This window comes from Pseudomonas sp. DCB_AW (assembly GCF_026240895.1).
Taxonomy (GTDB): domain Bacteria; phylum Pseudomonadota; class Gammaproteobacteria; order Pseudomonadales; family Pseudomonadaceae; genus Aquipseudomonas; species Aquipseudomonas kermanshahensis.
Genome location: NZ_JAPFCE010000005.1, coordinates 56,941 through 114,611, shown reverse-complemented (window position 1 = coordinate 114,611; position 57,671 = coordinate 56,941). Strand labels below are relative to the sequence as shown.

General features: G+C 63.5%; 48 protein-coding genes (1 of these 48 running past the window's edge). 32 read left to right on the top strand and 16 right to left on the bottom strand.

Annotated features, from left to right (window positions below; genetic code table 11):
* Positions 1-38 precede the first annotated feature (38 nt).
* From OO306_RS05760 to nuoN, 13 genes are all read left to right on the top strand, one after another.
* Positions 39-452, top strand: coding sequence for an NADH-quinone oxidoreductase subunit A (locus OO306_RS05760; protein ID WP_003251427.1), 414 nt, complete (start codon positions 39-41; stop codon positions 450-452).
* Between the two features lie 10 nt (positions 453-462).
* Complete coding sequence (locus tag OO306_RS05755; protein ID WP_012313769.1) at positions 463-1,140, top strand: NADH-quinone oxidoreductase subunit B family protein; 678 nt, start codon at positions 463-465, stop codon at positions 1,138-1,140.
* Positions 1,141-1,219: 79 nt separating this feature from the next.
* A complete protein-coding gene (nuoC, locus tag OO306_RS05750) occupies positions 1,220-3,001 on the top strand; it encodes an NADH-quinone oxidoreductase subunit C/D (RefSeq protein WP_027592809.1) in 1,782 nt (593 codons plus the stop codon).
* A gap of 2 nt (positions 3,002-3,003) precedes the next feature.
* A complete protein-coding gene (gene nuoE / locus OO306_RS05745; protein ID WP_003251433.1) occupies positions 3,004-3,501 on the top strand; it encodes an NADH-quinone oxidoreductase subunit NuoE in 498 nt (165 codons plus the stop codon).
* Positions 3,498-4,877 (top strand): NADH-quinone oxidoreductase subunit NuoF, encoded by a 1,380-nt coding sequence (nuoF, locus tag OO306_RS05740; RefSeq protein WP_027592811.1) that lies wholly within the window; start codon positions 3,498-3,500, stop codon positions 4,875-4,877. Before nuoE ends, nuoF begins: the two co-directional genes overlap by 4 nt.
* 132 nt (positions 4,878-5,009) lie before the next feature.
* Positions 5,010-7,724 (top strand): NADH-quinone oxidoreductase subunit NuoG, encoded by a 2,715-nt coding sequence (gene nuoG / locus OO306_RS05735; protein ID WP_265967996.1) that lies wholly within the window; start codon positions 5,010-5,012, stop codon positions 7,722-7,724.
* Positions 7,721-8,728: an NADH-quinone oxidoreductase subunit NuoH gene (gene nuoH, locus OO306_RS05730; RefSeq protein ID WP_027592813.1), complete on the top strand. Its 1,008-nt coding sequence runs from the start codon at positions 7,721-7,723 to the stop codon at positions 8,726-8,728. The genes nuoG and nuoH overlap by 4 nt, the downstream gene beginning before the upstream one ends.
* Positions 8,729-8,739: 11 nt before the next feature.
* Positions 8,740-9,288 carry an NADH-quinone oxidoreductase subunit NuoI gene (nuoI, locus tag OO306_RS05725; RefSeq protein WP_027592814.1) on the top strand — a complete coding sequence of 183 codons (549 nt, stop codon included), beginning with the start codon at positions 8,740-8,742 and terminating at the stop codon, positions 9,286-9,288.
* A gap of 10 nt (positions 9,289-9,298) precedes the next feature.
* Positions 9,299-9,799, top strand: a complete 501-nt coding sequence (gene nuoJ / locus OO306_RS05720) for an NADH-quinone oxidoreductase subunit J (RefSeq protein ID WP_027592815.1) — start codon at positions 9,299-9,301, stop codon at positions 9,797-9,799.
* 3 nt (positions 9,800-9,802) lie between these two features.
* A complete protein-coding gene (nuoK, locus tag OO306_RS05715; RefSeq protein ID WP_008096201.1) occupies positions 9,803-10,111 on the top strand; it encodes an NADH-quinone oxidoreductase subunit NuoK in 309 nt (102 codons plus the stop codon).
* Positions 10,108-11,961, top strand: a complete 1,854-nt coding sequence (gene nuoL / locus OO306_RS05710) for an NADH-quinone oxidoreductase subunit L (protein ID WP_027592816.1) — start codon at positions 10,108-10,110, stop codon at positions 11,959-11,961. Before nuoK ends, nuoL begins: the two co-directional genes overlap by 4 nt.
* A 40-nt stretch (positions 11,962-12,001) precedes the next feature.
* Positions 12,002-13,534, top strand: a complete 1,533-nt coding sequence (nuoM, locus tag OO306_RS05705) for an NADH-quinone oxidoreductase subunit M (RefSeq protein WP_085272594.1) — start codon at positions 12,002-12,004, stop codon at positions 13,532-13,534.
* Positions 13,535-13,541: 7 nt separating this feature from the next.
* Complete coding sequence (gene nuoN / locus OO306_RS05700) at positions 13,542-15,011, top strand: NADH-quinone oxidoreductase subunit NuoN (protein ID WP_085272593.1); 1,470 nt, start codon at positions 13,542-13,544, stop codon at positions 15,009-15,011.
* Between the two features lie 65 nt (positions 15,012-15,076).
* Here the strand turns inward: nuoN and OO306_RS05695 are convergent, their stop codons facing one another.
* Positions 15,077-15,325 carry an ogr/Delta-like zinc finger family protein gene (locus OO306_RS05695; RefSeq protein ID WP_081717454.1) on the bottom strand — a complete coding sequence of 83 codons (249 nt, stop codon included), beginning with the start codon at positions 15,323-15,325 and terminating at the stop codon, positions 15,077-15,079.
* A 200-nt stretch (positions 15,326-15,525) separates the two neighbouring features.
* Here OO306_RS05695 and OO306_RS05690 point away from each other — a divergent pair, with 200 nt between their 5' ends.
* On the top strand, positions 15,526-15,915 hold the full coding sequence (locus tag OO306_RS05690; protein WP_265967988.1) for a helix-turn-helix domain-containing protein: 390 nt from the start codon (positions 15,526-15,528) through the stop codon (positions 15,913-15,915).
* On the opposite strand, the gene OO306_RS05685 is transcribed toward OO306_RS05690, so the two are convergent.
* The 3 genes from OO306_RS05685 to OO306_RS05675 are packed head-to-tail and all read right to left on the bottom strand — an operon-like array spanning position 15,912 to position 16,899.
* On the bottom strand, positions 15,912-16,274 hold the full coding sequence (locus OO306_RS05685) for a hypothetical protein (RefSeq protein ID WP_265967987.1): 363 nt from the start codon (positions 16,272-16,274) through the stop codon (positions 15,912-15,914). The genes OO306_RS05690 and OO306_RS05685 overlap by 4 nt on opposite strands.
* Positions 16,267-16,638 carry a head completion/stabilization protein gene (locus OO306_RS05680; protein WP_265968040.1) on the bottom strand — a complete coding sequence of 124 codons (372 nt, stop codon included), beginning with the start codon at positions 16,636-16,638 and terminating at the stop codon, positions 16,267-16,269. The genes OO306_RS05685 and OO306_RS05680 overlap by 8 nt, the downstream gene beginning before the upstream one ends.
* Positions 16,639-16,650: 12 nt before the next feature.
* Positions 16,651-16,899, bottom strand: coding sequence for a helix-turn-helix transcriptional regulator (locus tag OO306_RS05675; RefSeq protein WP_265967986.1), 249 nt, complete (start codon positions 16,897-16,899; stop codon positions 16,651-16,653).
* A 219-nt stretch (positions 16,900-17,118) separates the two neighbouring features.
* On the opposite strand from OO306_RS05675, the gene OO306_RS05670 reads away from it, so the two are divergent.
* Positions 17,119-19,185, top strand: coding sequence for a TonB-dependent receptor (locus tag OO306_RS05670; protein WP_265967985.1), 2,067 nt, complete (start codon positions 17,119-17,121; stop codon positions 19,183-19,185).
* Between the two features lie 40 nt (positions 19,186-19,225).
* Here OO306_RS05670 and OO306_RS05665 read toward each other — a convergent pair whose 3' ends face one another.
* Positions 19,226-19,783: an NADPH-dependent FMN reductase gene (locus tag OO306_RS05665; RefSeq protein ID WP_265967984.1), complete on the bottom strand. Its 558-nt coding sequence runs from the start codon at positions 19,781-19,783 to the stop codon at positions 19,226-19,228.
* 157 nt (positions 19,784-19,940) lie between these two features.
* Between OO306_RS05665 and OO306_RS05660 the strand changes: the two genes are divergently transcribed.
* Positions 19,941-20,159 carry a hypothetical protein gene (locus OO306_RS05660; protein WP_027592824.1) on the top strand — a complete coding sequence of 73 codons (219 nt, stop codon included), beginning with the start codon at positions 19,941-19,943 and terminating at the stop codon, positions 20,157-20,159.
* On the opposite strand, the gene OO306_RS05655 is transcribed toward OO306_RS05660, so the two are convergent.
* From OO306_RS05655 to OO306_RS05640, 4 genes are all read right to left on the bottom strand, one after another.
* Complete coding sequence (locus tag OO306_RS05655; protein ID WP_265967983.1) at positions 20,143-22,392, bottom strand: Orn/Lys/Arg decarboxylase N-terminal domain-containing protein; 2,250 nt, start codon at positions 22,390-22,392, stop codon at positions 20,143-20,145. The two genes, OO306_RS05660 and OO306_RS05655, sit on opposite strands and share 17 nt — an antisense overlap.
* A 71-nt stretch (positions 22,393-22,463) precedes the next feature.
* On the bottom strand, positions 22,464-23,222 hold the full coding sequence (dnaQ, locus tag OO306_RS05650) for a DNA polymerase III subunit epsilon (RefSeq protein ID WP_265967982.1): 759 nt from the start codon (positions 23,220-23,222) through the stop codon (positions 22,464-22,466).
* A gap of 59 nt (positions 23,223-23,281) precedes the next feature.
* On the bottom strand, positions 23,282-23,728 hold the full coding sequence (rnhA, locus tag OO306_RS05645) for a ribonuclease HI (protein WP_027592827.1): 447 nt from the start codon (positions 23,726-23,728) through the stop codon (positions 23,282-23,284).
* Between the two features lie 13 nt (positions 23,729-23,741).
* On the bottom strand, positions 23,742-24,515 hold the full coding sequence (locus tag OO306_RS05640) for a class I SAM-dependent methyltransferase (protein ID WP_027592828.1): 774 nt from the start codon (positions 24,513-24,515) through the stop codon (positions 23,742-23,744).
* Between the two features lie 85 nt (positions 24,516-24,600).
* Between OO306_RS05640 and gloB the strand changes: the two genes are divergently transcribed.
* The 16 genes from gloB (at position 24,601) to OO306_RS05560 (ending at position 48,588) form a co-directional block, all read left to right on the top strand.
* Positions 24,601-25,380, top strand: coding sequence for a hydroxyacylglutathione hydrolase (gene gloB / locus OO306_RS05635; RefSeq protein WP_085272589.1), 780 nt, complete (start codon positions 24,601-24,603; stop codon positions 25,378-25,380).
* A 100-nt stretch (positions 25,381-25,480) separates the two neighbouring features.
* A complete protein-coding gene (locus OO306_RS05630) occupies positions 25,481-26,914 on the top strand; it encodes a lytic transglycosylase domain-containing protein (RefSeq protein WP_265967980.1) in 1,434 nt (477 codons plus the stop codon).
* A gap of 177 nt (positions 26,915-27,091) precedes the next feature.
* A complete protein-coding gene (locus tag OO306_RS05625; protein ID WP_216642501.1) occupies positions 27,092-28,921 on the top strand; it encodes an extracellular solute-binding protein in 1,830 nt (609 codons plus the stop codon).
* A complete protein-coding gene (locus OO306_RS05620) occupies positions 28,918-30,753 on the top strand; it encodes an extracellular solute-binding protein (protein ID WP_265967978.1) in 1,836 nt (611 codons plus the stop codon). The genes OO306_RS05625 and OO306_RS05620 overlap by 4 nt, the downstream gene beginning before the upstream one ends.
* Position 30,754: 1 nt before the next feature.
* Complete coding sequence (locus OO306_RS05615; RefSeq protein WP_027592833.1) at positions 30,755-31,828, top strand: microcin C ABC transporter permease YejB; 1,074 nt, start codon at positions 30,755-30,757, stop codon at positions 31,826-31,828.
* Between the two features lies 1 nt (position 31,829).
* The gene (locus tag OO306_RS05610; RefSeq protein ID WP_027592834.1) at positions 31,830-32,849 is read left to right on the top strand and encodes an ABC transporter permease; all 1,020 of its coding nucleotides are present in this window, start codon (positions 31,830-31,832) and stop codon (positions 32,847-32,849) included.
* A gap of 1 nt (position 32,850) precedes the next feature.
* On the top strand, positions 32,851-34,461 hold the full coding sequence (locus OO306_RS05605) for an ABC transporter ATP-binding protein (protein ID WP_265967975.1): 1,611 nt from the start codon (positions 32,851-32,853) through the stop codon (positions 34,459-34,461).
* Positions 34,462-34,872: 411 nt separating this feature from the next.
* Positions 34,873-36,915: a TonB-dependent siderophore receptor gene (locus OO306_RS05600; RefSeq protein ID WP_265967974.1), complete on the top strand. Its 2,043-nt coding sequence runs from the start codon at positions 34,873-34,875 to the stop codon at positions 36,913-36,915.
* On the top strand, positions 36,902-38,203 hold the full coding sequence (locus tag OO306_RS05595) for an ABC transporter substrate-binding protein (RefSeq protein ID WP_265967972.1): 1,302 nt from the start codon (positions 36,902-36,904) through the stop codon (positions 38,201-38,203). Before OO306_RS05600 ends, OO306_RS05595 begins: the two co-directional genes overlap by 14 nt.
* On the top strand, positions 38,200-39,534 hold the full coding sequence (locus OO306_RS05590) for a di-heme oxidoredictase family protein (protein WP_265967971.1): 1,335 nt from the start codon (positions 38,200-38,202) through the stop codon (positions 39,532-39,534). Before OO306_RS05595 ends, OO306_RS05590 begins: the two co-directional genes overlap by 4 nt.
* Before the next feature lie 68 nt (positions 39,535-39,602).
* Positions 39,603-40,118: a sigma-70 family RNA polymerase sigma factor gene (locus tag OO306_RS05585; protein WP_265967970.1), complete on the top strand. Its 516-nt coding sequence runs from the start codon at positions 39,603-39,605 to the stop codon at positions 40,116-40,118.
* Positions 40,115-41,077 carry a FecR domain-containing protein gene (locus OO306_RS05580; protein ID WP_265967968.1) on the top strand — a complete coding sequence of 321 codons (963 nt, stop codon included), beginning with the start codon at positions 40,115-40,117 and terminating at the stop codon, positions 41,075-41,077. Before OO306_RS05585 ends, OO306_RS05580 begins: the two co-directional genes overlap by 4 nt.
* 91 nt (positions 41,078-41,168) lie before the next feature.
* Positions 41,169-43,649, top strand: a complete 2,481-nt coding sequence (locus tag OO306_RS05575; RefSeq protein ID WP_265967967.1) for a TonB-dependent siderophore receptor — start codon at positions 41,169-41,171, stop codon at positions 43,647-43,649.
* Positions 43,650-44,021: 372 nt separating this feature from the next.
* On the top strand, positions 44,022-46,952 hold the full coding sequence (locus OO306_RS05570; RefSeq protein ID WP_265967966.1) for an aminotransferase: 2,931 nt from the start codon (positions 44,022-44,024) through the stop codon (positions 46,950-46,952).
* A gap of 195 nt (positions 46,953-47,147) precedes the next feature.
* Positions 47,148-48,053, top strand: coding sequence for a LysR family transcriptional regulator (locus tag OO306_RS05565; RefSeq protein ID WP_099428736.1), 906 nt, complete (start codon positions 47,148-47,150; stop codon positions 48,051-48,053).
* Between the two features lie 58 nt (positions 48,054-48,111).
* Positions 48,112-48,588, top strand: coding sequence for an ester cyclase (locus OO306_RS05560; protein WP_027592844.1), 477 nt, complete (start codon positions 48,112-48,114; stop codon positions 48,586-48,588).
* A 15-nt stretch (positions 48,589-48,603) separates the two neighbouring features.
* On the opposite strand, the gene OO306_RS05555 is transcribed toward OO306_RS05560, so the two are convergent.
* The 7 genes from OO306_RS05555 to OO306_RS05525 form a co-directional block, all read right to left on the bottom strand.
* Positions 48,604-49,296, bottom strand: a complete 693-nt coding sequence (locus tag OO306_RS05555) for a response regulator (protein WP_027592845.1) — start codon at positions 49,294-49,296, stop codon at positions 48,604-48,606.
* Positions 49,293-51,947 carry a sensor histidine kinase KdpD gene (locus OO306_RS05550; protein ID WP_265967963.1) on the bottom strand — a complete coding sequence of 885 codons (2,655 nt, stop codon included), beginning with the start codon at positions 51,945-51,947 and terminating at the stop codon, positions 49,293-49,295. The genes OO306_RS05555 and OO306_RS05550 overlap by 4 nt, the downstream gene beginning before the upstream one ends.
* Before the next feature lie 158 nt (positions 51,948-52,105).
* On the bottom strand, positions 52,106-52,657 hold the full coding sequence (kdpC, locus tag OO306_RS05545) for a potassium-transporting ATPase subunit KdpC (RefSeq protein ID WP_265967961.1): 552 nt from the start codon (positions 52,655-52,657) through the stop codon (positions 52,106-52,108).
* A 10-nt stretch (positions 52,658-52,667) separates the two neighbouring features.
* Positions 52,668-54,722 (bottom strand): potassium-transporting ATPase subunit KdpB, encoded by a 2,055-nt coding sequence (gene kdpB, locus OO306_RS05540; protein WP_265967959.1) that lies wholly within the window; start codon positions 54,720-54,722, stop codon positions 52,668-52,670.
* Between the two features lie 9 nt (positions 54,723-54,731).
* Positions 54,732-56,426, bottom strand: a complete 1,695-nt coding sequence (gene kdpA, locus OO306_RS05535) for a potassium-transporting ATPase subunit KdpA (protein ID WP_265967958.1) — start codon at positions 56,424-56,426, stop codon at positions 54,732-54,734.
* A 9-nt stretch (positions 56,427-56,435) separates the two neighbouring features.
* Positions 56,436-56,525, bottom strand: a complete 90-nt coding sequence (gene kdpF, locus OO306_RS05530) for a K(+)-transporting ATPase subunit F (protein WP_033693985.1) — start codon at positions 56,523-56,525, stop codon at positions 56,436-56,438.
* Positions 56,526-56,759: 234 nt separating this feature from the next.
* Positions 56,760-57,671, bottom strand: the 3' portion of a protein-coding gene (locus OO306_RS05525; protein ID WP_265967957.1) for an AI-2E family transporter. 135 nt of this gene lie beyond the right edge of the window; 912 of the gene's 1,047 nt are visible here — the last part of the coding sequence; its start codon lies off the right edge, out of view; it ends in the stop codon at positions 56,760-56,762.

Here is a 57,671-nt window from a genome sequence, read left to right as displayed (position 1 = left end):
AGACTGCAGAGCTGGGTCTCTGTATAAGGATCTCTAGCATGTCCGATTCGGCAGGACTCATCGCCCACAACTGGGGCTTTGCCATCTTCCTTTTGGGTGTCGTCGGCCTGTGTGCCTTCATGCTCGGTCTGTCCAGCCTGCTCGGTAGCAAGGCCTGGGGCCGCGCCAAGAACGAACCCTTCGAATCCGGCATGCTGCCCGTCGGCAGCGCCCGCCTGCGCCTGTCCGCCAAATTCTATCTGGTCGCGATGCTGTTCGTGATCTTCGATATCGAAGCCCTCTTCCTCTTTGCATGGTCTGTGTCCGTCCGCGAAAGCGGCTGGACCGGGTTCGTCGAAGCGCTCGTTTTCATAGCAATTCTGTTGGCAGGTCTTGTCTACCTTTGGCGCGTCGGTGCTCTTGATTGGGCTCCCGAAGGTCGCCGCAAGCGGCAAGCGAAGCTGAAACAATGAGGCTTTGGCAATGCAATACAATCTCACCAGAATCGATCCGGATGCGCCCAACGAGCAGTACCCGGTAGGTGAACGGGAAACCGTCACCGACCAACTGCTCGAGGACCAGGTCCACAAGAACATCTACATGGGGAAACTCGAAGATGTGCTGCGTGGCGCGGTCAACTGGGGTCGCAAGAACTCCCTCTGGCCGTATAACTTCGGCCTGTCCTGCTGCTACGTGGAAATGACCACGGCCTTCACGGCGCCCCACGACATCGCCCGCTTCGGCGCCGAAGTCATCCGGGCCTCGCCGCGTCAGGCCGACTTCATGGTCATCGCCGGTACCTGCTTCATCAAGATGGCGCCGATCATTCAGCGCCTGTACGAGCAGATGCTCGAGCCGAAGTGGGTCATCTCCATGGGTTCGTGCGCCAACTCCGGTGGCATGTACGACATTTACTCGGTCGTTCAGGGGGTCGACAAGTTCCTCCCCGTGGATGTTTACGTGCCTGGCTGCCCGCCTCGCCCTGAAGCGTTCCTGCAAGGCTTGATGCTGCTGCAGGAGTCGATTGGCCAGGAGCGACGCCCGCTTTCCTGGGTTGTTGGTGATCAAGGCATTTACCGTGCCGAGATGCCTGCCCAGAAAGACCTGCGTCGTGAACAGCGTATCGCGGTAACCAACCTGCGCAGCCCCGACGAAGTCTGATCCAGCGACCTGCCGCCCGCTCCCCAAGGAGCCGGCGGCCTGGCTTCATTCTCTACGTTGACTCAAAGCGACCGAGACCATGACAGCGGACACCGCTATTTATATTCCGCCTTACAAGGCTGACGACCAGGATGTGGTCGTCGAATTGCACAACCGTTTTGGTGCCGACGCATTCGTCGCCCAGGAAACCCGCACCGGCATGCCGGTGCTGTGGGTAAAACGTGCACAGCTCAAAGAAGTACTCAGCTTCCTGCGCAACGTCGCCAAGCCGTACAGCATGCTGTACGACCTGCATGGCGTCGACGAGCGCCTGCGCACCCAGCGCCGCGGCCTGCCCGCCGCCGATTTCAGCGTGTTCTACCACCTGCTGTCGGTCGAGCGTAACAGCGACGTGATGATCAAGGTGTCGCTCAGCGAAGGCGACCTGAACCTGCCGACCGTGACTGGCATCTGGCCAAACGCCAACTGGTACGAGCGCGAAGTCTGGGACATGTTCGGCATCGACTTTGCCGGCCACCCGCACCTGAGCCGCATCATGATGCCGCCCACCTGGGAAGGCCACCCGCTGCGCAAGGACTACCCTGCCCGCGCCACCGAGTTCGACCCCTACAGCCTGACCCTGGCCAAGCAGCAGCTTGAAGAGGAATCGGCACGTTTCAACCCGGAAGCCTGGGGTATGAAGCGCCAGGGCGCCAACGAGGACTACATGTTCCTCAACCTCGGCCCCAACCACCCCTCTGCCCACGGTGCCTTCCGTATCGTCCTGCAGCTGGACGGTGAAGAGATCGTCGACTGCGTCCCGGACATCGGCTACCACCACCGTGGCGCCGAGAAGATGGCCGAGCGCCAGTCCTGGCACAGCTTCATCCCCTACACCGACCGTATCGACTACCTCGGCGGGGTGATGAACAACCTGCCGTACGTACTGGCGGTAGAGAAGCTGGCCGGCATCAAGGTGCCGCAGAAGGTCGACGTGATTCGCATCATGCTCGCCGAGTTCTTCCGCATCACCAGCCACCTGCTGTTCCTGGGTACCTACATCCAGGACGTCGGCGCCATGACCCCGGTGTTCTTCACCTTCACCGACCGCCAGCGCGCCTACACCGTGATCGAAGCGATCACCGGTTTCCGCCTGCACCCGGCCTGGTACCGCATCGGTGGCGTCGCCCACGACCTGCCGCGCGGCTGGGACAAGCTGGTCAAGGACTTCGTCGACTGGCTGCCTAAGCGCCTCGACGAATACACCAAGGCCGCCCTGCAGAACAGCATCCTCAAGGGCCGTACCGTCGGCGTCGCCGCGTACAACACCAAGGAAGCGCTGGAATGGGGCACCACCGGTGCCGGCCTGCGTTCCACTGGTTGCGATTTCGACCTGCGTAAAGCGCGCCCGTATTCTGGCTACGAAAACTTCGAGTTCGAAGTACCGCTGGCCCACAACGGCGATGCCTACGATCGCTGCATGGTCCGTGTCGAGGAGATGCGTCAGAGTATCCGCATCATCGACCAGTGCCTGCGCAACATGCCGGAAGGCCCGTACAAGGCGGATCACCCGCTGACCACGCCGCCGCCGAAAGAGCGCACCCTGCAGCACATCGAAACCTTGATCACGCACTTCCTGCAAGTCTCGTGGGGCCCGGTCATGCCGGCCAACGAGTCGTTCCAGATGATCGAAGCGACCAAGGGCATCAACAGTTACTACCTGACGAGCGATGGCGGCACCATGAGCTACCGCACCCGGATCCGTACCCCGAGCTACCCGCACCTGCAGCAGATCCCTTCGGTGATCAAAGGCAGCATGGTCGCCGACCTCATTGCGTACCTGGGCAGTATCGACTTCGTTATGGCTGACGTGGACCGCTAAGCATGAACAGCACGCTTATCCAGACAGACCGTTTCGCCCTGAGCGAAACCGAGCGCTCGGCCATCGAGCACGAGATGCATCACTACGAGGACCCGCGCGCGGCGTCCATCGAAGCTTTGAAGATTGTCCAAAAGGAACGTGGCTGGGTGCCGGATGGCGCCATTCACGCCATCGGCGAAGTGCTGGGCATCCCGGCCAGTGACGTCGAGGGCGTGGCTACGTTCTACAGCCAGATCTTCCGTCAGCCGGTCGGCCGCCACATCATCCGTGTGTGCGACAGCATGGTCTGCTACATCGGTGGCCACGAGTCGGTGGTCAGCCAGATCCAAAGCGAGCTGGGCATCGGCCTCGGCCAGACCACCGCCGACGGGCGCTTCACCCTGCTGCCGGTCTGCTGCCTGGGCAACTGCGACAAGGCCCCGGCCCTGATGATCGACGATGACACCTTTGGCGACGTGCAGCCTGCTGGCGTTTCCAAACTGCTGGAGGGTTACGTATGACCATTACTTCCTTCGGCCCGGCCAACCGCATCGCGCGTTCGGCCGAAACCCACCCACTGACCTGGCGTCTGCGTGACGACGGCGAGCCGGTCTGGCTTGCCGAGTACCAGGCCAAGAACGGCTACGCTGCTGCCCGCAAGGCACTGAGCGAGATGTCGCAAGACGACATCGTGCAGAACGTCAAAGACTCCGGCCTCAAGGGCCGCGGCGGCGCAGGCTTCCCCACGGGGGTGAAGTGGGGCCTGATGCCTAAAGACGAATCCATGAACATCCGCTACCTGCTGTGCAACGCGGACGAAATGGAGCCGAACACCTGGAAGGACCGCATGCTGATGGAGCAACAGCCCCATCTGCTGGTCGAGGGCATGCTGATCAGCGCCCGCGCCCTGAAGGCCTACCGCGGCTACATCTTCCTGCGTGGCGAGTACACCACCGCAGCGAAAAACCTCAACCGCGCCATCGACGAAGCCAAGGCCGCTGGCCTCCTGGGCAAGAACATCCTGGGCTCGGGCTTTGACTTCGAGCTGTTCGTGCACACCGGTGCCGGCCGCTACATCTGCGGTGAAGAAACCGCACTGATCAACTCGCTGGAAGGCCGTCGCGCCAACCCACGTTCCAAGCCGCCCTTCCCTGCCGCCGTTGGCGTATGGGGCAAGCCGACCTGCGTGAACAACGTCGAGACCCTGTGCAACGTGCCGGCCATCGTCGCCAACGGCAACGACTGGTACAAGTCGCTGGCCCGCGAAGGCAGCGAAGACCACGGCACCAAGCTGATGGGCTTCTCCGGCAAGGTGAAAAACCCTGGCCTGTGGGAACTGCCATTCGGCGTCACCGCCCGTGAGCTGTTCGAAGACTACGCCGGCGGCATGCGTGACGGCTTCAAGCTCAAGTGCTGGCAGCCAGGCGGCGCCGGCACCGGCTTCCTGCTGCCCGAGCACCTCGACGCACAGATGTACGCCGGCGGCATTGCCAAAGTGGGCACCCGGATGGGTACTGGCCTGGCCATGGCGGTCGACGACAGCATCAACATGGTCTCGCTGCTGCGCAACATGGAAGAGTTCTTTGCCCGCGAGTCGTGCGGCTGGTGCACCCCATGCCGTGACGGCCTGCCGTGGAGCGTGAAAATGCTGCGCTCGCTGGAGCAAGGCCAAGGCCGCGCCGAAGACATCGAGACCCTGCTGGGTCTGGTCAACTTCCTCGGCCCAGGCCGTACCTTCTGTGCTCACGCACCGGGTGCCGTCGAGCCGTTGGGCAGTGCCATCAAATACTTCCGCTCCGAATTCGAGGCCGGTGTCGCCCCAGCCAGTGCTGCCGATGCCCTGCGCCCGAACCTGGCCAAGCCAGTACCGAGCGGGCCGATCGTGGTCGGCGCATAACAAGATGAGCTGCGGGTGGTCCGTGCCACCCGCCAGCCTGCAGGCCGGCCCGAACGATTCGCGGCGGGCCGCAGGCGTACAGATTTCCATTAGCCACGCCCGCTCACGCGGGCCAACGAAGAACTTTGAACAATGGCCACTATCCACGTAGACGGCAAAGCGCTCGAAGTCAACGGTGCAGACAACCTGTTACAGGCGTGTCTGTCGCTCGGCCTCGACATCCCTTATTTCTGCTGGCACCCCGCGCTTGGTAGCGTTGGCGCCTGCCGGCAGTGCGCGGTCAAGCAGTACACCGACGAAAACGACACCCGTGGTCGTATCGTCATGTCCTGCATGACCCCTGCCTCCGACGGCACCTGGATCTCCATCGAAGATGAAGAGTCCAAGGCGTTTCGCGCCAGCGTCGTCGAATGGCTGATGACCAACCACCCGCACGACTGCCCAGTGTGCGAGGAAGGCGGTCACTGCCACCTGCAGGACATGACGGTAATGACCGGCCACAACGAGCGCCGCTACCGTTTCACCAAGCGTACCCACCAGAACCAGGACCTCGGCCCGTTCATCGCACACGAGATGAACCGCTGCATCGCCTGCTACCGCTGCGTGCGCTACTACAAGGACTACGCAGGCGGTACCGACCTGGGTGTCTATGGCGCCCACGACAACGTGTACTTCGGCCGCGTTGAAGACGGCGTGCTGGAAAGCGAGTTCTCCGGCAACCTGACCGAGGTCTGCCCGACCGGCGTGTTCACCGACAAGACCCACTCCGAGCGCTACAACCGTAAGTGGGACATGCAGTTCGCACCGAGCATCTGCCACGGCTGCTCCAGTGGCTGCAACATCAGCCCCGGCGAGCGCTACGGTGAACTGCGTCGCATCGAAAACCGCTTCAACGGCTCGGTCAACCAGTACTTCCTGTGCGACCGCGGCCGCTTCGGTTATGGCTACGTCAACCGCACCGACCGCCCACGCCAGCCACGCCTGGCCGATGGCACCAAGCTGAGCCTGGACGCCGCACTGGACAAAGCCGCCGACCTGCTGCGCGGCCGCACCATCGTCGGTATCGGCTCGCCGCGCGCCAGCCTCGAAAGCAACTACGGCCTGCGTGAGCTGGTCGGCGCCGACTACTTCTATTCGGGCATGGAAGCGGGCGAACTGGCCCGCGTGCGCCTGGCCCTGAACGTGCTGAACAACAGCCCGCTGCCGGTGCCGACCCTGCGCGATATCGAAGACCACGACGCTGTGTTCGTGCTTGGCGAAGACCTGACCCAGACCGCCGCCCGCGTTGCCCTGTCCGTACGCCAGGCCACCAAAGGCAAGGCCGAAGCCATGGCCGAGGCGATGAAAGTGCAGCCTTGGCTGGACGCCGCGGTGAAAAACATCGGCCAGCACGCGCTGTACCCGCTGTTCATCGCCAGCCTGGCTGAAACCAAGCTGGATGACGTCGCTGAAGAATGCGTACACGCAGCCCCGGCTGACCTGGCGCGCATCGGCTTCGCCGTGGCCCACGCCATCGACCCGAGCGCCCCGGCCGTTGGAGGCCTGGACGAAGAAGCCAAGGCCCTGGCCCAGCGCATCGCCGATGCACTGGTTGCGGCCAAGCGCCCATTGGTGGTTGCCGGTACCTCGCTGGCCGACCCGGCGCTGATCGAAGCCGCCGCCAACATCGCCAAGGCCCTGAAGCTGCGCGAGAAAAACGGTTCGCTGAGCCTGGTCGTGCCTGAAGCCAACAGCTTCGGCCTGGCGATGCTGGGCGGTGAATCCGTCGATGCCGCGCTGGACGCGGTCATCAGCGGCAAAGCCGACGCCATTGTGGTCCTGGAAAACGACCTGTACACCCGCGTCTCGGCTGCCAAGGTCGATGCCGCCCTGGCTGCAGCCAAAGTCGTGATCGTTGCCGACCACTCCAACACCGCCACCCTGGAACGCGCTCACCTGGTACTGCCGGCAGCCTCGTTCGCCGAAGGCGACGGCACCCTGGTCAGCCAGGAAGGCCGCGCCCAGCGCTTCTTCCAGGTGTTCGACCCGCAATACCTGGACAGCAGCATCCTGGTCCACGAAGGCTGGCGCTGGATGCACGCCCTGCGTGCGACCCTGCTGAACAAGCCGGTCGACTGGACCCAACTGGACCACGTCACCAGCGCCTGCGCCGAAGCCGCCCCACAACTGGCTGGCATCGTCAACGCAGCGCCTTCCGCCGCGTTCCGCATCAAGGGCATGAAACTGGCCCGTGAGCCGCTGCGCTATTCCGGCCGTACCGCCATGCGCGCCAACATCAGCGTGCACGAGCCGCGTACCCCGCAAGACAAGGACACCGCGTTCGCCTTCTCGATGGAAGGTTACTCGGGCTCCGTCGAACCGCGCCAACAAGTGCCGTTCGCCTGGTCGCCGGGCTGGAACTCGCCGCAAGCCTGGAACAAGTTCCAGGACGAGGTCGGTGGCCATCTGCGTGCCGGTGACCCGGGCGTGCGCCTGATCGAATCGCAAGGCGACCGCCTGAACTGGTTCAACGCCATTCCGGGCGCGTTCAACCCGGCCCGTGGCACCTGGACCGCCGTGCCGTTCTTCCACCTGTTCGGCAGCGAAGAAAGCTCCTCGCGCGCCGCCCCGGTGCAAGAGCGCATTCAGCCTGCCTACGTGGCCCTGGCCAAGTCCGAAGCCGACCGCCTGGGTGTCAACGAAGGCGCACTGTTGAGCCTGAACGTAGCCGGTGTGGCACTGCGCCTGCCGCTGCGTATCAATGAAGAGCTGGGCGCTGGCCTGGTCGCGCTGCCGAAAGGCCTGGCCGGTATTCCGCCTGCCATCTTCGGTGCATCCGTCGAAGGCCTGCAGGAGGCAGCACAATGAGCTGGTTCACCCCCGAAGTGATCGATGTGATCATCCAGGTCGTCAAGGCTATCGTGGTGCTGCTGGCCGTAGTCGTCTGCGGTGCGCTGCTCAGCTTCGTCGAGCGCCGCCTGCTGGGCTGGTGGCAGGACCGCTACGGTCCTAACCGTGTCGGCCCGTTCGGCATGTTCCAGATCGCCGCCGACATGCTGAAGATGTTCTTCAAGGAAGACTGGAACCCGCCCTTCGTTGACAAGATGATCTTCACCCTGGCGCCGGTCGTGGCCATGAGCGCCCTGCTGATCGGCTTCTCGATCATCCCGATCACACCGGGCTGGGGCGTCGCCGACCTGAACATCGGCTTGCTGTTCTTCTTCGCCATGGCCGGCCTGTCGGTGTACGCCGTGCTGTTCGCCGGTTGGTCGTCGAACAACAAGTACGCGCTGCTGGGCAGCTTGCGGGCATCGGCACAGACCGTCTCGTACGAGGTGTTCCTGGGCCTGGCGCTGATGGGCGTGGTGGTGCAGGTGGGTTCGTTCAACATGCGCGACATCGTTGAATACCAGGCCCAGAACCTGTGGTTCATCATTCCGCAGTTCTTCGGCTTCTGCACCTTCTTCATCGCTGGCGTCGCTGTGACTCACCGTCACCCGTTCGACCAGCCGGAAGCGGAACAGGAACTGGCCGACGGCTACCACATCGAGTATGCCGGCATGAAATGGGGCATGTTCTTCGTCGGTGAGTACATCGGCATCATCCTCATCTCGGCGCTGCTGGTGACCCTGTTCTTCGGCGGCTGGCACGGTCCGTTCGACCTGCTGCCTCAGGTGCCGTTCCTGTGGTTCGCGCTGAAAACCGCGTTCTTCATCATGCTGTTCATCCTGCTGCGCGCCTCGATCCCGCGCCCACGCTATGACCAGGTGATGGACTTCAGCTGGAAGTTCTGCCTGCCGCTGACCCTGATCAATTTGCTGGTGACCGCTGCGATCGTGCTTTACAACACGCCAGCCGTCGCGGCCCAGTGAGGATTTGACCCATGTTCAAGTATATCGGCGACATCGTTAAGGGCACCGGCACTCAGCTGCGCAGCCTGGCCATGGTGTTCTCCCACGGGTTCCGCAAGCGCGACACCCTGCAGTACCCCGAAGAAGCGGTGTACCTGCCGCCGCGCTACCGCGGCCGCATCGTCCTCACCCGTGACCCCGACGGCGAGGAGCGCTGCGTAGCGTGCAACCTCTGCGCGGTGGCCTGCCCGGTCGGCTGCATTTCGCTGCAGAAGGCCGAGACCGAGGACGGTCGTTGGTACCCCGAGTTCTTCCGCATCAACTTCTCGCGCTGCATCTTCTGCGGCCTGTGCGAAGAGGCGTGCCCGACCACCGCGATCCAGCTGACTCCGGATTTCGAAATGGCCGAGTTCAAGCGTCAGGACCTGGTGTACGAGAAAGAAGATCTGCTGATCTCCGGCCCCGGCAAGAACCCTGACTACAACTTCTACCGTGTTGCGGGTATGGCGATCGCTGGCAAGCCGAAAGGCTCTGCACAGAACGAAGCCGAGCCGATCAACGTGAAGAGCTTGCTCCCATAAGGACAGAAAGATGGAATTCGCTTTCTACTTCGCATCCGGGATCGCCGTGGTCTCCACCCTTCGGGTGGTGACCGGCACCAACCCCGTGCACGCCCTGCTCTACCTGATCATTTCGCTGATTTCCGTGGCAATGATCTTCTTCGCCCTGGGTGCGCCGTTCGCCGGCGCCCTGGAAGTGATCGCCTACGCCGGCGCCATCATGGTGCTGTTCGTCTTCGTGGTAATGATGCTCAACCTGGGGCCGGCGTCGGTCGCCCAGGAGCGCGGCTGGCTCAAGCCTGGCATATGGGCCGGGCCGGTGATCCTCGCCGCCCTGCTGCTGCTCGAGCTGCTGTACGTGCTGTTCGTCACCCCAAGCGGCGCAGCCATCAGCGGTACCACCGTGGACGCCAAGGCCGTGGGCATCAGCCTGTTCGGCCCGTACCTGCTGGTGGTCGAACTGGCCTCGATGCTGCTGCTCGCCGCAGCCGTCACCGCCTTCCACCTGGGCCGCAACGAGGCGAAGGAGTAAATCATGGGTGCTATCCCTCTCGAGCATGGTCTGGCGGTCGCCGGCATCCTGTTCTGCTTAGGTCTGGTTGGCCTGATGGTCCGCCGCAACATCCTCTTCGTGCTCATGAGCCTGGAAGTCATGATGAACGCCTCTGCCCTGGCGTTCATCGTCGCCGGTGCCCGTTGGGTCCAACCCGACGGCCAGGTGATGTTCATTCTGGTGATCAGCCTGGCAGCCGCCGAGGCCAGTATTGGCCTGGCTATCCTGCTGCAGCTGTATCGCCGCTTCCACACTCTCGACATCGATGCTGCCAGTGAGATGCGCGGATGAACCTTATCTTCCTGACTTTCGTCTTCCCCCTGATCGGCTTCTTGCTGCTGTCGTTCTCGCGCGGGCGGTTCTCGGAGAACCTGTCCGCCCTGATCGGCGTCGGCTCGGTGGGCCTCTCGGCCGCGACAGCCGCCTACGTGATCTGGCAGTTCAACGTCGCCCCGCCTGAAGGCGGTGCGTACAGCCAGCTGCTGTGGCAGTGGATGTCGGTGGACGGCTTTGCGCCGAACTTCACCCTGTACGTGGACGGCCTGTCGGTCACCATGCTCGGCGTGGTCACCGGCGTAGGCTTCCTGATCCACCTGTTCGCGTCCTGGTACATGCGTGGCGAAGCCGGTTACTCGCGCTTCTTCTCGTACACCAACCTGTTCATCGCCAGCATGCTGTTCCTGGTGCTGGGCGATAACCTGCTGTTCATCTACTTCGGCTGGGAAGGCGTGGGCCTGTGCTCGTACCTGTTGATCGGTTTCTACTACAGCAACCGCAACAACGGTAATGCAGCACTCAAGGCCTTCATCGTCACCCGTATCGGCGACGTGTTCATGGCCATCGGCCTGTTCATCCTGTTCGCCCAGCTGGGTACCCTGAACGTGCAGGAACTGCTGGTGCTGGCACCGCAGAAGTTCCAGGCGGGTGACACCTGGATGGTCCTGGCTACCCTGATGCTGCTGGGTGGCGCGGTCGGTAAATCGGCACAGCTGCCGCTGCAGACCTGGCTGGCCGACGCAATGGCGGGCCCGACCCCAGTTTCGGCACTGATCCACGCCGCAACCATGGTGACCGCGGGCGTATACCTGATCGCCCGTACCAACGGCCTGTTCCTGCTGGCGCCGGACGTCCTGCACCTGGTCGGCGTAGTCGGCGGTGTGACCCTGGTACTGGCCGGTTTCGCCGCGCTGGTTCAGACCGACATCAAGCGTATCCTCGCCTACTCGACCATGAGCCAGATCGGCTACATGTTCCTGGCCCTGGGCGTTGGCGCCTGGGACGCGGCGATCTTCCACCTGATGACCCACGCCTTCTTCAAGGCCCTGCTGTTCCTTGCCTCCGGTGCGGTGATCGTTGCCTGCCACCACGAGCAGAACATCTTCAAGATGGGCGGCCTGTGGAAGAAACTGCCGCTGGCCTACGCCAGCTTCGTGGTCGGTGGTGCTGCCCTGGCTGCCCTGCCAATCGTCACCGTGGGCTTCTATTCCAAGGACGAAATCCTCTGGGAAGCCTTCGCCAGCGGCAACACCGGTTTGCTGTACGCCGGCCTGGTCGGTGCGTTCATGACCTCGCTGTACACCTTCCGCCTGATCTTCATCGCCTTCCACGGCGAAGCCAAGACCGAAGCCCATGCGGGCCACGGCATCAGCCACTGGCTGCCGCTGGGCGTGCTGATCGTGCTGTCGACCTTCGTCGGCGCCTGGATCACCCCGCCACTGGCCGGTGTACTGCCTGAAAGCGCCGGCCATGCCGGTGGCGACGCCAAGCACTCGCTGGAGATCGCCTCGGGTGCCATCGCCATCGCCGGTATCCTGCTGTCGGCCCTGCTGTTCCTGGGCAAGCGTCGTTTCGTCAGCGCCGTCGCCAACAGCAGCATCGGCCGCGTCCTGTCGGCCTGGTGGTTCGCTGCCTGGGGCTTCGACTGGATCTACGACAAGCTCTTCGTCAAACCTTACCTGCTGATCAGCCACATCCTGCGCAAGGACCCGGTTGACCGCAGCATCGGCCTGATCCCTCGGATGGCCCGTGGCGGCCACGTCGCCATGAGCAAGACCGAGACCGGCCAGCTGCGTTGGTACACCGCCTCGATCGCCGTCGGCGCCGTGCTGGTACTCGGCGCTGTGGTAGTGGCCGCGGTATGACTATGAATCTTGCGACTTTGCCAAAGGAAACCAACCCGTCATGATTTTGCCTTGGCTGATCCTGATCCCCTTCATCGGCGGCTTCCTGTGCTGGCTGGGTGAGCGCTTCGGCGCCACCCTGCCGCGCTGGATCGCGCTGCTGACCATGTCCCTGCTGCTCGGCATCGGCCTGTACCTGTGGGGCACCGGCGACTACACCCTGGCCCCTGCTCCGGGCGCCGAACCTGCCTGGGCACTCGAATACAAAGTCGAGTGGATCAAGCGCTTCGGCATCAGCATCCACCTGGCCCTCGACGGCCTGTCGCTGCTGATGATCCTGCTGACCGGCCTGCTCGGTGTGCTGTCGGTACTGTGCTCCTGGAAAGAGATCCAGCGCCACGTCGGCTTCTTCCACCTCAACCTGATGTGGATTCTGGGCGGTGTGGTCGGTGTGTTCCTGGCCCTGGACCTGTTCTTGTTCTTCTTCTTCTGGGAAATGATGCTGGTGCCGATGTATTTCCTCATCGCGCTCTGGGGTCACAGCTCTGCAGACGGCAAGAAGACCCGGATCTACGCTGCAACCAAGTTCTTCATCTTCACCCAGGCCAGCGGCCTGATCATGTTGGTGGCGATCCTTGGCCTGGTGCTGGTCAACTACAACACCACCGGCGTACTCACCTTCAACTACAGCGACCTGCTCAAGGCCGAACTGCCGGCCGGTGTCGAGTACGTGCTGATGCTGGGCTTCTTCATCGCCTTCGCGGTCAAGCTGCCGGTGGTGCCGTTCCACTCCTGGCTGCCTGATGCGCACGCCCAGGCGCCGACTGCAGGCTCTGTGGACCTGGCGGGTATCTTGCTGAAGACAGCGGCCTACGGCCTGCTGCGCTTCGCCCTGCCGCTGTTCCCGAACGCCTCGGCCGAGTTTGCACCGATCGCCATGACCCTGGGCCTGATCGGTATCTTCTACGGTGCCTTCCTGGCCTTCGCGCAAACCGACATCAAGCGCCTGATCGCCTTCTCCAGCGTTTCGCACATGGGCTTCGTACTGATCGGTATCTACTCCGGCAGCCAGCAAGCCCTGCAAGGCGCGGTGATCCAGATGCTGGCACACGGCCTGTCGGCTGCTGCGCTGTTCATCCTGTCCGGCCAGCTGTACGAGCGCCTGCACACCCGTGACATGCGTCAAATGGGTGGCCTGTGGCACCGCATCGCCTACCTGCCTGCGATCAGCCTGTTCTTCGCCGCCGCATCGCTGGGCCTGCCAGGCACCGGCAACTTCGTCGGCGAGTTCCTGATCCTGATCGGCAGCTTCGCCAGCGTGCCGTGGATCACCGTGATCGCCACCACCGGCCTGGTCTTCGGCTCGGTCTACTCGCTGATCATGATCCACCGCGCCTACTTCGGCCCAAGCAAAAGCGACACCGTGCTGGCCGGCATGGACGGCCGCGAGCTGATCATGGTGCTGGGCCTGGCAGTGCTGCTGATCGTGCTTGGTGTGTACCCGCAGCCGTTCCTCGACACTTCTGCCGCCACCATGAGCGGTGTGCAGCAGTGGCTTGGTTCCGCTTTCACTCAACTCGCTTCGGCCCGGTAAGAGCGCTATGGAATTCACCACTCAACACTTCATCGCATTGGCGCCGATGCTGATCACCACCATCACCACGGTGGTGGTGATGCTGGCGATCGCCTGGAAGCGCAACCACTCGCAGACCTTCCTGCTGTCCACCGTGGGCCTGAACCTGGCCTTGCTGTCGATCTTGCCAGCACTGAAGGTCGCGCCCCTGGCGGTCACTTCGCTGATCACCATCGACAAGTTCGCCTGCTTGTACATGGCGATCATCCTGGTGGCCACGCTGGCCTGTGTCACGCTGGCCCACGCCTACCTTGGCGAAGGCGCCAAAGGCTTCCCGGGCAACCGTGAAGAACTCTACCTGCTGCTGCTGATGTCGGCACTGGGTGGCCTGGTGCTGGTCAGTGCCAACCACCTGGCCGGCCTGTTCATCGGCCTGGAGCTGCTGTCGGTGCCGGTCTATGGCCTGGTGGCGTATGCCTTCTTCAACAAGCGTTCGCTGGAAGCCGGCATCAAGTACATGGTGCTGTCGGCTGCAGGTTCTGCCTTCCTGCTGTTCGGCATGGCACTGCTGTACGCTGATGCCGGTAGCCTGAGCTTCGACCAGATCGGTAAAGCCCTGGCAGCCACCAACATGCCAAGCCTGGTCGCACAACTGGGCCTGGGCATGATGCTGGTCGGCCTGGCCTTCAAGCTGTCGCTGGTGCCGTTCCACCTGTGGACCCCGGACGTGTACGAAGGTGCTCCGGCGCCGGTCGCTGCGTTCCTGGCCACCGCCAGCAAGGTTGCGGTATTCGCCGTGGTCGTGCGCCTGTTCATGCTCTCCCCTGCTGCCAGTAGCGGCGTGCTGAGCACCGTTCTGGCGGTCATCGCGGTGGCTTCGATCCTGGTCGGTAACCTGTTGGCACTGACCCAGAGCAACCTCAAGCGTCTGCTGGGTTACTCGTCGATCGCCCACTTCGGTTACCTGGTCATCGCCCTGGTCGCCAGCAAGGGCCTGGCCCTGGAAGCCATGGGCGTGTACCTGGTCACCTACGTGATCACCAGCCTGGGTGCCTTCGGCGTCATCACGTTGATGTCCTCGCCGTACGGCGGCCGTGATGCGGACGCCCTGTACGAGTACCGTGGCCTGTTCTGGCGCCGTCCGTACCTGACTGCCGTGCTGACCGTGATGATGCTGTCGCTGGCCGGCATCCCGCTGACTGCAGGCTTCATCGGCAAGTTCTACATCATCGCCACCGGCGTCGAGTCGCACCTGTGGTGGCTGGTCGGCGCCTTGGTGATCGGTAGCGCCATCGGTGTTTACTACTACCTGCGCGTCATGGTCACCCTGTACCTGGTCGAGCCAAACCTGCGTCGTCACGATGCCCCGCTGAAGTGGGAACAGCGCACCGGCGGCGTCATGCTGCTGGCCATCGCTATCCTGGCCTTCGTGCTCGGTGTCTACCCGCAACCGCTGCTGGAAATGGTTCAGCAGGCCGGCCTGCAACTGATCGGCTGATCAGCCCTGCAATACAAAACACCCCGCTCATGCGGGGTGTTTTTTTTTCTGCGCCAATGGGCTGCCTACTCGACCGCTTCAGGCAATGCGGCCCTGCGCAGGTCGCCATTGGCCGATGGCAAGTGGACTTCAGGGTTGGGCATCCCGCTGGGAGAAAGTTCATGGGTCATTTCAAACTCGGCTCGCACTGACCAGCCACAGGCCTCGGTGGTGCATTGCAGGTAGGCGACCCGAAGAAATATATGGCGCCCCTCACTGGTACGTATGCGCATACGGCTGTTGCAATGCGGGCAGACCAGCTTATACGTACTCACGGCAGGCACCTGCAGGCATTAAACACGCCGCCGATCTGTGAGAATGATCGTTTAGTTTTGTCAGTATTTACTGCGGAAGTGAATGTATTCTTCAGTTTGATGCTTCTCATTGCAGAAATGCTCCTTAAAACGCAGGGCTGTATTCATAACGAGTAGTTTAAGCCCATGGAATATCATTAAACCAGACATGGATAATTGTTATGAGTACTCACTTGCTATCGCCTGTACTTGCGCGCCTGAAGCTTTTGATGGGCTGCGAGACGGATGCTGAGCTATCCAGAGCGCTGGCCATCAGCCCACAGACGTTGAGCAGCTGGAAGGTTCGCGACAGCATTCCATACTCAATATGCATAGAAATCGCCAGGCAGCATGCGTGCTCCCTCGACTGGCTGCTGCTGGGTGAACCCGTACAAAATCGCAACGCTGACAAGGATGACTGGGAGTGGGACATGCTCGAGCGGCTACGCACGCTTTCTGCAGACGACCGCCAGGCGGTGCTCCTGCTCATCCAGGACAAACAACGTATCCAACAACTGGAACAGCAACTGAGCGCGCTTGCCAAACACCTGCCTGACACCATCAGCAATTAACCTCTGCGGCGCCAACGCTGGATGATTTCCTTCGGGTCCAGCGCATCCAGCGAAGCCATGACCTTTAGGCTGATCGGGATTACCACCACTGCTGCCACGAAGGCGGCCATGCCACGGGTAAGCATGGGCGCCAGGGACATCACCAACGGCTCGAACAGGTGGCCCACACCTACGGTCACGAACACCAGCAGCCCTTTCTTGCAGATCGTCAGGCGCGTGGATGTATTGGTGATCAAGCGGTCTCGAGCGGCGCTGACCAACAGGGCCCCCAGCAACGCGCTGAACAGGACCGTGCCATCCATGCCCACGAGCTCCAGAGCGGCCACGAACAGGCCCTCGAACAATGTGCATTCACGCATAAGCACCTCCCCTGCGCGACGCCTTCCGGTGGGGAGCTGCGCGCAGATCTCGCAAGATCGAGGCCTCTACAAAACGCGTGTAACAAACCAGCAGTGCCCGCCCATGATCGTGCCCGGACACATCCTCCAGACGCTTATAGCCACGCTCACGCAGTGCCGCGCGCCAACGTGCGAACTCTCGCGCTGCATCGATAGCGGCGCATTGTGCTGCAACCTCGAAATGCGCCTGGCTGGTATCGGGCTGAAGCTGCAAGCGCTCACGCAATGCTGCCAGCTCCAGGCGCGGCCAGAACGGGTCATGGCAGTCCGGGAACCGGGGCCCTACGGCAGTAGGTTCAAGATGAGTTGCTGTTCGCTGATTCATGTTCATCCCCCCTCACTGCTCGGCCAGCATGCCGTAGCGAATCGCCCTGATGACGGCCGCCACGCGTGTAGGCACATCGAACTTGCGCAAGATATTGGCAACGTGAAAGTTCACCGTTGACTCCTTGCACTCCAAGATCTGGCCAATTTCCCACGAGCTCTTGCCGTAGGCACACCACAGCAATACCTGCCGCTCACGCGGCGTCAGGTGGACGGGTAAATCCGAGAGGGATTCGGGCGAGTGTCGTGCGTTGTCATTCATCGTTGAACTCCACGAGTGTTTGAGAGAGGCATCACTGCCGATCTGCAAACACCTTACGAAGCCCCCCGCACCCTCTCCAGCCAAGCAACTTGTAAAGAACTTGCCTACAAAACCGTCTGACGAAGGTTGCGCGAGATTTACTGCAGTTCTTCGTGCTCCAATCGCCGTTTCGCTCGTCTCAACGCCGTTGTCCATTCGCCTTTCGCCTGGAGTCGTACAATGCGTTCCGTTTTACCCCTCTCGTCTTGCCTTGGCCTGCTGGCTGCCATCACCGCCACGCCACCGGCCCTGGCCGCACAATCGGTCGAGTTGGGCCAGGTGCTGATCACCGACGAGGAGCAAAGCGAACTGACGGCCGCCAGCGAGCGTTTGCGCGAAATCCCAGGCGCCAGCAACCTGGTGGACATGCAGCGTGTGGGGCAAGGCCGGGTCGCCAGTAACCAGGATGTACTCGCCTACCAGCCTGGCGTGTTCGCCCAGTCGGCGGGCAATGACGGTATCAAGCTGTCGATCCGTGGGTCGGGCATCAACCGGGCACCTGGGGCGCACGGTTCCGGTGTCTACACGATGTTCGACGGTTTGCCGCTCACCGGCCCAGGCGGTACCCCATACGAGCTGTTCGAGCCGCTGTGGCTGAGCCGTGCCGAGGTTTTGCGCGGGGCCAATGGCTTCGATCAAGGCGCCCTGGCCCTGGGTGGCGCCATCAACTACGTGACCCATACCGGCTACGATGCTGCGCCCTTGCAGGTGCGATACGAGGTCGGCAGCCGCGGCTATCAGCATCGGCACATCAGCTCTGGCCAGGTGCTGGGCAACCTCGATTACTACGTGGCGCTGACCGACTCGGAATACGACGGCTATCAGGCGCACAGCAGTGGCAGTGCCAAAGGTATTGCCGCGAACGTCGGCTACCGTTTCAACCCGAACCTGGAAACGCGTTTCTACCTGCGTTACCGGGAAACCGAGAACGACCTGGCCGGGCGCCTGACCAAGGACCAGATCAAGCATGACCCGCGTGCCGCCAACGCGGCGTATCGCGCGCGCGACGACAGCCGCCCGCAACCAGGCAGCACCTGGGTGGCCAACAAGACCACCTTCTACCTCGAGGACGATGCCCGGGTGGAAGCCGGGCTGGTCTATCACGACTTCCCCATGGACCTGCGCGAAGGCCCGATGCGCCTGAAGGTCGCTTACACCGATGTCAGCGGCACCCTGAACTACTTCCGCCGCGACACCCTGCTGGGCCGCGAGAGCAAGACCACCCTAGGCTGGCGAACCACCAAACACCTGCCCAACAGTGGCGCCTCGCAATTTGCCCGTACCAGCGGCGATAACTTCGGCGCACGCAGCCGCGACTTCAGCTACCAGGGCTCGGACACCGTGTTGCATGCAGGCAACGACTTGGAGCTGATGCCGGACCTGTGGCTGACCACCGGCCTGGCGATGATCTACACCCGCCGCGAAAGCGACGTCAGCTACCCGCTCACAGGTGGCAAGGTCAGCCAGCATGACTGGGACTACGCGCCGCGCCTGGGCCTGCGCTATGACATCAGCCCGCGACTGCAGGTTTACGGCAACCTGAGCCGCTCGGTCGAGCCGCCACACCCCTGGTCGCTGATCTGGAGCTCACCGGTAGCGACGCAGCCGATCGACCTGCAAAATCAGACAGCCACCACGCTGGAGCTCGGCGCGCGCGGCGACTCGGCGTTGGGGCGTTGGGACCTGGCCTGGTATTACTCGCAAGTGCGCCACGAACTGTTGGCCGTGGAAATCGTGCCAGGCCTGCCGGCCAAAGAGTTCAATGCCAGCGCCACCGTGCACCAGGGTGTCGAGGCAGGCCTGGACACTACGCTGTGGGAGCAAGCAGGCACAGGCAAGCTGAGCCTGCGCCAGGCCTACACCTTCAGTGACTTCCACTACCGTGACGACGAGCAGTTCGGCGACAACCGCCTGCCGGGCATCCCCATGCACTACTACCAGGGTGAGCTGCGCTATGACTGGCCCAGCGGCTTCTATGCCGGGGTCAACACGCAGATGGCGTCGAAGGTGCAGGTGGATTATGCCAACAGCTATCACGCCGACGCCTATGCCTTGCTGGGCGCGCGCCTGGGCTGGGACTCACCGAAACAGGACTGGCAGACCTGGCTGGACCTGCGCAACATGACCAACAAACGCTACGCCGCGACAGTAACGCCAGGCTACAACGACGCCGGGCAGGACATTGCCCGCTCGACGCCGGGTGAAGGGTTTGGGGTTTATGCGGGGGTTTCCTACAGCTTCCGATAAACGCCGAGGCCGCCCTGCGCCCCCGCACCTGAACAGGGCTTCAGACCGCCCTGTTCAACTTCACCCACGCAGCGAACTTGTCGACAAACCCCTGCAGAAACGGCCGCGTCTTATCGTTGAGTTTGCCGGATTCCTCGAACAGGTTCGCCGCGCCCCCTAGGTACGCCTCAGGCATCTGCATGCATGGCATGTCGAGAAACACCAGCGACTGACGCACGGCATGGTTGGCACCAAAGCCGCCAATGGCGCCCGGCGACACACTCACCACTGCCGTCGGCTTGCCGCTCCAAGCGCTTTCGCCATAAGGCCGTGAGCCAACATCAATTGCGTTCTTCAGGCAACCCGGCACCGAACGGTTGTACTCCGGCGTGACGAACAGCACTGCGTCACTGCGGCGAATCTCGTCACGAAAGCGCTTCCAGGGCGCTGGCGCGGTGGCCTCGACGTCTTCGTTATACAGGGGCAGATCGCCAATCTCGACAATCTTCAAGGCAAGGCTGGACGGCGCCAGCTCCGAAAGTGCGCGGGCTACCTTGCGGTTGTAGGAATCCTTGCGCAAGCTGCCGACAACGACCGCTACCGAATACACCTGGCTCATGGCGATTTCCAACCTTTGCTGGCTAAGAGGACGTTGTAGTTATAGATGACCGTTTCTCGGCGCTTTGGTTTTTTTTCCCCCCGGCGAAAACTTCCGGGTATCTTGTACGGTCTATGTTTCCAGACATTTCTTACGTAATTCAGAGGTTTTCACCTAAATGGCAGCAGTAATGGTCGGCCAATTCCACGCCCGTGACGCCGAAGGCCGCATCTACCCCGTCCACGAGTTCCAAGAGTCGACCCTCCAAGTCGACGGCAGCACATTGGGCGCGCCAATCACCACCTATCGCCTGGCCATCGGCGATCGGGTCAACCACCTGGGCGAAAACCGTTTCGAGCTGGCACAGACCGGCGTCGAGATCATTCGTATTCCTTGATGCAATCCACGGTGTAGCGACCGTTTTCGTTCTGCAGGCCATGCACGTCGGCGACGAATCCGGGGAAGCCATCGTTGAACGCCCGGGCAAATGCCAGGTAGTCGAGTATCGAGCGGGTCGCTTCGGTGAACCGCTCTCCCGGCATGATCAACGGAATGCCCGGCGGATACGGCACCAGCATCACCGCCGCCACCCGCCCCAGCAGGGCCTCGATCGGCACGGCCTCCACTTCGCCGCGCACCATCTGGTCATACGCCCGGGCCGGGCTGACAGCCACCTCAGGCAAACGCGTGAACAGCCGCTTGAGCTGCTTGGCCGTGGCATTGGCGCGGTAGCATTCGTGCAACTGGTCACACAGGTCGCGCAGCCCTATCCCCTGATAACGTGAGGCATCGGCTGCCACCACACTGGGCAGGCAGGCGCTCAACCGCGTGTTGCCATCGTAGTGGCGCTTGAACTCCAGCAACTCGGTCAGCAAGGTGCTCCATTTGCCCTTGGTGATGCCCATGGAGAACAGCACCAGGAAGCTGTACAGGCCGGTCTTTTCCACCACCAGCCCACGTTCCCAGAGAAATTTGCTGACCACCGCTGCCGGAATACCTTGCTCACCCAGCACACCGCCTGCGCTCAAACCGGGCATGACCAAGGTCACCTTCAGCGGGTCGAGCAGCACGTAGTTGCCCGCCACCTCCCCAAAACCATGCCACTCTGCCCCTGGCTGCAGCAGCCAGTCCTGCGCGGCCAAGTGCTGGATGCCTTCTGCCGTCGGCGGCTGCCAGATGCTGAACCACCAGTCGGTGGCAGCGATGTGCGTGCGCAGATTGGCCAGCGCGCGGCGAAAGCTCAGTGCCTCGTCGAACATTTCTTGCAACAGCGAGCGCCCGGCCGGCCCTTCCATCATGGTCGAGGCCACGTCCAGCGACGCCAGGATGCTGTACTGCGGCGAGGTCGAGATGTGCATCATGAACGCTTCATTGAAGCGGTCCCGGTCCAGCTGGCGCCTGGCGCCGTCCTGCACATGAATCATCGAAGCCTGGCTGAACGCCGCCAGCAACTTGTGCGTGGAATGGGTGCTGAACACCAATGGGCTGTCGGCCGCGCAGGCCGTGCCCATGGCGTAGCGCCCCTCGAAGAACTCATGAAACGCTGCGTAAGCGAACCAGGCCTCGTCAAAGTGCAGCACCTCGACGCTGGCACCGAGCGTCTGCTTGATCAGCCCGGCGTGATAGCACAGGCCGTCGTAGGTGGAATTGGTCACCACCGCCAGCTTGATGCGCTGCCCGCGGTCACGGGCCAGGGGGTTGGCCTGGATCTTTGCCTGGATCGAAGCTGGGCTAAATTCACTGAGCGGAATCGGGCCGATGATGCCCAGCTCATTGCGTTCCGGGCAAAGATAGATCGGAATGGCCCCGGTCATGATGATCGCGTGGACCACCGACTTGTGGCAGTTGCGGTCCACCAGCACCAGGTCATCACGGCCGACCATGGCGTGCCAGACGATCTTGTTGGCGGTGGAGGTGCCGTTGATCACGAAGAAGGTGTGGTCGGCACCAAAATTACGCGCGGCCCTGGCCTCTGCCTGAGCCAGCGGGCCGGTGTGATCAAGCAACGAACCCAGCTCCGGCACCGAGACTGACAAGTCCGAGCGCAGGGTGTTTTCCCCAAAAAACTGGTGGAAGGCCTGGCCTACAGGGCTCTTGTGATAGGCCACGCCGCCGCCGTGGCCCGGTGTATGCCAGGAGTAATTGGATTGCGCGGTGTGCTGCACCAGGGCTTTGAAAAAGGGCGGCAGCAGGCCGTCGAGGTAGCTGTGGGCAGCGCGGGCCACCTGGCGTGCAAGAAACGGCACGGTGTCTTCGAACAGATACAGAATGCCGCGCAGCTGGTTCAGCTCGCTCATGACCTCGGCGGGGGCATTTTCCAGGGTGACCTGTTCGCCCAAGGCGAAAATCGGCAGGTCTGGCGCGCGCAAGCGGGCCAGGCGAATCAGCTCGGCCATGTTCTGCAGCAGGTGGGTGTTTTCGCCCACGCCTTCGGCTGCGATCAGCATGCAGGCAAGGCCGTGATGGGTGGCGGCGACCAGTCGCGCTTCGGCGTGGTCCGCTGCGGCCAAAATGGCAAAGCCATCCTGGCTCAACTCTTCGGCAATCCCCCGTATGCGGTCACCGGCGACGCTGTCGGCCTTGATCGCACGGTGGACGATGAGGATGGGGAACTTGAGGTCCTTGTACATCAGGCAACTACCTCTGAAGGACGGGGTGTCCTTTTCAGGGTAGTTGCAGGTGCGGCCTTGTGTGGTGGGGTTTAGCCCGCAGAGGCCTCGGTCAACGCCTGCCACATCGAAGGCGCCCCGGCCGACTTGGCGATTGCCGCCAGCCGCTCGGCATGCGCCTCGAGCTCTTCGGCACTGGCCATGATCACCCGCCCGGGCGCACGGCCGGCAATGCGGCGAATCTCGCTGCCGCCACTGCCCTGCCCTTCGTTATCACCTTCAGCGCCATTGCCAGCCAGCGATAGGCTGGTCTGGCCACCGGTCATCGCCAGGTAGACGTCGGCCAGCAGTTCCGAGTCGAGCAAAGCGCCGTGCAGCTCACGGCCCGAGTTGTCGATGTCGTAGCGTTTGCACAGGGCGTCGAGGCTGTTGCGCTGCCCCGGGTGCCGGGAACGCGCCAGCAGCAGGGTATCGAGAATGGTGCAATGCTGCGAAAGGTCGGCGCGGTCGTGCTGGCCCATCAGGGCGAACTCGTTGTTGATGAAGCCAACGTCGAACGCCGCGTTGTGAATGACCAGCGTGGCGCCCTGGATGAAGTCGAAGAACTCCTCGGCGACCTCGGCGAACCGTGGCTTGCCGATCAGGAAGGTGTCGGTGATGCCGTGAACACCAATGGCGCCTTCGTCACTCTCGCGATCGGGTTGCAGGTAGACGTGGAAATGCCGCCCGGTCAGGCGACGGCCAATGACCTCGACACAACCGATCTCGATGATGCGATGGCCTTCACTGACCGGCATACCGGTGGTTTCGGTATCGAGAATGACCAGGCGTTTATCTTGCTGCTGCTCCACGCGGGGGCTCCCACTTGCTTCAGTGACAAAAGTGACAAAGCAGGGGATTGTACCCCAGCTCAGCGCGCGGCGCGCACCTCATCCACCCCACGGTTGGCCAGTTGGTCGGCGCGTTCGTTGCCCGGGTGGCCGATGTGGCCGCGCACCCACTTCCAGCTCACCTTGTGCCGGTTGACCTGTTCGTCGAGCAGTTGCCAAAGGTCGGCGTTTTTCACCGGCTCCTTGGCGGCGGTCTTCCAGCCGCGCTTCTTCCAGTTGACCATCCATTCGTTGATGCCCTTCATCACGTACTGCGAGTCGGTGGTCAGCACCACCTCGCATTCACGCTTGAGCGACATCAGGCCCTGGATCGCGGCCATCAGCTCCATGCGGTTGTTGGTGGTCTCGCGTTCGCCGCCCCACAGTTCCTTCTCGACGCCCTTGTAGATCATCAGCACGCCCCAGCCGCCAGGGCCCGGGTTGCCCTTGCAGGCGCCATCGGTAAACATTTCGACGCTATCGCTCATGTACCACTCTTGTTCAGTGCTTTTCAGAATCAGGATTGGCCGCCGTACGGTTGACCTTGGCCAGCGGCAGCGGCAGCAGTTTGCCCATGGGTTCGCGGCGCTCCAGGCGCAACGGCCGCAGGCCGACCACCATCTTGCGCGCCACCAGCAGGTAGACGCCGCCGCCCGAGGTTTGCCAGTTGCCTGCCGCGCGTTCCCAGCCCGCCAGGCGTTGCTGCCAGGCCGGCGAGGCAAGCGGCGGACGATAGCACCCGAAGCGGCGTTTCTCCAGCGCGAAGCCCAGCAGGTTGAGCCAGTCGCCCACCCGCGAAGCCGAGATACAGCGCGCCTTGCGCAGGGCGCCATGGCTGAACAGGTGGCGCATGCCCCAACCGCTCCAGGGGTTGATACCGACGATCAGCAGATGCCCACCCGGGCGAACGGCGCTGGCGGCCTCGCGCAACAGGCCATGGGGTGACAGGCTGAAGTCCAGGCCATGCTGCAGCACCACCACGTCGGCGGCGTGCTCGCTCAACGGCCAGGCTTGCTCCTCACAGACGATCTCCACCCCCGGCAGCGGTGCCCCGAGGCGCACGTTGCGTTGCACCTGAGGGGCGCTGGGCGGTGCTTCGGCGCAGGGCCCATAGTGCACAAGGTAACCGCCGAAGAAGCGCCCGAGCTCTTCTTCCAGCAGTTTTTCTTCTTCCTTGAGCATCAGTTGCCCGAGCGGGCCGTTGAACCACTCACGGGCCAGGCTGATCAGCTCGACCCAGTCGGGGTCGGCCTGGGCAAAGGCTTGGTCGGTCATTGCGTTCTCCCTCGAAGGTTCTCGCGCCACGCCATCGCGGCTAAGATGCCCTCATGTCCCACGCTTGGCGATACGGATCCGCACCATGATACAGATCGATGCTCTCCCCGCTTTCTCCGACAACTACATCTGGTTGTTACAGGATACTGCCAAACGCCGCTGTGCGGTGGTCGACCCTGGCGATGCCGGCCCAGTGGAAGGATGGCTGGCGGCCCACCCCGACTGGGTGTTGACCGATATTCTGGTCACCCACCACCACAACGACCATGTCGGCGGTGTCGAACGGCTCAAGCAACTGACCGATGCCAAGGTCTACGGCCCGGCCAACGAGCGCATCCCCGCCCGCGATGTAGCGCTGGCGGACGGCGATGAAATCACGGTACTGGGCCTGCCCTTCCAGGTCATCGGCGTGCCCGGGCACACCCTTGGCCATATCGCCTTCTATTCGGCGCAACCGGCAACGCCCCTGCTGTTCAGTGGCGACACCCTGTTCGCGGCCGGCTGTGGGCGCATGTTCGAGGGCACCGCCGAACAGATGCACCCGTCGCTGCAGCGCCTGGCCGCCCTGCCCGAGCACACCGAGGTGTATTGCGCCCACGAATACACGCTGAGCAACCTGCGTTTTGCCAAAGCCGTCGAACCGCAAAACCTGCACGTTCTGCAACGCTTCGACGAGGTTACCCAGCTGCGCGCCGAAAATCGCATCACATTGCCATCAACGATCGGCTTGGAACGCCTGACGAACCCCTTTATTCGCACGACTGAAACATCCGTTAAACAAAAAGCAGACGAATGGAAGGGACATTCAAACACCACGCATGTCGCTGTTTTTGCTGCCTTGAGGTCTTGGAAGGACACCTTCTGATAACCTCAAGATATATCGCATGTGCGGCACAACGGTTGACCCGGCGGGTAGCGGTTTCTAGAATCGCCGAAATTTTTCGCCCGGAAACCTGTCCCAGCCGATGCCTTCCCGTAGCCGCAGAACCTCTCATTCCGTCGCCCTGACGCGCCTGGCCCAGGTCAGTGCGCTGGCCCTGGCCGCCACCTTGGTGGGCTGCCAGAGCACCCGTCAGCTCGACGAATCCGATAGCGTTCGCGCGCACAACTACCAGGCGCGGATCAAGCACAAACCGGCCCCGCTGCTGGTCAAACCGGCCGAGCAGGCGCCGCAGGACGTGTGGGAACGCATGCGCCAAGGCTTCGCCCTGCAGGACAGCATCGACGTCAACCCGCGCATCGAACAGCAGCGCCTGTGGTTTGCCAGCAACCCACGCTTCATCGAAAGCGCGGGCGAACGTGGCAGTCTCTACCTGCATTACATCGTCGAACGCCTCGAAGAGCGCGACATGCCGCTGGAACTGGCCCTGCTGCCAGCCATCGAAAGCGCCTACAACCCGATGGCTTACTCGCGGGCCCATGCAGCGGGCATGTGGCAGTTCATCCCGTCCACCGGGCGCCACTTCAACCTGCGCCAGACCAATTTCTACGACGGCCGCCGCGACGTGACCGCGTCGACCAACGCCGCACTGGACTACCTGAGCCGCCTGCACGACATGTTCAACGGTGACTGGCTGCTGGCCCTGGCGGCCTACAATGCCGGTGAAGGCACCGTCAGCCGTGCGATCGAACGCAACGAACGGCTCGGCCTGCCGACCGACTACTGGAACCTGCCACTGCCGCAGGAAACCCGCGACTACGTGCCTAAGCTTTTGGCCCTGTCGCAGGTGGTGTCCACGCCTGACGCCTATGGCGTCAACCTGAACCCGATCGCCAACGAACCCTACTTCGAGGCGGTGGCCATCAATGATCGCCTCGACCTGTCGCGCGTTGCCGCCTTTGCCGACATCGACGAAGACGAACTGATCCAGCTCAACCCGGCCTTCAAGAAGCGCATGACCGTGGACGGCCCCCAGCAGTTGCTGGTACCGACTGCCAAGGCGCAATTGCTGTCCGCCAGCCTGTCCAACCTCAAGCCTGAGCAGTTAGTCAGCCTGCAACCGAACAAGGCCGTGTTCGCCCGCGCCGTGGCCGAAGCCAAGGCACCCGCGACGGCCGCGCGCAGCTACCGGGTAAAACGGGGCGACAACCTGGGCAGCATCGCCAAGGCCAACCGCGTGTCGGTCCGGGACATCAAGCGCTGGAACCGCATGTCGGGCAACAGCCTGAAGGCAGGCCAGGTATTGGCACTGCGCGGTGGTAATGCGCCGAGCGCCGCGGGCAACCGGGTAGCGGCGTCTTCGCAGCGTTCAACCCAATACAAGGTGCGCAAGGGCGACTCGCTGTACCTCGTGGCCAAGCGCTTTAATGTCGAGATGAAGCACCTCAAGCGCTGGAACCCGCGCAGCGGGCATGCGCTCAAACCCGGTCAGACGCTGACTGTTTACCTGTCGCATTGATGTAACGCCAGGGGCCGCGCTGCGGCCCTTTCGCCTCGCAAGGCCGCTCCTACAGGTACAGCGTTACCTGCACTGGGCTTTCCCGCCAATACCGCCTTCAAAACCTCTCTTTTTCCAACCCCACCAAGCTGTTACTGTACTCGATCAAAGCCCAACGCCTCTGGATCGGATGCCGACTTGATACGTCCCCTCCTGCTGTCAATCAGCCTGGCCTTGAGCTTTCCCGCCGTCGCGATGGTGAGCGAAAGCCACGGATACGCGCAGTTCGGCACGCTCAAGTACCCAGCCACATTCACCCACTTCGACTGGGTCAACCCGCAAGCGCCTAAAGGCGGCACCTTGCGGGCCATGGCATTCGGTACCTTCGACACGCTCAACCCTTACACTTTCAAGGGATCGAGCCCGATTACCACGCCAAACTTCCAGCAATATGGCATCAGCGAGCTGAACGAGCCGTTGATGATCGGCACCGGGCAATACGACCCCTCGGGCGACGAACCGACCTCAAGCTACGGCCTGATCGCGCGCTCGGTGGAGTACAGCGAGGACCGCAGCTGGGTCGTGTTCAACCTGCGCCCGCAGGCACGGTTCCATGACGGCCACCCAATCACCTCGGCGGACGTCGCGTTCTCCTATCGCACGCTGCTCAAGGATGGCCACCCCCTCTACCGCACCAACCTGCAGGAAGTGCAGCGGGTGGACATACTTGGCCCCTTGCGCATCCGCTTCGTCTTCAAGCGCGCCGGCAACCCGCTGCTGATCCTGCGCCTGGGCGAAATGCCGGTGCTGCCTAAACATTACTGGCAGGGCCGCGATTTCAAGGCGACCACCTTCGAGCCGCCGCTGGGCAGCGGCCCCTACCGCATTACCCAGGTTGAGCCTGGCCGGCGGCTGGTGTTCGAACGGGTGAAGAACTACTGGGGCAAGGACCTCGCCGTCAACCGTGGCAAGTACAACTTCAAGCGGGTCGAATACGAGTTCTACCGTGACGCCACCGTGGCGTTCGAAGCGTTCAAGGCCGGCGAGTTCGATATCTATATCGAACACCAGGCCAAGAACTGGGCCAATGGCTACAACTTCCCGGCGGTGCGCCGCGGTGATGTGATCAAGGCACAGATCCCGCACCGTATTCCGACCCAGACCCAAGGCCTGTTCATGAACAGCCGCAGGGCCACGTTCAGCGACCCGCGCGTGCGCCAGGCACTGGGCCTGATGCTCGACTTCGAGTGGACCAACCGCGCCCTGTTCAGCAGCGCCTACCGCCGTTCGACCAGCTACTACCCCAACAGCGAATTCGCCGCCAGCGGCCTGCCCACCGGCAAGGAATGGCTGCTGCTGGCACCGTTCCGCGACCAACTGCCCGAAAAGCTGTTCAGCGAGCCCTACAAGGTCAGCCAGACCGATGGCCGCGGCATCAACCGCCAAACCCTGCGCCAAGCCCTGGCCCTGCTCGGCGAAGCGGGCTGGAAGCTCAACGGCCAGCGCCTGGTGGACAGCAAAGGCCAGCAGTTGCGCCTGGAGCTACTGCTGGTAAACCCGAACCTCGAACGTATCCTGCAACCTTATGTCGAAAATCTGTCCAGCATCGGTATCGACGCACGCTTGCGCACCGTGGACCGCGCCCAGTACAAACAACGCCTGGACCAGTTCGATTTCGACATGATTCTTATGACCCTGAACCAGACCTTGAGCCCAGGCCTAGAGCAGTGGCTGTACTTTCACTCAAGCCAAGCCGCGACCAAGGGCAGCAAGAACTATGCTGGGGTCAAGGACCCGGTGGTCGACCACCTGCTCGACACCTTGCTCGCCGCGCGCACCCGCGACGACCAGGTCGCCGCCGCCCGCGCCCTGGACCGCGTGCTTTCATGGCAGTACTACATGATCCCCAACTGGTATCTCGACAATCACCGCCTGGCCTACCGCAACCGGTTCGCCTTTGTCACCACGCCGCCCTACACCCTCGGGCTGAACAGCTGGTGGATCAAGCCTTCGGAGAAAGCCAAATGATGCCAACGCACCGCCTGCGCCAGCTGGCCGGCAGCCTGCTGCTCGCGTGCCTGAGCCTGCCCACGCTGGCCGCCCCGCAACACGCGCTTACGCTCTACGACGAGGCGCCGAAATACCCCGCCGACTTCAAGCATTTCGACTATGTGAACCCCGATGCGCCCAAGGGCGGCACGTTCCGCCAGTCCAGCTTCGGCGGCTTCGACAGCCTCAACCCCTTCATCAACAAGGGTGTGTCCGCCGAAAACATCAGCGTCATCTACGACACCCTGATGCGCCAGAGCCAGGACGAGCCGTTCACCGAATACGGCCTGGTTGCCGGCAAGATCGAAAAAGCCCCGGACAACAGCTGGGTACGCTTCTACCTGCGCCCCGAAGCCCGCTTCCATGACGGCCACCCGATGCGTGCCGACGACGTGGTCTTCACCTTCAATGCCCTGATCAAGGACGGCGCGCCGCTGTACCGCCAGTACTACGCCGACGTTGCCGAAGTGGTCGCCGAAGACCCGCTGCGGGTGCTGTTCAAATTCAAGCACCAGAACAACCGCGAACTGCCGCTGATTCTCGGCCAGCTGCCTGTGCTACCCAAACACTGGTACGAAAACCGCGACTTCAACCGCGGCAACCTGGAAATCCCCCTGGGCAGCGGCCCGTACAAGGTCGCCGAGGTCAAGGCCGGGCGTACCATCCGCTACGAGCGGGTCAAGGACTACTGGGCCAAGGACCTGCCGATCAACCGCGGTCAGTTCAACTTCGATGCCATGACCTTCGACGCTTACCGCGACACAGCCGTAGCGTTGGAGGCATTGAAGGCTGGGGCGTTCGACTATGCGCTCGAGGTAAGTGCAAAAAACTGGGCCACCGCCTACAACGTCCCGGCGGTCCGCGATGGCCGCCTGATCAAGGAAGAGCTGCCCAACGGCAACCCCACCGGCATGCAGGGTTTCATCTTCAACCTGCGCAAACCGGTCTTCCAGGACATCCGCGTGCGCCAGGCGCTAAGCCTGCTGCTGGACTTCGAGTGGACCAACAAGCAGCTGTTCAACGGCGCCTATACCCGCACCGGCAGCTACTTCGAAAACTCCGACATGGCCGCCAGAGGCGTACCCTCCCCTGACGAGCTGAAAATACTCGAACCGCTGCGCGGCAAGGTGCCCGAGCAGGTCTATAGCGAGGCCTTCCACAACCCGGTCACCGACGCCAGCGGCATGATCCGTGAACAGCAGCGCCAGGCCTACAAGCTTCTGCAGGAAGCCGGCTGGAAAATCGTCGACGACAAGATGGTCGACAAGGACGGCAAGCCGGTGTCCATCGAGTTTCTGCTGGCCCAAACCGAATTCGAACGCATTCTGCTGCCGTTCAAACGCAACCTCGCCGACTTGGGCATTGACCTGAACATCCGTCGGGTCGACGTTTCGCAATACATCAACCGCCTGCGCTCACGCGACTACGACATGATCGTCGGCGGTTACCCGCAATCCAATTCGCCGGGCAACGAACAGCGCGAGTTCTGGTCCAGCGCCGCCGCCGACAACCCCGGCAGCCGCAACTTCATCGGCCTGCGTGACCCGGCCATCGACCAACTGGTGGAACAGTTGATCAACGCCGACTCACGCCAGAGCCTGATCAACCACGCACGGGCGCTCGACCGCGTACTGCTGTGGGGCTACTACGTGATCCCCAACTGGCACATCAAGACCTGGCGCGTGGCCTACTGGAACCACATCGGCCACCCGAGCGTGTCGCCCAAGTACGACATCGGCATCGACACCTGGTGGATCAAGCCTGGCGTGACCCCAGCCGTCACCGATGCCTCCGCGGGCGAGGCCAACTGAGATGCTGGCCTATATCCTGCGCCGCCTGCTGCTGATCATCCCGACCCTGTTCGGCATCCTGATCATCAACTTCATCATCGTCCAGGCCGCACCCGGCGGCCCGGTCGAGCAAATGATCGCCAAGCTCGAAGGCTTCGAAGGCGCCACCAGCCGCATCGCCGGCGGCGGCGCCGAAGTCTCGGTAGCCGGCTCCAGCTACCGCGGCGCGCAGGGCCTGGACCCGGCGCTGATTGCCGAAATCGAGCGTATGTACGGCTTCGACAAGTCGCCGCCCGAACGCCTCTGGATCATGATCAAGAACTACGCCCAGCTGGATTTTGGCGACAGCTTCTTCCGCGATGCCAAGGTCATCGACCTGATCATCGAGAAGATGCCGGTGTCGATCTCGCTAGGGTTATGGAGCACCCTGATCATGTACCTGGTGTCCATCCCCCTGGGCATCGCCAAGGCCGTGCGCCACGGCAGCCACTTCGACGTCTGGACCAGTTCGGCGATCATCGTCGGCTACGCCATCCCGGCGTTCCTGTTCGCCATCCTGCTGATCGTATTGTTCGCCGGTGGCAGCTACTTCGACTGGTTCCCGCTGCGGGGGCTGACCTCGAACAACTTCGATGAACTGTCCACTACCGGCAAGGTGCTGGACTACTTCTGGCACCTGGTGCTGCCGATCACCGCACTGGTCATCGGCAACTTCGCCACCATGACCCTGCTGACCAAAAACAGCTTCCTCGACGAGATCAACAAGCAATACGTGGTCACCGCCAAGGCCAAGGGCCTGAGCCGTTCGCGGGTGCTGTACGGGCATGTGTTCCGTAACGCCATGCTGCTGGTGATTGCCGGTTTCCCTTCGGCCTTCATCGGCATCTTCTTTACAGGCTCGCTGCTGATCGAGGTGATTTTCTCGCTCGACGGCCTGGGCCTGATGAGCTTCGAGGCGGCCATCAACCGCGACTACCCGGTGGTCTTCGGCACCCTGTTCATCTTCACCCTGCTGGGGCTGGTGGTGAAACTGATCGGCGACCTGACCTACACCCTGGTCGATCCACGCATCGACTTCGCCAGCCGGGAGCACTGACATGGCACTGTCCCCTCTCAACCGCCGGCGCTTCGAGCGCTTCAAGGCCAACCGCCGCGGCTGGTGGTCGTTGTGGCTGTTCCTCATCCTCTTCGGCCTGAGCCTGGGCGCCGAGCTGATCGCCAACGACAAACCGATTGCCGTGCGTTACGACGGCGAGTGGTACTTCCCCGCGTTCAAGCGCTACCCGGAGACCACCTTTGGCGGCGAGTTCCCGCTGGAGGCCAACTACAAGAGCCCGTACATCCGCGAATTGCTGGCCAAGAAAGACAGCTTCGTGCTGTGGGCGCCAATCCCCTTCAGTTACCAAAGCATCAACTACGACCTCAAGGTCCCGGCCCCCGCCCCGCCTTCGGCGGACAACTGGCTGGGCACCGATGACCAGGGCCGTGATGTGATGGCGCGGGTGATCTACGGCTTCCGCGTGTCGGTGCTGTTCGCCCTGACCCTGACCATCCTCAGTTCCATCGTCGGCGTCATCGCCGGTGCCTTGCAGGGCTTTTATGGCGGCTGGGTCGACCTGGCCGGCCAGCGCTTTCTGGAGATCTGGTCGGGCTTGCCGGTGCTGTACCTGCTGATCATCCTCGCAAGCTTCGTGCAGCCCAACTTCTGGTGGCTGCTGGGGATCATGCTGTTGTTCTCGTGGATGAGCTTGGTGGACGTGGTGCGCGCCGAGTTCCTGCGTGGCCGCAACCTTGAATACGTGCGCGCCGCCCGCGCCTTGGGCATGCGCAATGGCGCGATCATGTACCGGCACATTCTGCCCAACGCGATGATCTCGACCATGACCTTCATGCCGTTCATCCTCACCGGCGCCATCGGCACGCTGACCGCCCTGGACTTCCTCGGCTTCGGCCTGCCGGCCGGCTCGCCGTCGCTGGGCGAACTGGTCGCCCAAGGCAAATCCAACCTGCAGGCGCCATGGCTGGGCATCAGCGCCTTCGCCGTGCTGGCGGTGATGCTGAGCTTGCTGGTGTTCATCGGCGAATCCGCCCGCGATGCCTTCGACCCAAGGAAATGACATGAGCGAACACAACCTGATCGAAGTGCGTGATCTCGCGGTGGAGTTCGTCACCGGCGAGCAGGTCAACCGGGTGGTCGACGGCATCAGTTTCGACATCCGCAAGGGCGAGACCCTGGCCCTGGTCGGCGAGAGCGGCTCGGGCAAATCGGTGACCGCCCACTCGATCCTGCGCCTGCTGCCCTACCCCCTCGCCCGCCACCCCAGCGGCAGCATCCGCTACGAGGGCAAAGACCTGCTGCAGCAGAGCGAGAAGGCCTTGCGGCATATCCGTGGCAACCGAATTGCCATGATCTTCCAGGAGCCGATGACCTCGCTGAACCCGCTGCACTGCATCGAGAAGCAGATCAACGAAATCCTGCTGCTGCACAAAGGCCTGACCGGCAAGGAAGCCACCGCACGCACGCTGGAGCTGTTGGAACTGGTTGGGATTCCCGAACCGCGCAAGCGCCTCAAGGCCCTGCCCCACGAGCTGTCGGGTGGGCAGCGGCAGCGGGTAATGATCGCCATGGCGCTGGCCAACGAGCCAGAACTGCTCATTGCCGACGAACCCACCACCGCGCTGGACGTGACCGTGCAGTTGAAGATTCTCGACCTGCTCAAGGAGCTGCAGGCACGCTTGGGCATGGCGCTGCTGTTGATCAGCCATGACCTGAACCTGGTGCGGCGCATTGCCCACCGCGTGTGCGTGATGCAGCGCGGGCAGATTGTCGAGCAGGCGGATTGCGCGACGCTGTTCAGTGCACCGCAGCATCACTACACGCAGATGCTGATCAATGCCGAACCCAGCGGCCAACCTGCCCACAACCCAGTCGGCGCGCCGTTGCTGGAGGTGGATGACCTCAAGGTCTGGTTCCCCATCAAAAAAGGCTTCTTGCGGCGTACAGTCGACCATGTAAAGGCGGTAGACGGCATCAACTTCAGCTTGCCCCAAGGGCAGACGCTGGGGATTGTCGGCGAGAGTGGCTCGGGTAAGTCGACGCTCGGGCTGGCCATCTTGCGCTTGATTTCAAGCCAGGGCGGCATTCGCTTTCACGGCCAGGACCTCGCAGGGTTGAACCAGAAGGCAGTACGCCCGCTGCGGCGAGAAATGCAGGTGGTGTTCCAAGACCCGTTTGGCAGCCTCAGCCCACGCATGTGCGTGGCAGACATCGTAGGTGAAGGGTTGCGGATTCACCGCATCGGCACCGCTGAAGAGCAGGAAGCGGCGATCATTGCTGCGCTGGAAGAAGTGGGGCTCGACCCGCGGACACGCCACCGCTACCCGCATGAGTTCTCGGGCGGGCAGCGCCAGCGCATTGCGATTGCCCGGGCGTTGGTGTTGAAACCGGCGTTGATCCTGCTGGATGAACCCACCTCGGCGCTGGACCGCACGGTGCAGCGGCAGGTGGTGGAGTTGCTACGCAGCCTGCAGCAGAAGTACAACCTGACCTACCTGTTCATCAGCCATGACCTGGCAGTGGTCAAGGCGCTGAGCCATCAGTTGATGGTGATCAAACAGGGGCAGGTGGTGGAGCAAGGGGATGCGCAGGCGATCTTCCACGCGCCGCAGCATGCGTATACGCGGCAGTTGTTGGAGGCGGCGTTTTTGGAAGTTGAGACGGCGGACTAGGGTGCAGAGCGTTGCTTGATCCTCAAGGCATACGCCTTCCACTGTAGGAGCAGCCTTGTGCTGCGAAGAGGCCCGTGACCCCACCGGGAATCTTCAGCGCTGCCACCGGCCTCTTCGCAGCACAAGGCTGCTCCTACACAGATCGCGCATGATCGGAGGGGCACCATTGCGACCTCCCTCCCTACCGATCTCGGCACACGCTATATATTTTTGTATACATCGTTGTAACCCCCCGTAAACAACGCTAGGATTCCCCGCGGTTGGCCATCTGCCATCCTGCTATCTCTTTTTGCGATCGCTGACTGATCACGCCCTGGGGAGGTCGTGGTCGGTTAATTTCGCCTATCGCTATATACAACAATATATAACGTCGCCAGGCCCGCCACTGCCATGGCCGACCCAGGAGCAGTAATGAAGCCGCTAACACCGCGCACCGTGATGGTTGCCGTCGCAGCCCTCGGTGCTCAACCCGCTGTCGCCGAACAGAACAACACCTTCAACCTCGGCGAAATCCAAATCTCCGCACCACGGGACGAAACGCTGTCCACGGGTGGTAGCGTCATCGACTTGAAAGACATTCGGCTGCACGACCGCGAGACCGTCGGCAGCGCGCTCACATTAGCCCCTGGGGTCAACCTCGGTTACATCGGCGGTCGCGCCGAGCAGGTGGTATTCGTGCGCGGTTTCGATCGCTTGCAGGTGCCGGTGTTCATCGACGGCATTCCCACCTACGTGCCTTACGACGGCAACATCGACCTGGGGCGTTTCACCACCTACGACCTGTCACGCATCCAGGTGGACAAGGGCTTCGCCTCGCTGCTGTACGGCCCCAACACCCTGGGCGGGGCGATCAACCTGGTGACCCGCCGCCCCACGCAAGCGTTCGAGGGCGAAGTGGGTGGGGGGCTGGAGCTGACCGATCACGGTAACGTGAATGCCTACCGCAGTTACGCCAACGTGGGTTCCAACCAGGGCCTGTGGTGGGTTCAGGGCGGCGTGTCGTATGTCGATTACGACTACACCCTGCTGCCCGATGATTTCAAGCCAACCAACAACCAGCAGGGCACGGGGCGGCGCGAGAACAGCAACCACCGCGACAGCAAATTCAGCTTCAAAGTCGGCTTCACCCCCAGTGAAACCGATGAGTACGTGCTCGGCTACGTTCAGCAGGAAGGCAGCAAGGGCCAACCGCCGTATGCCGGCGACCTGCCGACCACCGGCCAACGTGCGCGCTGGTGGGAGTGGCCGCGGTCGGACAATACCAGTGTGTTCATCGCCACCAAGACCGGCTTTGGCGAGCACGCCCTGAAAACGCGCGTGTACCACGACACCTTCAAGAACTCGCTGGAAAGCTTCACCTATCGCAATGGCGTGGTCGGCGCTTTGCAGCCGGGCTTCCCCAGCAAATACGATGACGAGAGCAGCGGCTTTTCGGTGGAAGGCGACTTGGCCTTGAGCGAGGCCAACCGCCTGGGCATTGCCTATCACTTCAAAGACGATGTGCATCGCTCGCGTGATGGCGCCAACCCCCAGACCCACTTCCGCGACCAGACTCAGTCGATTGCCCTGGAAGACACCCTGCGCCTGAACGACATCTTCAGCGTGGTGGGCGGCGTCTCGTACAACTACCGCAAGAGCCTGGACGCACAGAACTACGGCACCAACGCCAGCTCGCCATCGCAGGCCACGCTCTACGACGAACCCACCGGCAGCAACGACGCCGTCAACGCGCAACTGGGCCTGTTCGCCAATACCAACCCGCTGCTGGGCACCCACGACGACGGCCAACTGCGCCTGACCGTGGCACGCAAAAGCCGCTTCGCGACCATCAAGGACCGCTACTCGACGCGCTTCGGCACGGTGATCCCGAGCCCCGACTTGAAGTCTGAGCGGGCGACACATTATGAGCTCGGCTACAGCGGCCAGATCGCCCCCCAATGGAAGTTGGACGCCGCGCTGTTCGTGGCCAACATCGAGGACTCCATTCAAAACGTCACGGTGCCCGCGCAACCTAACTGCGCCGCGCCCTGTGGCCAGTACCAGAACATTGCCAAAGCGCGAAACCAGGGTGTGGAGCTGGGTATCAACGGCGACCTGGGCAACTGGGAGTTGGCGGCAAACTACACCTGGCTCGACCGCGAGAACCTCAGCGACCACGACCTGCACCCTACCGACACCCCACGCCACAGCGCGTTCGGCTCGGCCTCGTGGCATCTGGGCGACTGGCAACACACCGCCAGCGTGGAGGCCGCATCGCGTCGCTACAACACCTCGGACGGCAACCAGATGGCGCCCGGCTACGCGGTGTACAACCTCAAGAGCGGCTACCGCTTCAGCAACGATGTGCTGATCGAGGGCGGCATTCGCAACCTGTTCGACCGGCTGTATGAATACAGCGAGGGCTACCCTGAAATGGGCCGTCAATACTTCGTGCAATTCAATGTGCCGCTGTAACCGCTGGCTGGCGGGCCTGCTGCTGACGGTCAGCACGCTGCTGAACGCCGCCCCGCAAACCGTGGTGGTCATGACCAGCTACCCCGAAGAGGTAATGACGCGGATCGAGGATGGCTTTGCTCAAGCCCACCCGGGCTATCGCCTGCACATCCTCTGGCGCCAGGGCTTCGATGCCCTGCCCTATCTGCTGCAAGCACAGCAGGGCGGTGTCGATGTCTATTGGGCACCGTCGCCGGGCAACTTCGCCCGGCTGGCGAAAGCCGGTAGCTGGCAACCCCTGGGGATCAGCCTGAAGGGCCTGCCGGCACAGATCGGTGGTTTGTCATTGCGTGACCAACGCCAGCTGTACCAGGCAACCGAGCTCGCGGGCTATGGCTTTGCCATCAACGCCACGTCACTGGGCGAACTGGGGGTTCCGGTACCAAGGGATTGGCCAGACTTGCTCGACCCACGACTGCGCGGGCGCATTGCGCTACCAGACCCAGGCCGGGTCGGCTTTGCACCGGTCCTGCTGGATATCGTCTTGCGTGCCTATGGCTGGGAACGTGGCTGGGCCCTCTGGAGTGAACTGGCCGGCCAAGCGCGCCTGGTAACGCGGGGTGGCACCCTGGTCAGTGATGAAGTGACCAGCGGGCGTGCAGCAGTCGGGTTGTCGATCGATTTCTTTGTCGCTTCGGCCAAGGCCAATGGCGAGCCCGTGGATTTCGTCTATCCGGCCCATGGCGGCCTTAACCCAGCCTTCATCGCCATTACCGCCCACAGCCAGGCATTGGCGGGTGCCCGAGCGTTTGCGCAGTTCGTGCTGTCGGAAGCAGGCCAAGGGCTGCTGGCCGATGCCGATATCCGCAAACTGCCCGTGCGCCCCAGTGTCTATCGGCAGTTGCCGGCGGACTACCATGACCCGTTCGTTGCTGCCGGCCTGGGCGCCTATGACTACGGCAACGGCAGCTCACGCGAACGCCTGGCCTTGATCAGCTCATTGTTCACCCACTGGCTCGGCATGCCCCATGAAGCCTTGGGCGAGCTCTGGGCTCGGCTGCACGCGGCCGAAGCAGCTGGGCTGGACGTCACCGCCATACGCCAACAGTTGACTGCACCGCCCCTGGATGCCGAACACGCCGAAGCGAAGCCCTTGCTGGCACTGTTCGCGGCGCGCCAGGACAAGGGCATGACGCAAGCGCCGGCCACCGGCGCGGACGAACTCGGCCGCCGGGAAATCAGCTGGCAGTTCCAGGCCGCGCTTCACCGAGCAGAGGCAGCCCGTTTGCTCGATGGTTTGGGGCAGTGACTGCCGTGCGCGCCGCCTGGTTGATGATGGGTTTGCTGACGAGCCTGCTCGCCAGCGCCGCGACCACGCACACCGCGGCCAACCGTGAAGCCTACGCCCAGCCGTTCACCGGGCTGGACGAAGGCCAACTGGAACGCTTCTTCCGCGGGCGCAGCCTGTTTCGTCAGGCTTGGGTGGTTGCACCGTCCCGAGACGAGGCGGTGGATGGCCTTGGGCCGCTGTACAACCGGGTGTCGTGCATCGCCTGCCACCCCAAGAACGGCCGTGGCCAGGCGCCTGAACACGGGCAGCCGATGCGCAGCATGTTGCTGCGCTTGTCCCTGCAAGGGCACGACGGCCATGGAGGGCCAAAGCCGCACCCCATATACGGCGATCAGCTGAACGACCAGGGTGTGCCTGGCGTGCCGGGTGAAGGGCGCGCCCATGTGCACTGGGAGGAGCAGGCGGTGCCGCTGGGCGATGGCGAAACCGTCATGCTGCGCAAGCCGCGTGTCGAGCTGCGTGAGCTGGCTTATGGGCCATTGGACGCGGTGTTAACGTCGGCACGCGTAGGTTCGCCGGTCATTGGCCTTGGTTTGCTGGAGGCTATCGATGAGCGCACCCTGCACGCCATGGCCTCCGAAGCCAAACCAGATGGCGTGACGGGGCAGGTCAATCAGGTGTGGAGTGTCGAGCGACAACGCACCGAGGCAGGCCGCTTTGGCCTCAAGGCCAATCAGCCGGACCTGCGCCAACAGATCGCCCACGCCATGCTGGGTGATCTTGGCATCACCTCCCCGCTCGCCCCGGTGCAGAACTGCACGCCCACTCAACAGGCCTGTGCCCACGCGGCGCACGGCGGCGAGCCGGAGCTGGACGCCCTGCAACTCGGCGACCTGCATTTCTACCTCGCTCACCTGGCCGTACCGGCCCGTCGACAACAGGCCGAACCTGCGGTCATTGAGGGCGAAAAATTGTTCGCTGCCAGTGGCTGCACCGCCTGTCACCGCCCCGAGCTGATCACCGGCACACACCCATTTTATCCCGCCCTGACACAGCAACGCATCGCGCCGTATACCGACCTGTTATTGCACGACATGGGCCCCGGCCTGGCCGATGGCCGTGAAGACTATCTCGCCAACGGCCGGCAGTGGCGCACGGCGGCGCTGTGGGGGCTTGGCCTGAGCGAGCGGATTACCCCCGGCAGCGGCTATCTGCACGACGGCCGAGCGCGCACCCTGGAAGAAGCGATTGTCTGGCATGGTGGTGAAGCAGAAGTGGCCCGGCAGCGCTATGCGGCGCTGGGCAAGGGCGAGCGGCAGGCGATACGTGCGTTTCTTGAATCTTTGTAGCGCTTGCAAAAAAACCACAGCCCGCACGACAATAAGATTCATTACCACTCGCGAACCATTCCATCACCATGCCCGCCAACGATCTATCCCTGCGTAGCGCCGTCAATGATCTGTACTGCGAACATCACGGCTGGCTCAATGGCTGGCTGCGCAAACGCCTGGGCAATGCGTTCGATGCCGCCGACCTGACGCAGGACACCTTCGTGCGGGTGATCAAGGCACGCAGTGCGCTGGATATTCGCGAGCCACGCCCCTACCTGTCGCGAATTGCCAAGGGCCTGCTGATCGACCTGATTCGTCGACGCTCACTGGAGCAGGCCTACCTGGAGGCCTTGGCTAGCCTGCCGGAGGCGTTGCAGCCTTCGCTGGAGGAACAGGCGATCCTGTTGCAGGCAGTGGTAGAAATCGACCGCCTGCTGCAAGGGCTTGGCCCGAAGGTGAAGCAGGTGTTCATGCTGTCGCAGTTCGATGGCCTGACCTACCCGCAGATTGCCGAGCACATGAACATCAGCGTGCGCAGCGTCAACAACTACATGGCCAAAGCCATGGAACATTGCTGTTTGATGCAGTTGCAACTGGCATGAGCCTGTCGCCCGCCGAGTTGAACGCCATCAGTGTCGCCGCGCGCTGGTACGCGCGGCTGCACTCCGGCATCGCCACCGACGCCGACCGCAGCGCCTGGAACGACTGGCTGGTTGCCGACCCAGCCCACCGTCAGGCCTGGCAACGCATGGCCGCCGTGGGCGAGCAGATGACCCGCGTGCCCGGCGCCCTGGCGGCCCCTGCCTTGCGCGGCGCCGAGCGCTCTCGGCGCCAGCTGTTGCGCAGTGTCGTGATACTGGTGCCGGCCACTTCGCTGGGCTGGCTGGGTTGGCGCAGCGACACCTCGCAGCAGCTGCTGGCCGACTACCGCACCGCTGTGGGTGAACGCCGCGCGTTTCGCTTGCCCGATGGCGGCTCGCTGCTGCTGAACACCGACACGTCGGTGAACCTCAAGTACGACGGCCAGCAACGGGTGCTGGAACTGTTGCGCGGCGAAATTCTGGTCACCACGGCGGCCGACCCCGCGCAACGACCGTTCATTGTGCGCACCCGGCATGGCCAGGTACGGGCGCTGGGCACGCGTTTTCTGGTTCGCTCCCAAGCCTTGGAGGGTGACGTGGCCGTGCTCGAGAAGGCGGTGGAAGTGAGGGCATCCAGCGGTGCTTTGGCAGTGCGTGTTGAGGCTGGGCAATCCATTGCGTTTTCTGACCGTTCGGTGGGGGCAATACGGCGCAATGACGCCTCTGTAGGGGCCTGGCAACAAGGCAGCATCATCGCCCTGGATCGCCCCTTGGGTGAACTGCTGGTGGACCTGTCGCGCTATCGCACCGGGGTGCTGCGCTGTGATCCCCGCATTGCCCAGCTGAAGGTTTCTGGCGCGTTCCCCATCGATGACACTGACCGGGCATTGGCTGCACTGGAGACCGGGTTTGCGCTGCGCGTCACGCGCTACAGCCGTTTTTGGGTCACCGTATCGCCGCCCCCTCCCCCAGCGGGCTGAAAAAACTTTCGCGGGTTTTGCACTTTTCTTACACGACGTTCGGCTCATCCCCCAAAGGGTTCTATTGATCGTTTTCAGGGGGAGGATAGGTATGTCTGCTGTGTTCAAGCGTGGTCGTCTGGCGACTGCAATAAATGTCGGGCTGTTGGCGGCAACCACCGCCGGCGCCTGGCCCATGACGACGTATGCAGCGCCGCAGCCGACGCAGCAAAGTGCCGTCCGGTCGTACACTATTGCGGGGGGCAGCCTGACTGAAGTCCTCAGCCGCTTCGCCAGTGCGGCGGGCGCTGCGATTTCGTTCGATGCCCGGCAAACAGACGGTTTGCAGAGCCCCGGCCTGAAAGGTGCGTTCGGTGTCAGCGAGGGCTTTACCCAGATTCTGGCAGGCAGCGGCCTGCAGGCCGAGCCGCGGTCAAACGGCACTTATGTGCTGCAGGCGGTGCCGTCGTCGGGCTCGGCGCTGGAGCTGGGGGCCACCAACATCACCAGCCAGGTGCTGGGTGCAACCACTGAAAACAGCGGCTCGTACACCACGGGCGCGGTGACCATCGGCAAGGGCGAGCACTCGCTCAAGGAGACGCCGCAATCGGTCACGGTGATGACGCGCAAGATGATGGACGACCAGAACCTGTACACCATCGATCAGGTGATGGAAAAGACGCCCGGCATCACCGTGTACGACTCGACCATGGGCGGCAAATACTTCTATTCGCGCGGGTTCCGCATGTCGGGCCAGTACCAGTACGACGGTGTGCCGCTGGACATGGGCAACCTCTATGTCCAGGCCGACAGCTTCAGCAGTGACATGGCCTACTACGACCGGGTCGAGGTGTTGCGCGGCGCAGCCGGCATGATGAAAGGGTCGGGCGGTACCGCTGGCGGGGTGAACTTCGTGCGCAAGCGTGGCCTGGCGGCGGCGCATACCGACATCACCCTGTCCGGGGGCAGTTGGGACAACTACCGCGGGCAGCTCGACACCGGTGGGCCGCTGAACGCAGCCGGCACCTTGCGTGGCCGGGCGGTCGTGGCGGAGCAGAGCCGGCATTACTCGGTCGACGATGCCAACCGCAAGGACCAGGTGTACTACGGCGCCCTCGACGTCGATGTCAGCCCCGACACGACTTTGGGCCTAGGCGTTGCCTACGAGGACGTGGATGCCAACCCCTGCTGGGGCGGCCTGCCACGCTACCGGGACCGCAGCGATCTGAAACTCAGCCGCTCGACCTGCCTCGACCCTTCGTGGAATACCTGGCGCAGTCAGCGCACCACGGTGTTCACCGACCTCACCCACCAGCTCGACGAAGACTGGAAGCTCAAGGTGGCGAGCGTTTATACAAAGAACACCCAGGACATCAAGTACGCCTTCGCCTCCGGTGCGGTGACGCCTGGCATTGATACCACTGGCATGCTGGGCAGTATGTATGACTATGACCAGGTCGATTACGGCCTGGATGCCTATGTGGATGGCAAGTTTGATGCCTTCGGCCAGCAACATGAACTGGTGCTGGGCATGAACGCCAGCCGCTCGAAGAAAGATGACTTCTACTCGGTGGCGTTCCTTGCGCAACGGCAGAACGTGTTCAACCCCGACAAGTTCATCCCTGAGCCGGATGACAGCTACTTCATCGAGCACTCGTCGCGCGGTGGCCCGGTCAAGTCCGTGACCACACAAAAAGGCCTCTACTCGACCCTGCGCCTGAAACTGGCCGACCCGTTGACCCTGGTGATGGGGGGCCGGGTGAGTTGGTATAACGCCGAGACCGATACCGTCTTCATCGACACCGCCACGCCGCCGCAGCACTCCAACGCCCGCGAGACCGGGCAGGTCACGCCCTTTGCCGGCGTGCTGCTGGACCTGAACGAAAACCTGACGGCCTACGCCAGCTACTCGGACATCTTCACCCCGCAAGGCAGCTACCGGGACGAACAAGGTTCGGCGCTCAAACCGCTGGTGGGCCAGAGCTATGAACTGGGGATCAAGGGGGCCTGGTTCGACGGGCGTTTGAACGGCGCCTTCAACCTGTTCCGCACTATTCAGAAGGACCAGGCGCAGACCGACTACAACTCGTCGTGCCCCTCCTCGGATGGCTACTGCTATGTCAACGCTGGCAAGGTCCGCGCCCAGGGTTTCGAGGCCGAGATCAGCGGCGAAGTCATCGAGCGCCTGCAATTGCTGGCGGGCTACACCTACACCCAGACCAAGACCCTCGACGATATCGACACCAGCCTGAACGGCGCGGCGTTCAACAGCTATGTGCCTCGGCACGTGCTGCGCCTGTGGGGCGAGTACGCACTCGGTGGCGCTTTTGAGCGGTTCAGCCTGGGTGCCGGGGTGAATGCGCAGAGCGATAACTTCCGGGTTTCGCCTGCCAGTGGCGAGAAGATCAGCCAGGCGGGGTATGCGGTGTGGAATGGCCGGATCGGTTACCGGATCGACGATACCTGGTCGGTGGCCCTTAACGGCAACAACCTGTTCGACAAGCGTTATTACGCCAGTATCGGGACGGAGACGTTTGGTAATTATTATGGGGAGCCGCGTAATTTCATGGTGTCGGTCAAGGCCAGTTTTTGATGTGAGGGTGGGTGGCGGTAGATTGAGATAGGGCCGCCAGGTGCATGGCGATGGATTTGCAGCGCCTGTCAGATCGAGCGCCGCCCGCGCGGCGCTTCGCAGCACAAGGCTGCTCCTACATTTTTGGGGCCAATTATTCCTGAGGCGGTCGCGCGCAGATATCACAGGCCTCACTGGCCTGAAACAGATGTAGGAGCAGCCTTGTGCTGCGAAGCGCCGCGCGGGCGGCGCTCGATCTCATAGGCGCCGCAAAACTCAAGACATGCACCCACACCCAATCATCAAAAATTCTGACAACAATCGTCTTCCATCATCAGTCAAAACGGGCATAAATTCTCTACCGTCAACCCCCAGCACCAACGGTAGAGCCCAATGCCCAGCCACCACCAAACGCCCGCCTCCCCTGCCCTGGACATCCTGATCCAGCGCTCCGCCCTGCCCAGCCCTGCGCTCAGCGAGGCCCAGGCACACGCCTTGCTGCAGGCGCACTACAGCCTGGCGGGCAGCCTGTCATCGCTGGGCAGCCAGCAAGACTTGAACTTCCGCGTGGATGCCGCCCAGGGCCGTTTCGTGCTCAAGGCCTGCCACGGCAGCTATGCCCAGGTCGAACTGGAGGCCCAGCATGCCGCGCTGGCGTACCTGCGCGAACAGGGCTTGCCGGTACCCGCAGTGCGCCCGGCGCAAAACGGGCAGGCATTGCTGGCCCTGGACATCGACGGGCAACCGCTGCGGGTGCGCCTGCTTGACTACATCGACGGCCAACCGCTGACCCGCCTCAAGCACATGGCGCCGCGCCTGATTGCCGAGCTGGGCGGGCTGTGCGCGAAAGTGGATCAAGCCTTGGCCGAGTTTGACCACCCCGGCTTGAACCGCACCCTGCAATGGGACCCGCAGCACGCGCAGGCGTTGATCCAGCACCTGCTGCCGGTGCTGCAGGACGCCGGGCAACGCGCCCGTGTCGAGCAAACCACTCAACTGGCTGCCGAGCGCCTGGCGCCGCTGGTGGAGCAGTTGCCAAGCCAAGCTGTGCACCTGGACATCACCGATGACAACGCCGTATGGGCCCGCGATGACGAGCGCCAGTGGCAGGTGCAGGGTGTCATCGATTTTGGCGACCTGCTGCGTACCTGGCGCATTGCCGACCTCTCGGTGACCTGCGCGGCACTGCTGCACCATGCCGAAGGCGACCCACTGCGCATTCTGCCGGCGGTGCGGGCCTACCAGGCCCTCAACCCGCTGAGCGAAGCCGAGCTGCGTGCCCTGTGGCCGCTGGTGCTCAACCGCGCTGCGGTGCTGGTGCTGAGCAGCGAGCAACAGCTGGCTGTAGACCCGGGCAATCAGTACATCCGCAACAACATCGCCCACGAATGGGAAATTTTCGACACGGCTACTGCCGTGCCATTCGCGCTGATGGAGGCGGCTATTCTGCTGGCGGCCGGTATTCAACCCAGCCGGCCCGACCTGGCCAGTTGCGCGCCCCTGCTGCCTGAACGGGTCGGCCAGCCAGTGGCTCGCCTCGACCTGGGCGTGCTCAGCCCGCACTGCGAAGCAGGCAACTGGGAACAGCCAGGCTTCGACCAGCGCCTGCTGGCTGCACAACCGGCCCCGGCGTGCACGCTGCATGGCCAGTATCGCCTGTCACAAACCCATATCGACCGCGCTGAAGAACCTGCCACCTGCGCGCTGGGTGTCGAATTGCATGTGCCTAACGCCAGCACCGTGCAGGCGCCGCAGGCCGGTACCTGGCAGCGCCATGGCGATGGCCACGGCTGCCTGCGCACACCCCACTGGAGCTTGTGGCTAGGTGGCCTGGAGGATGCTCCGGCAGATGGGCAGGCCCTGGCAAAAGGTCAAAAATTGGGCAGCAGCGGTGGCTTGCTCAGCATTCAGCTGTGCCTGGATAACGACGCCCGCCCGCCGTTTTTCGCCACCCCCTCCCAGGCCCCTGCCTGGCTGGCGCTGTGCCCGTCGCCTGCCGCGCTGCTGGGCTTTGATTGCGACGCCGAACCGCTGCCCGATGCACAGGCGCTGCTGGCACGTCGTGATGCCAGCTTCGCCCGTTCGCAAAAGCACTACTACGCGCAACCGCCCCATATCGAACGCGGCTGGCGCAATTACTTGATCGACATGCAGGGCCGGTCTTACCTGGACATGCTCAACAACGTGGCCGTGCTTGGCCACGGGCACCCACGCATGGTGGCGGAATCGGCGCGGCAATGGTCGCTGCTGAACACCAACTCGCGCTTCCACTACGCGGCCATCGCCGAGTTCTCCGAGCGCCTGCTGAAGCTGGCGCCAGCAGGCTTCGACCGGGTCTTTCTGGTCAATAGCGGCACCGAGGCCAACGACCTGGCCATTCGCCTGGCCTGGGCCTACAGCGGTGGGCGCGACCTGCTCAGCGTGCTGGAGGCCTACCACGGCTGGTCGGTGGCTACAGACGCCATTTCCACCTCTATCGCCGACAACCCGCAAGCCTTGGAAACCCGGCCAGACTGGGTGCACCCGGTCGAGGCACCGAACACGTTCCGTGGGCGCTTCCGTGGTGCCGACAGCGCCGCCGACTACCTGCGCGACGTCGACGCCAAGCTGGCCGACCTTGATGCTTGTGGCCGCCAACTGGCCGGCTTCATCTGTGAGCCGGTGTACGGCAACGCCGGGGGCATCTCGCTGCCAGCGGGCTACCTGCAGGACGCCTACGCCAAGGTGCGCGCCCGCGGTGGCGTGTGCATCGCCGACGAGGTGCAGGTGGGTTATGGCCGACTGGGCGAGTACTTCTGGGGCTTCGAGGAGCAAGGGGTGGTGCCCGACATCATCACCATGGCCAAGGGCATGGGCAACGGCCAGCCGCTGGGGGTAGTGATCACCCGGCGCGAAATCGCCGAGGCGCTGGAGGCGCAGGGTTACTTCTTCTCATCGGCGGGGGGCAGCCCGGTCAGTTGCCGCATCGGCATGGCGGTGCTGGACGTGATGCAAGAGGAAGGGCTGTGGGACAACGCCCGCGACACCGGCCGCTACTTCAAGGCGCGCTTGCAGGCGCTGGTCGACAAGCACCCGCTCGCAGGTGCGGCGCATGGCTCGGGCTTCTACCTGGGGCTTGAGTTGGTACGCGACCGGCAGACGCTGGAGCCTGCGACCGAGGAGACCTTGCTGCTGTGCGACCGCTTGCGTGACCTGGGCATCTTCATGCAGCCGACCGGCGACTACCTGAACATCCTCAAGATCAAACCACCGATGTGCACCACACGGGCGAGCGTGGACTACTTTGTCGACAGCGTGGACCGTATCCTGTCGGAAGATCTGTAACCTGCCCGAGAGGGATTGTTATAGGCTGTGAGGCCAGTGCCTTCGCACTATCCCGATCCCCTGTAGGAGCAGCCTTGTGCTGCGAAGAGGCCATAGGACCGCACAGTGAATCTTGCTGCTGTCACCGGCCTCTTCGCAGCACAAGGCTGCTCCTACACGCTACGCGGCTCAACCGATCAATCAGGTTTTCTGACAATGGCCTTCACCAGCGACTCACTTGCAGTTTTTCTGGCCGTACTGGAGGCAGGGTCATTTTCCGCAGCAGCGCGCAAGCTGGGCCGCGTGCCTTCGGCCGTGAGCATGGCCATCGCCCAGCTGGAAGCCGAGCTGGACATGGCCCTGTTCGACCGGGCCACGCGCAAAGCCTTGCCAACCAGCGCCGCCTTGGCCCTCGAACCCCAGGCCCGGCAGGTGATCTGCCAGCTCAACCTGCTCGACGCCCAGGCCCTGCAACTGCACAAGGGGCTGGAAAAGCGCCTGACCATCGCCATGGCCCCAGAGCTGCAAACCGGCCGCTGGAGCCAGCCGCTGGAAACCCTCGCGCAAGAATTCCCAAGCCTTGAGATCGAAGTGCGTTCGGCCACGCAAGCCGAAGCGATTCGTTTGCTGCATGACGGCAGCGTGCAGCTGGCGCTGGTTTTCGAACGGCCCGGCATCGATGAACGTGAGTCGTTTCTTGAAGCCGGCAGCCAGCTGCTGGTCGCCGTCGCGTCCCCCCGCCACCCCGCCGGGCGCAACAGCGGCACGCCACTGCCCGAAGAAGCCTTCGCCGAGCAACGGCAAATCATCGTGGCCTCCGGCAAAGCCACCGGCTCCGACCCGCGCATGGTGTTGTCGCGGCGCATCTGGCTGACCGACAGTTATCTGGCTACGCTGGATCTGGTGCAATCCGGCCTGGGGTGGGCCTACCTGCCGCAGCCGCTGGTCGAACCGTTGATTGCCTCGGGCGCCTTGGCCGAGGTGCGCTTCGACAACATGGCCAGCCGCTTACGGCTGTGGGTCGACATCATCTGGGTCAAACCGCGGCCACTGGGCCTGGGCGCGCGGCGCTACCTGGAAGTCGTACGGCAACTGTTCGAAAAGGAGCCGCCAAGGGCCTGACCACGCGCAATGGCCGTCCGGCCGACAACCCGCGGGCACGCCCGCAAGCGAGGCAAACATGCGTCCTTTGATTAGAGCGTTCTACCTGCTGTCGCTGTTCACCTTCGCCAGCCTCGCCCAGGCGGCCGAAACCCCCAGGCAGATCGTCGACGCCTACATGGCAGCCTGGAACGCCCATGACGCCGAAAAGGCCGCCAGCTACCTGGCCAAGGACGCCGAGTACTTCGACGTCACCGTCGGCACCCCGCAAAAGGGCCGCGAAGCCGCACGCGACAACGTGATCAAGGTGTTCGTGGGCGCGGTGCCAGACCTCAAATGGAAGATCAACGGCACGCCGATCGTCGACAAGGACGGCATCGCCTTCCAGTGGACCTTCAGCGGCACCAACACTGGCGCCTGGGACGCGCAAACGCCCGCCACCCACAAAGCACTGTCGTTCGATGGGGTGAGCTATGTGAAGGTCAAAGACGGCAAGATCATCTACCAAGGGGACTACTACGACGCCCTGGGCTTGCACAAGCAGTTAGGGTGGTAACAGCGGCCGGCATCATCAGGCGGGCGCGACCAACCGGTAGCCGACGCCCGCCTCAGTGATGATGAAACGCGGCGCCATGGGGTCATCCCCGAGTTTTTGCCGCAGGTGCCCGACCACGATCCGCAGGTAGTGGGTATCGTCCACATGGGTCGGCCCCCAAATGTCCTTGAGCAACTGCTGCTGGGTAATCACCCGGCCCGGGTGCCCGGCCAGCTGGGCCAGCAACGCATACTCCTTGCGGGTCAGCGCCACCTCGACGCCCTCCAGGGTCACACGGCGGAAGGCAAAGTCCACGGTCAACGGCCCGAAACTGGCCGCCACCTCGCCCCCGCCGGCCTGCGGCACCTGGCGCAGCAAGGCGCGCACCCGCGCCAGAAACTCCTGAATACCAAACGGCTTGGTCACGTAGTCATTCGCGCCGCCGTCCAGCGCATCGACCTTCTGCACCTCACTGGCCCGCACCGACAGCACCAGCACCGGCACTGCGCTCCACTCACGCAGTTCGCGCAGCACTTGCTGGCCGTCCATGTCCGGCAGGCCGAGGTCGAGCACCACCAGGTCGGGCTTCCCCAAGGCAGCCTGCGCCAGGCCCTCGCTACCGGTGGCGGCCTCGATCACCTTGTAGCCCTGGGACGTCAGGCTGATGCGCAAAAACTTGCGGATCTGCGGTTCGTCGTCGATGACCAGGAGGGTGGCGGACTGGCTCATGGGGCTTCGCTTTCGGCTTCAGGTTGAGGGGGCAGCGGCAAGCATAAAGTGATGCCGGTGCCCTGGCCATCGATCCCTTCACCCACCAGGATCTGCCCGCCATGGGCGCCGATCATGCCCTGGCAGATCGCCAGGCCCAGGCCAGTGCCCTGCCCGCCCCGGTCACCGCGGGCGGCGGTGTAGAACATGTCGAAAATCTTCTCCCGCTCGGCCACAGGAATGCCGGGGCCCTGGTCGCTGACGGCAATGCGCAGTTGTTCGCCCTGCACCGACACCTGCAGTTCCAGCCGACCCTGGGCCGGCGAGAAGCGTGCAGCGTTCTCCAGCACGTTGACCAGGGCCTGCTCGATCAGCGCCGCATGCACGAACAGCAACGGCAGCTCGGCCGGCACATCGGTGTGCACGCGCAGGGGGGCGAGCACCACCCGCAGGCGGTTCAGCGCACTGCCGACGATGTCCGCAGGGGCCACCCAGTCGCGGGCCAGTTTTAGACCGCCATGGCCCAGGCGGGTCATGTCGAGCAGGTTCTGGATGTAGCGGTCCAGGCGCTCGGCCTCATTGCGCGTGCCTTCCAGCAGCTCGCGGCGGTCGTCCTCGGGGATCGCCTCGCCCAGCGCCAGCAAGCTGTCAATGCTGCCGCGCATGGCGGTCAAGGGCGTGCGCAGGTCGTGGGAGACTGAGGCTAACAAGGCACTGCGCAATTGCTCGGTTTCGCCATGCAGGCGCGCCGCTTCCAATTGTTCGGCCAGGCGGGCGCGGGCCAGGGCTTGGGCCAGGGGTTGGCCCAGGGCCATGAGCAGGCGCCGGCGCTGGGCGCTGAGCGGGTCGCCAGAGCGCGGGCGCACGCCGAGCAAGGCCAGCGGGTGGTCATCGACCGCCAGAGGCCACCACCACCAGCGGCCATTGGGCAAGGTGTCGCTGCCATGGCCCGCCGCCTGCCCGTGCTGCCAGGCCCACTCGGCGGCGGCGCGCTCGTTGTCGCTGAGGCCGTGGGCCTCGCCGCTGGCCAGGTGCAGCTGGCCTTCGGGGTTACGTTCGAGCAGGCAGACTTGCACATCCTGCCAGCCGTCAAGGTGTTGGCCGGCGGCGTTGAACACCGCTTGGCGGTCGGCGGCAACGGTCAGGCGGCGGGATAAATCAAGCAACTGGTTGGTCTGCGCCTGCGTCTCGCGCAGCGCCTGCAACTGGCGGCGCTGGCGGGCCGCAAGGTTGCCGGTGAGGGCCGCCATCAGCAGGAAGAACACCAAGGTCAGCACGTCTTCCTCGCGCTGGATGCTGAACGAGAAATTGGGCGGGATGAACAGGAAGTCGTAGGTCAGAAACGACAGTGCGGCGCAGGCCAAGGCCGGCCCCAGGCTGCTGCGCACCGCAACCAGTAGCACGGCGGCAAGGAACACCAGGGAGATATTGGGCAGCGCCAGCACGCTGGACACGGCCCACGACAAACCGGCCGCCAGCAGTGTGGCAAGCAGGGCCAGCAGGTAGTGCCGCCACACCCATACCCGTTGCACCGCCGCACTGGCCGGGGCCGGCTGGGCATCGCGGTCGAGCACGTTGATCTCCAGGCCGTGGCTTTCGCGCAGCAGCCGCGCCGCTACACCGGCGCCGAAGAAGCGACGGCGCAGGCGATCACGCGACTGCCCCACCAGCACCAGGCTGGCCCGCCGCTCGCCGGCATGCTGGATCAGCGTGCGCGCCACTTCACCAGCGCGCAGCAGCACCACTTCGCCGCCCAGGCGCTCAGCCAGTTGCTGCGCGGCCTGCAGGCGTTGGCGTGCGGCTTCGTCGCGCAGCTTACCGTTGTCGACATGCACCAGGCTCCAGGGCAGGTGCCGGCGTTGTGCTACGCGGCTGGCGTGGCGCACCAGGCGTTCGGCCTGGTCGTCGCCATCGATGCCCACCAGCAGGCGCCCGCGCAGGGCCGGAGCTTCCTGCCCGCGCTGGCGGTAGCCGTGGGCCAGGTCGGCGTCGACCTGGGCGGCGGCGGTCTGCATGGCCAGTTCGCGCAATGCGGTGAGGTTGGTCTGGGAGAAATAGGCATCGATCGCAGCCCGCGCCTGCTCTGGCACGTACACCTTGCCTTCGCGCAAGCGCTCCAGCAATTCGCGCGGTGGCAGGTCGATCAAGACCAATTCGAACGCTTCCTGCAGTACCCAGTCCGGCAGGGTTTCGCGCACCTGCACGCCGGTGATGTCGCGGACCTTGTCGTTGAGGCTTTCCAGGTGCTGGACGTTGACCGTGGTGTACACGTCGATGCCGGCGGCGAGCAGTTCCTGAACGTCCTGCCAGCGCTTGGCGTGGCGGCTGCCGGGGGCGTTGGTGTGGGCCAGTTCGTCGACCAGGGCCAACGCAGGTGCGGCCTTGAGCAGGCCGTCGAGGTCCATTTCCTCAAGGGTGACGCCGCGGTACTCGCAGCGCAGCAGGGGCTGCTGGGGCAGGCCACCAAGCAGCGACTCGGTTTCGGCGCGGCCATGGGTTTCGACGACCCCGGCCAGCAGCTGTACGCCCTGGCGTTGCTGGCTGTGGGCGGCTTGCAGCATGGCGTAGGTCTTGCCCACACCCGGTGCGGCGCCAAGGAACACCTTCAGCCTGCCGCGACCTTCGCGCGGGAGGTTGGCCAACAGCGCGTCTGCGCGGGCGGAATCACTCATGTTTCATCCTTCGATTGTGCGGCGATCGGTGAATCTGGGCCTGCTTTGCAGGCCTTCGCGGGCAAGCCCGCTCCTACAGGGACCGCGCCACATTCTGCAGCTGCGCTATTACTGTGGGAGCGGGTTTACCCGCGAAGGGCCGCAACGCGGCCCAACTGTCAGCGACCCAATATCTCCAGGGCCTGGTTCAGCGCCAGGACATTGACCACAGGCGGCCCGATCAATGGGTGGAGGGTGGCCTCTTCCACCAGGGCTTGCAAGCGCTCAACAGGCACCTTGCGAGCCGCTGCCACCCGCGCTACCTGATAAGCCACCGCCTCCGGCGGCAAATGCGGGTCCAGGCCACTGCCTGAGGTGGTCAGCAAGGCTTGCGGCACAGGCCCTTGCTCAGCCCGGTACAGCCTCGCGGCCTCGCTGCCTACCCGCTCGGCCAGCGCCGGGTTGCTCGGCGACAGGTTGCTGGCACTGCTGGCAACCGTGGCATAAGCCCCTGCCGAGGGCCGCGAATGGAACCAGCCATCGCCTTGGAAATCCTGGGCGATCAGTGCCGAGCCGCGCACCTCGCCGCGCGCGTCACGCACCAGGCTGCCATTGGCCTGTTCAGGGAAGGCGACCTGGGCAATACCGGTCACCGCCAGCGGGTACAACGCGCCGGTGACCAGCGTCATCAACAAGGCCAGGCTCAAGGCCGGGCGTACATAAGTGTTCATGGCGGCCTCCTCAGACCAGGTGCAAGGCATTGAGCAGCATGTCGATCAGCTTGATCCCGGCGAACGGCACGATGATCCCGCCCAGCCCGTAGATCAGCAGGTTGCGCCGCAGCAGGTGGGCCGCGCTCGCCGCGTGCACCCGCACACCGCGCAGCGCCAGCGGGATCAACACGATGATGATCAGCGCGTTGAACACGATCGCCGACAAGATCGCGCTCTGCGGGCTGGCCAGGTGCATCAGGTTGAGCACGCCCAGCTGCGGGTAGATGGCCGCGAACAACGCCGGCAGGATGGCGAAGTACTTGGCCACGTCGTTGGCAATCGAGAAGGTGGTCAAGGCGCCACGGGTCACCAGCAGTTCCTTGCCCACCTGGACCACGTCGAGCAGCTTGGTCGGGTCGCTGTCCAGGTCGACCATGTTGGCCGCCTCACGGGCTGCCTGGGTGCCGTCGTTCATGGCCATGCCCACATCAGCCTGGGCCAGCGCCGGGGCGTCGTTGGCGCCGTCGCCGCACATGGCGACCAGGCGGCCGTCGTTTTGCTCCTGACGGATGCGCGCCAGCTTCTTCTCTGGGGTGGCCTCGGCCAGCACGTCATCGACCCCGGCCTCGGCGGCAATGGCAGCGGCCGTCAGCGGGTTGTCACCGGTCACCATCACGGTGCGGATGCCCAGCTTGCGCAGCTCGGCATAGCGCTCGCGAATACCGGGCTTGACCACGTCCTTGAGGTGGATCACCCCAAGCAAGCGCTTGTCGACACACACCAGCAGCGGCGTGCCGCCACTCTGGGCAATGCGCTCGACCTCGCGGGCCAATGCCGGCGGCATTTCCAGCCGTTGCAGGCCAACGAATGCCAGCACCGCATCGACAGCACCCTTGCGGTAGCGGTGCTGCTGGAAGTCGACACCCGACAACCGCGTCTCGGCGCTGAAGGCGATCGGTTCGAGCTGCTGCCCAGAGGGTTCGACGAAGTCGTGCAACTGGCGCAGGTACTCGACGATCGATTTGCCCTCGGCCGTGTCATCGGCCAGCGAGGCGAACAAGGCACCCTCCCCCAGCTCCTTGGCGGTGACGCCCGGCGCGGCATGCAGCGCGCTGCAGCGGCGGTTGCCGAAGGTGATGGTGCCGGTCTTGTCGAGCATCAGGGTGTGCACGTCGCCCGCAGCTTCCACCGCGCGGCCGGAACGGGCAATGACGTTGAGCCGGACCAGGCGGTCCATGCCGGCAATACCAATGGCCGACAGCAAGCCGCCGATGGTGGTGGGGATCAACGTCACCAGCAGTGCGGCCAGGAAGATCAACGGCAGGCTACCGCCGACAAAGTGGGCGAACGGCTGTAGGGTCACGACCACGATCAGGAAGATCAGGGTCAGGCCAATCAGCAGGATATCCAGGGCAATCTCATTGGGCGTTTTCTGCCGTTTGGCCCCTTCGACCAAGGCGATCATGCGGTCCAGGGTCGATTCGCCAGGGTTGCTGGTGATGCGGATCAGCAACCAGTCAGACACCAGCCGCGTGTTGCCGGTGACCGCCGAACGGTCGCCGCCGGACTCGCGGATCACCGGGGCCGACTCACCGGTGATGGCCGCCTCGTTGACCGCCGCGATGCCTTCGATTACCTCACCATCACCCGGGATCAGTTCACCCGCGATCACCTTGACCACATCGCCCTTGCGCAGCGCGGTCGCGGCAACCGTTTCGAAAGCGCCAGCGCTGTCGCGACGCTGGGCACTCAACCCCTGGCTCCCAGCCTTGAGGCTGTCGGCGCGGGCCTTGCCACGGCCTTCGGCGAGGGCTTCGGCGAAGTTGGCGAACAGCACGGTAAACCACAGCCACAAGGCAATTTGCACCGCCACTGTTGTGCTCACGCCACTGCCGGGGGCAAAACACAACACAGTGGTCAGCGCGGCAGTCAGCGCCACCACCAGCATCACCGGCGAGCGCTTGAGCTGCCGAGGGTCCAGTTTAACGAAGGCCTGGATCAGGGCCGGGCGCCAGAGCGCGGCGAAGCGGGTCTGGTCCTTGGCGCTGTGGGGGGCTTTTACTTCAGGAATGGGCATGTTCATGGTGGTTCCTCAGAAGCCCAGGCTCAGGTGTTCGGCAATTGGCCCGAGGGCCAAGGTCGGCAGGAAGGTCAGGCCACCCACCAACAGGATGGTCACTAGCAACAGGCCGGTGAACAGCGGGCCGTGGGTGGGGAAGCTGTTCAGCCCCTGGGGTGCGCTCTTTTTCGCCGCCAGGCTGCCGGCCAGGGCCAATATCGGCAGGATGTAGCCGAAGCGGCCGACCAGCATGGCCAGGCCGACCATCAGGTTGTGGTACACCGTGTTGGCGCCAAAACCAGCAAAGGCCGAACCGTTGTTGGCGGTGCCGGAGGTGTAGGCGTACAGCAGTTGGCTAAAGCCATGGGCACCGGGGTTGCTCACCGCCGCCGCCGGGCCCGGCAGGCTGGCGGCGATAGCGCCCAGCACCAGCACGCCGACCGGCATCACCAGCAAGGTCGCCACCAGCAGTTGCACCTCACGCGCCTGCAGCTTCTTGCCCAGATATTCCGGGGTACGGCCAATCATCAGGCCGGCCAGGAACACGGCGATCAGCACGAATAACAGCATGCCGTAGAGCCCCGCACCGACGCCGCCGAAGATCACCTCGCCGACCATCATGTTGACCATCGCAACCATGCCGGTCAGCGGGTTGAGGCTGTCGTGCATGGCATTGACCGAGCCATTGGAGGCTGCCGTAGTGGTCACTGTCCACAGCACCGAACCGGTGGTGCCGAAGCGGCTTTCCTTGCCTTCCAGCGGCGCGCTTTGCTGCACCTGCGCGCTCTGCAAGGCCGGGTTGGGCTGGTATTCGGACCACAGCGCTGTAGCCCCACCGATAAGGAACAGGCTCAGCATGCAGGCAAGAATCGCCCGGCTCTGGCGCAGGTCTTTCACGTAATGGCCGAAGGTGAACACCAGCGCCGCCGGGATGAGAATGATCGACGCCACCTCGAACAGGTTGCTCCAGGCCGTGGGGTTTTCGAACGGGTGTGCCGCGTTGACGCCGAAGAAGCCGCCGCCGTTGGTGCCCAACTGCTTGATGGCGATCTGGCTAGCCGCCGGGCCGAGGGGGATGGCCTGGTCAGTGCCTTGCAGGGTCAGTGCGTGCGCATAGTCGGCAAAGGTCTGCGGTACACCCTGCCACACCAGCAGCAGGGCCAGCACCAGGCACAGGGGCAACAACCCATAGAGCGTGGCCCGGGTCATGTCGACCCAGAAGTTGCCCAGGGTGGCGGCCGAACGGCGGGCAATGCCGCGGCACAGGGCCACAAGTACTGCCAGGCCAGTGGCAGCACTGACGAAGTTCTGCACCGTCAGGCCCAGCATCTGGCTCAGGTAGCTGACCGATGACTCGCCGCTGTAAGCCTGCCAGTTGGTGTTGGTGACGAAGCTTACGGCGGTGTTGAACGCCAGCGACCATTCCTGCCCGGGCAGTTGCTGTGGGTTGAGCGGCAAGTAGCCCTGCAACAACAGCACGGCAAACAACAACAGGAACCCGGCCAGGTTGAAGGCCAGCAACGCCAGAGTGTATTGCTTCCAGTTCTGCTCCTGGTCGGCGCGTACGCCTGCCAGTCGATAACAGGCCTGCTCAACCGGGCCCACCACCGGTGATAGCCAGGTGCGCTGGCCTTCCATCACCTTGTAGTAGAACCGCCCAAGCCAAGGTGCCGGTAGCAGCACGATGGCGAAAAACGCCAGTAACAAGGCAAAGTCGTAACTGTGCATGGCCACTCCCTAGCTGCGATCGGCGCGCAGCAGCGCCATCAGCAGGTAAATCGCCAATGCCACTGCCAGCAGCAGTGACAGCCCGTCGAGCATGTTCATGTGTGGAGCTCCCCGTGGTGCGGCGCTTGGGCCGCTTTGGGGAAATTGTCCGAGGGAGGGGCGTAAAGGGGCGAGATCGAGGGATGGATCAACGCATAAAGAAAGTGTAAAAACGCAGCCCCTTGTAGGAGCGGCCTTGCGTCGCGAAAGGGCTGCATAGCAGCCCCAGCGATTATCGTGGTAACGCTGAAATCTGGGGCTGCTTTGCAGCCCTTTCGCGACGCAAGGCCGCTCCTACAGGGGCTGCTGCCCGGCGTTGCGGCTCCAGTCCAGCAGCAGGCTATACCCCACCGCCAGCAAAGTCGGCCCGATGAATAGGCCAATGAAGCCAAAGGCGATCAACCCGCCGAACACACCCAGCAGCACGATGACCAGCGGCAGGTTGCCGCCACGGCTGATCAGGTAGGGCTTGAGCACGTTGTCCACGCCGCTGATGACGAAGGTGCCCCAGATACCCAGGAACACCGCCATGCCGTACTCCCCTTTCCACGCCAACCAGGCCGTCGCGGGGATCCACGCCAGGGGTGGCCCCATGGGGATCAGGCTGAGCATGAAGGTCACCAGGCCCAGCACGATGGCCCCGGGGACGCCGGCAATCAGGAAGCCGATCAGCGCAAGCAAGGCCTGGGCCGCTGCCGTGCCGATGACGCCGTTGACCACGCGTTGCACGGTGCCCGCCACCAGGTCCAGGTAGTACTCGGCGCGATCGCCGGTCAAGCGCTGCAACAGGCGCAGCACGAACGCTGACAGGCGCGGGCCGTCACGGTAGAAGAAGAACACGAAGACCAGGCTCAAGCTCAGTTCGAGCATGCCGCTGCCAATCTGCGCACTGCGCGCCAGCAACCAGTTGCCCACCTGGCCCAGGTAAGGCTTGATCGAAGCGATCAAGGCCGCACCTTGCTGGTCGAGCGATTGCCACCAATTGACCATGCGCTCACCCACCAGGGGAATGCTGCCCAGCCAGGCCGGCGCCTCGGGCAGGCCATCCACCTGCACATCACGGACAAACGCCGTGGCATCACGAATGTGATCCGCCAGGTTGAAACCCAGCCATACCAGCGGCAACGCCACGATAAGGATCCAGGCCGCCGTCAGCAGGCTGGCGGCCAACGTTTCGCGCCCGCCCAGCGCACGCGTCAGCAAGCG

Bases quoted from the DNA above. Each gene is read 5' to 3' on its own strand.
- kdpB (WP_265967959.1), bottom strand. From the start codon at position 54,722: ATGAACATGCCCATTCCTGAAGTAAAAGCCCCCCACAGCGCCAAGGAC.
- nuoI (WP_027592814.1), top strand. From the start codon at position 8,740: ATGTTCAAGTATATCGGCGACATCGTTAAGGGCACCGGCACTCAGCTG.
- nuoK (WP_008096201.1), top strand. From the start codon at position 9,803: ATGGGTGCTATCCCTCTCGAGCATGGTCTGGCGGTCGCCGGCATCCTG.
- nuoM (WP_085272594.1), top strand. From the start codon at position 12,002: ATGATTTTGCCTTGGCTGATCCTGATCCCCTTCATCGGCGGCTTCCTG.
- nuoC (WP_027592809.1), top strand. From the start codon at position 1,220: ATGACAGCGGACACCGCTATTTATATTCCGCCTTACAAGGCTGACGAC.
- nuoJ (WP_027592815.1), top strand. From the start codon at position 9,299: ATGGAATTCGCTTTCTACTTCGCATCCGGGATCGCCGTGGTCTCCACC.
- OO306_RS05630 (WP_265967980.1), top strand. From the start codon at position 25,481: ATGCCTTCCCGTAGCCGCAGAACCTCTCATTCCGTCGCCCTGACGCGC.
- nuoH (WP_027592813.1), top strand. From the start codon at position 7,721: ATGAGCTGGTTCACCCCCGAAGTGATCGATGTGATCATCCAGGTCGTC.
- OO306_RS05615 (WP_027592833.1), top strand. From the start codon at position 30,755: ATGCTGGCCTATATCCTGCGCCGCCTGCTGCTGATCATCCCGACCCTG.
- OO306_RS05605 (WP_265967975.1), top strand. From the start codon at position 32,851: ATGAGCGAACACAACCTGATCGAAGTGCGTGATCTCGCGGTGGAGTTC.
- OO306_RS05565 (WP_099428736.1), top strand. From the start codon at position 47,148: ATGGCCTTCACCAGCGACTCACTTGCAGTTTTTCTGGCCGTACTGGAG.
- OO306_RS05585 (WP_265967970.1), top strand. From the start codon at position 39,603: ATGCCCGCCAACGATCTATCCCTGCGTAGCGCCGTCAATGATCTGTAC.
- OO306_RS05560 (WP_027592844.1), top strand. From the start codon at position 48,112: ATGCGTCCTTTGATTAGAGCGTTCTACCTGCTGTCGCTGTTCACCTTC.
- OO306_RS05660 (WP_027592824.1), top strand. From the start codon at position 19,941: ATGGCAGCAGTAATGGTCGGCCAATTCCACGCCCGTGACGCCGAAGGC.
- OO306_RS05620 (WP_265967978.1), top strand. From the start codon at position 28,918: ATGATGCCAACGCACCGCCTGCGCCAGCTGGCCGGCAGCCTGCTGCTC.
- OO306_RS05640 (WP_027592828.1), bottom strand. From the start codon at position 24,515: ATGACCGACCAAGCCTTTGCCCAGGCCGACCCCGACTGGGTCGAGCTG.
- OO306_RS05690 (WP_265967988.1), top strand. From the start codon at position 15,526: ATGAGTACTCACTTGCTATCGCCTGTACTTGCGCGCCTGAAGCTTTTG.
- gloB (WP_085272589.1), top strand. From the start codon at position 24,601: ATGATACAGATCGATGCTCTCCCCGCTTTCTCCGACAACTACATCTGG.
- nuoL (WP_027592816.1), top strand. From the start codon at position 10,108: ATGAACCTTATCTTCCTGACTTTCGTCTTCCCCCTGATCGGCTTCTTG.
- rnhA (WP_027592827.1), bottom strand. From the start codon at position 23,728: ATGAGCGATAGCGTCGAAATGTTTACCGATGGCGCCTGCAAGGGCAAC.
- OO306_RS05595 (WP_265967972.1), top strand. From the start codon at position 36,902: ATGTGCCGCTGTAACCGCTGGCTGGCGGGCCTGCTGCTGACGGTCAGC.
- OO306_RS05555 (WP_027592845.1), bottom strand. From the start codon at position 49,296: ATGAGCCAGTCCGCCACCCTCCTGGTCATCGACGACGAACCGCAGATC.
- nuoG (WP_265967996.1), top strand. From the start codon at position 5,010: ATGGCCACTATCCACGTAGACGGCAAAGCGCTCGAAGTCAACGGTGCA.
- kdpF (WP_033693985.1), bottom strand. From the start codon at position 56,525: ATGAACATGCTCGACGGGCTGTCACTGCTGCTGGCAGTGGCATTGGCG.
- OO306_RS05670 (WP_265967985.1), top strand. From the start codon at position 17,119: ATGCGTTCCGTTTTACCCCTCTCGTCTTGCCTTGGCCTGCTGGCTGCC.
- OO306_RS05580 (WP_265967968.1), top strand. From the start codon at position 40,115: ATGAGCCTGTCGCCCGCCGAGTTGAACGCCATCAGTGTCGCCGCGCGC.
- OO306_RS05685 (WP_265967987.1), bottom strand. From the start codon at position 16,274: ATGCGTGAATGCACATTGTTCGAGGGCCTGTTCGTGGCCGCTCTGGAG.
- OO306_RS05550 (WP_265967963.1), bottom strand. From the start codon at position 51,947: ATGAGTGATTCCGCCCGCGCAGACGCGCTGTTGGCCAACCTCCCGCGC.
- nuoN (WP_085272593.1), top strand. From the start codon at position 13,542: ATGGAATTCACCACTCAACACTTCATCGCATTGGCGCCGATGCTGATC.
- OO306_RS05760 (WP_003251427.1), top strand. From the start codon at position 39: ATGTCCGATTCGGCAGGACTCATCGCCCACAACTGGGGCTTTGCCATC.
- OO306_RS05755 (WP_012313769.1), top strand. From the start codon at position 463: ATGCAATACAATCTCACCAGAATCGATCCGGATGCGCCCAACGAGCAG.
- OO306_RS05675 (WP_265967986.1), bottom strand. From the start codon at position 16,899: ATGAATGACAACGCACGACACTCGCCCGAATCCCTCTCGGATTTACCC.
- nuoE (WP_003251433.1), top strand. From the start codon at position 3,004: ATGAACAGCACGCTTATCCAGACAGACCGTTTCGCCCTGAGCGAAACC.
- kdpA (WP_265967958.1), bottom strand. From the start codon at position 56,426: ATGCACAGTTACGACTTTGCCTTGTTACTGGCGTTTTTCGCCATCGTG.
- OO306_RS05655 (WP_265967983.1), bottom strand. From the start codon at position 22,392: ATGTACAAGGACCTCAAGTTCCCCATCCTCATCGTCCACCGTGCGATC.
- kdpC (WP_265967961.1), bottom strand. From the start codon at position 52,657: ATGAACACTTATGTACGCCCGGCCTTGAGCCTGGCCTTGTTGATGACG.
- OO306_RS05570 (WP_265967966.1), top strand. From the start codon at position 44,022: ATGCCCAGCCACCACCAAACGCCCGCCTCCCCTGCCCTGGACATCCTG.
- OO306_RS05665 (WP_265967984.1), bottom strand. From the start codon at position 19,783: ATGAGCCAGGTGTATTCGGTAGCGGTCGTTGTCGGCAGCTTGCGCAAG.
- nuoF (WP_027592811.1), top strand. From the start codon at position 3,498: ATGACCATTACTTCCTTCGGCCCGGCCAACCGCATCGCGCGTTCGGCC.
- OO306_RS05680 (WP_265968040.1), bottom strand. From the start codon at position 16,638: ATGAATCAGCGAACAGCAACTCATCTTGAACCTACTGCCGTAGGGCCC.
- OO306_RS05610 (WP_027592834.1), top strand. From the start codon at position 31,830: ATGGCACTGTCCCCTCTCAACCGCCGGCGCTTCGAGCGCTTCAAGGCC.
- OO306_RS05575 (WP_265967967.1), top strand. From the start codon at position 41,169: ATGTCTGCTGTGTTCAAGCGTGGTCGTCTGGCGACTGCAATAAATGTC.
- OO306_RS05600 (WP_265967974.1), top strand. From the start codon at position 34,873: ATGAAGCCGCTAACACCGCGCACCGTGATGGTTGCCGTCGCAGCCCTC.